This window comes from Parazoarcus communis SWub3 = DSM 12120 (assembly GCF_003226565.1).
In the GTDB taxonomy this organism is placed as follows: domain Bacteria; phylum Pseudomonadota; class Gammaproteobacteria; order Burkholderiales; family Rhodocyclaceae; genus Parazoarcus; species Parazoarcus communis.
Genome location: NZ_QKOE01000006.1, coordinates 112,034 through 169,025, shown reverse-complemented (window position 1 = coordinate 169,025; position 56,992 = coordinate 112,034). Strand labels below are relative to the sequence as shown.

At 61.4% G+C, this 56,992-nt stretch carries 54 protein-coding genes and 2 tRNA genes (2 of these 56 cut by a window edge); 48 read left to right on the top strand and 8 right to left on the bottom strand.

Annotated elements, in window-relative coordinates:
• The 18 genes from DNK49_RS10895 to DNK49_RS10810 form a co-directional block, all read left to right on the top strand.
• A protein-coding gene (locus tag DNK49_RS10895) for an MFS transporter (RefSeq protein WP_110524421.1) crosses the window boundary here: on the top strand, positions 1-384 show its 3' end. Its footprint begins 774 nt before the window's first position; only the last 384 of its 1,158 coding nucleotides appear in the window; its start codon lies off the left edge, out of view; its stop codon occupies positions 382-384.
• 32 nt (positions 385-416) lie between these two features.
• Positions 417-1,247 (top strand): M48 family metallopeptidase, encoded by an 831-nt coding sequence (locus tag DNK49_RS10890; protein WP_243632313.1) that lies wholly within the window; start codon positions 417-419, stop codon positions 1,245-1,247.
• Between the two features lie 77 nt (positions 1,248-1,324).
• Positions 1,325-2,734, top strand: coding sequence for a 3-isopropylmalate dehydratase large subunit (gene leuC, locus DNK49_RS10885; RefSeq protein WP_110524419.1), 1,410 nt, complete (start codon positions 1,325-1,327; stop codon positions 2,732-2,734).
• Between the two features lie 117 nt (positions 2,735-2,851).
• Positions 2,852-3,490 (top strand): 3-isopropylmalate dehydratase small subunit, encoded by a 639-nt coding sequence (leuD, locus tag DNK49_RS10880; protein WP_110524417.1) that lies wholly within the window; start codon positions 2,852-2,854, stop codon positions 3,488-3,490.
• A 36-nt stretch (positions 3,491-3,526) separates the two neighbouring features.
• On the top strand, positions 3,527-4,591 hold the full coding sequence (gene leuB, locus DNK49_RS10875; RefSeq protein WP_110524415.1) for a 3-isopropylmalate dehydrogenase: 1,065 nt from the start codon (positions 3,527-3,529) through the stop codon (positions 4,589-4,591).
• Positions 4,592-4,615: 24 nt separating this feature from the next.
• Complete coding sequence (gene asd, locus DNK49_RS10870; protein WP_110524598.1) at positions 4,616-5,749, top strand: aspartate-semialdehyde dehydrogenase; 1,134 nt, start codon at positions 4,616-4,618, stop codon at positions 5,747-5,749.
• Between the two features lie 338 nt (positions 5,750-6,087).
• Positions 6,088-9,039, top strand: a complete 2,952-nt coding sequence (locus DNK49_RS10865; protein WP_110524413.1) for a motility hub landmark protein FimV — start codon at positions 6,088-6,090, stop codon at positions 9,037-9,039.
• 58 nt (positions 9,040-9,097) lie between these two features.
• Positions 9,098-9,691: a CbiQ family ECF transporter T component gene (locus tag DNK49_RS10860; protein WP_110524411.1), complete on the top strand. Its 594-nt coding sequence runs from the start codon at positions 9,098-9,100 to the stop codon at positions 9,689-9,691.
• A complete protein-coding gene (truA, locus tag DNK49_RS10855; RefSeq protein ID WP_110524596.1) occupies positions 9,685-10,482 on the top strand; it encodes a tRNA pseudouridine(38-40) synthase TruA in 798 nt (265 codons plus the stop codon). Before DNK49_RS10860 ends, truA begins: the two co-directional genes overlap by 7 nt.
• Entirely contained in the window at positions 10,483-11,106 is a 624-nt protein-coding gene (locus DNK49_RS10850; protein ID WP_110524409.1) for a phosphoribosylanthranilate isomerase, read from the top strand.
• Complete coding sequence (gene trpB / locus DNK49_RS10845) at positions 11,093-12,304, top strand: tryptophan synthase subunit beta (RefSeq protein ID WP_110524407.1); 1,212 nt, start codon at positions 11,093-11,095, stop codon at positions 12,302-12,304. The genes DNK49_RS10850 and trpB overlap by 14 nt, the downstream gene beginning before the upstream one ends.
• Positions 12,305-12,349: 45 nt before the next feature.
• Positions 12,350-13,165 (top strand): tryptophan synthase subunit alpha, encoded by an 816-nt coding sequence (gene trpA / locus DNK49_RS10840; protein ID WP_110524405.1) that lies wholly within the window; start codon positions 12,350-12,352, stop codon positions 13,163-13,165.
• Entirely contained in the window at positions 13,162-14,034 is an 873-nt protein-coding gene (accD, locus tag DNK49_RS10835) for an acetyl-CoA carboxylase, carboxyltransferase subunit beta (RefSeq protein ID WP_110524403.1), read from the top strand. The genes trpA and accD overlap by 4 nt, the downstream gene beginning before the upstream one ends.
• A gap of 4 nt (positions 14,035-14,038) precedes the next feature.
• Positions 14,039-15,349, top strand: a complete 1,311-nt coding sequence (folC, locus tag DNK49_RS10830; protein WP_110524400.1) for a bifunctional tetrahydrofolate synthase/dihydrofolate synthase — start codon at positions 14,039-14,041, stop codon at positions 15,347-15,349.
• 11 nt (positions 15,350-15,360) lie between these two features.
• Positions 15,361-16,059, top strand: a complete 699-nt coding sequence (locus tag DNK49_RS10825) for an SPOR domain-containing protein (RefSeq protein ID WP_110524398.1) — start codon at positions 15,361-15,363, stop codon at positions 16,057-16,059.
• Between the two features lie 9 nt (positions 16,060-16,068).
• Positions 16,069-16,563, top strand: coding sequence for a CvpA family protein (locus DNK49_RS10820; protein ID WP_110524396.1), 495 nt, complete (start codon positions 16,069-16,071; stop codon positions 16,561-16,563).
• A gap of 11 nt (positions 16,564-16,574) precedes the next feature.
• Positions 16,575-18,101: an amidophosphoribosyltransferase gene (gene purF / locus DNK49_RS10815; protein ID WP_110524394.1), complete on the top strand. Its 1,527-nt coding sequence runs from the start codon at positions 16,575-16,577 to the stop codon at positions 18,099-18,101.
• Entirely contained in the window at positions 18,098-19,285 is a 1,188-nt protein-coding gene (locus DNK49_RS10810) for an O-succinylhomoserine sulfhydrylase (protein ID WP_424445083.1), read from the top strand. The genes purF and DNK49_RS10810 overlap by 4 nt, the downstream gene beginning before the upstream one ends.
• Positions 19,286-19,331: 46 nt before the next feature.
• Here DNK49_RS10810 and DNK49_RS10805 read toward each other — a convergent pair whose 3' ends face one another.
• The 3 genes from DNK49_RS10805 to DNK49_RS10795 are packed head-to-tail and all read right to left on the bottom strand — an operon-like array spanning position 19,332 to position 21,218.
• Entirely contained in the window at positions 19,332-20,087 is a 756-nt protein-coding gene (locus DNK49_RS10805) for a UDP-2,3-diacylglucosamine diphosphatase (protein WP_110524392.1), read from the bottom strand.
• Positions 20,088-20,127: 40 nt separating this feature from the next.
• A complete protein-coding gene (locus DNK49_RS10800; RefSeq protein WP_110524390.1) occupies positions 20,128-20,622 on the bottom strand; it encodes a peptidylprolyl isomerase in 495 nt (164 codons plus the stop codon).
• Between the two features lie 17 nt (positions 20,623-20,639).
• On the bottom strand, positions 20,640-21,218 hold the full coding sequence (locus DNK49_RS10795) for a peptidylprolyl isomerase (RefSeq protein ID WP_110524388.1): 579 nt from the start codon (positions 21,216-21,218) through the stop codon (positions 20,640-20,642).
• A 290-nt stretch (positions 21,219-21,508) separates the two neighbouring features.
• Between DNK49_RS10795 and cysS the strand changes: the two genes are divergently transcribed.
• Entirely contained in the window at positions 21,509-22,891 is a 1,383-nt protein-coding gene (cysS, locus tag DNK49_RS10790; RefSeq protein WP_110524386.1) for a cysteine--tRNA ligase, read from the top strand.
• 87 nt (positions 22,892-22,978) lie between these two features.
• Here the strand turns inward: cysS and DNK49_RS10785 are convergent, their stop codons facing one another.
• From DNK49_RS10785 to grpE, 4 genes are all read right to left on the bottom strand, one after another.
• Positions 22,979-24,118 carry an ABC transporter substrate-binding protein gene (locus DNK49_RS10785; RefSeq protein WP_110524384.1) on the bottom strand — a complete coding sequence of 380 codons (1,140 nt, stop codon included), beginning with the start codon at positions 24,116-24,118 and terminating at the stop codon, positions 22,979-22,981.
• 222 nt (positions 24,119-24,340) lie between these two features.
• On the bottom strand, positions 24,341-25,465 hold the full coding sequence (gene dnaJ, locus DNK49_RS10780) for a molecular chaperone DnaJ (RefSeq protein ID WP_110524382.1): 1,125 nt from the start codon (positions 25,463-25,465) through the stop codon (positions 24,341-24,343).
• A 98-nt stretch (positions 25,466-25,563) separates the two neighbouring features.
• Positions 25,564-27,489: a molecular chaperone DnaK gene (dnaK, locus tag DNK49_RS10775; protein WP_110524380.1), complete on the bottom strand. Its 1,926-nt coding sequence runs from the start codon at positions 27,487-27,489 to the stop codon at positions 25,564-25,566.
• 108 nt (positions 27,490-27,597) lie between these two features.
• Entirely contained in the window at positions 27,598-28,161 is a 564-nt protein-coding gene (gene grpE, locus DNK49_RS10770) for a nucleotide exchange factor GrpE (protein ID WP_110524378.1), read from the bottom strand.
• Positions 28,162-28,372: 211 nt separating this feature from the next.
• Between grpE and gyrA the strand changes: the two genes are divergently transcribed.
• The 29 genes from gyrA to rpoS all read left to right on the top strand — a co-directional run bounded on the left by gyrA (position 28,373) and on the right by rpoS (position 56,669).
• Positions 28,373-31,012 (top strand): DNA gyrase subunit A, encoded by a 2,640-nt coding sequence (gene gyrA, locus DNK49_RS10765; RefSeq protein WP_110524375.1) that lies wholly within the window; start codon positions 28,373-28,375, stop codon positions 31,010-31,012.
• The gene (serC, locus tag DNK49_RS10760; protein WP_110524373.1) at positions 31,009-32,106 is read left to right on the top strand and encodes a 3-phosphoserine/phosphohydroxythreonine transaminase; all 1,098 of its coding nucleotides are present in this window, start codon (positions 31,009-31,011) and stop codon (positions 32,104-32,106) included. Before gyrA ends, serC begins: the two co-directional genes overlap by 4 nt.
• A 38-nt stretch (positions 32,107-32,144) precedes the next feature.
• The gene (gene pheA, locus DNK49_RS10755) at positions 32,145-33,209 is read left to right on the top strand and encodes a prephenate dehydratase (protein WP_110524371.1); all 1,065 of its coding nucleotides are present in this window, start codon (positions 32,145-32,147) and stop codon (positions 33,207-33,209) included.
• 27 nt (positions 33,210-33,236) lie between these two features.
• Positions 33,237-34,337 carry a histidinol-phosphate transaminase gene (gene hisC / locus DNK49_RS10750; protein ID WP_110524369.1) on the top strand — a complete coding sequence of 367 codons (1,101 nt, stop codon included), beginning with the start codon at positions 33,237-33,239 and terminating at the stop codon, positions 34,335-34,337.
• A gap of 10 nt (positions 34,338-34,347) precedes the next feature.
• A complete protein-coding gene (locus tag DNK49_RS10745) occupies positions 34,348-35,238 on the top strand; it encodes a prephenate dehydrogenase (RefSeq protein ID WP_110524367.1) in 891 nt (296 codons plus the stop codon).
• Between the two features lie 3 nt (positions 35,239-35,241).
• Positions 35,242-37,197: a bifunctional 3-phosphoshikimate 1-carboxyvinyltransferase/cytidylate kinase gene (locus DNK49_RS10740; protein WP_110524365.1), complete on the top strand. Its 1,956-nt coding sequence runs from the start codon at positions 35,242-35,244 to the stop codon at positions 37,195-37,197.
• Positions 37,198-37,286: 89 nt separating this feature from the next.
• A complete protein-coding gene (gene rpsA, locus DNK49_RS10735) occupies positions 37,287-38,990 on the top strand; it encodes a 30S ribosomal protein S1 (RefSeq protein ID WP_110524363.1) in 1,704 nt (567 codons plus the stop codon).
• Positions 38,991-39,001: 11 nt separating this feature from the next.
• The gene (locus DNK49_RS10730; protein WP_110524361.1) at positions 39,002-39,286 is read left to right on the top strand and encodes an integration host factor subunit beta; all 285 of its coding nucleotides are present in this window, start codon (positions 39,002-39,004) and stop codon (positions 39,284-39,286) included.
• 83 nt (positions 39,287-39,369) lie between these two features.
• Complete coding sequence (locus DNK49_RS10725; protein ID WP_110524359.1) at positions 39,370-39,675, top strand: LapA family protein; 306 nt, start codon at positions 39,370-39,372, stop codon at positions 39,673-39,675.
• A 5-nt stretch (positions 39,676-39,680) separates the two neighbouring features.
• Entirely contained in the window at positions 39,681-40,856 is a 1,176-nt protein-coding gene (lapB, locus tag DNK49_RS10720) for a lipopolysaccharide assembly protein LapB (protein ID WP_110524357.1), read from the top strand.
• Positions 40,857-41,174: 318 nt separating this feature from the next.
• Positions 41,175-42,065, top strand: coding sequence for a cysteine synthase CysM (cysM, locus tag DNK49_RS10715; protein ID WP_110524355.1), 891 nt, complete (start codon positions 41,175-41,177; stop codon positions 42,063-42,065).
• 49 nt (positions 42,066-42,114) lie between these two features.
• On the top strand, positions 42,115-44,061 hold the full coding sequence (locus tag DNK49_RS10710; RefSeq protein WP_110524354.1) for a translocation/assembly module TamB domain-containing protein: 1,947 nt from the start codon (positions 42,115-42,117) through the stop codon (positions 44,059-44,061).
• 37 nt (positions 44,062-44,098) lie between these two features.
• Positions 44,099-44,275 (top strand): hypothetical protein, encoded by a 177-nt coding sequence (locus DNK49_RS24095; RefSeq protein WP_165843303.1) that lies wholly within the window; start codon positions 44,099-44,101, stop codon positions 44,273-44,275.
• On the top strand, positions 44,272-44,682 hold the full coding sequence (locus DNK49_RS10705; protein WP_110524352.1) for a YdbL family probable chaperone protein: 411 nt from the start codon (positions 44,272-44,274) through the stop codon (positions 44,680-44,682). The genes DNK49_RS24095 and DNK49_RS10705 overlap by 4 nt, the downstream gene beginning before the upstream one ends.
• Entirely contained in the window at positions 44,682-45,476 is a 795-nt protein-coding gene (locus DNK49_RS10700; protein WP_207806949.1) for a 3'-5' exonuclease, read from the top strand. The genes DNK49_RS10705 and DNK49_RS10700 overlap by 1 nt, the downstream gene beginning before the upstream one ends.
• Positions 45,477-45,549: 73 nt before the next feature.
• A tRNA-Val gene (locus DNK49_RS10695) sits at positions 45,550-45,626 on the top strand.
• A gap of 198 nt (positions 45,627-45,824) precedes the next feature.
• Positions 45,825-47,741, top strand: a complete 1,917-nt coding sequence (gene thrS / locus DNK49_RS10690; RefSeq protein WP_110524350.1) for a threonine--tRNA ligase — start codon at positions 45,825-45,827, stop codon at positions 47,739-47,741.
• A gap of 26 nt (positions 47,742-47,767) precedes the next feature.
• Positions 47,768-48,289 carry a translation initiation factor IF-3 gene (gene infC, locus DNK49_RS10685; RefSeq protein ID WP_110524349.1) on the top strand — a complete coding sequence of 174 codons (522 nt, stop codon included), beginning with the start codon at positions 47,768-47,770 and terminating at the stop codon, positions 48,287-48,289.
• A 147-nt stretch (positions 48,290-48,436) separates the two neighbouring features.
• Positions 48,437-48,634, top strand: a complete 198-nt coding sequence (gene rpmI / locus DNK49_RS10680) for a 50S ribosomal protein L35 (protein WP_110524347.1) — start codon at positions 48,437-48,439, stop codon at positions 48,632-48,634.
• A 12-nt stretch (positions 48,635-48,646) separates the two neighbouring features.
• The gene (gene rplT / locus DNK49_RS10675; RefSeq protein WP_110524345.1) at positions 48,647-49,006 is read left to right on the top strand and encodes a 50S ribosomal protein L20; all 360 of its coding nucleotides are present in this window, start codon (positions 48,647-48,649) and stop codon (positions 49,004-49,006) included.
• A gap of 69 nt (positions 49,007-49,075) precedes the next feature.
• Positions 49,076-50,107, top strand: a complete 1,032-nt coding sequence (pheS, locus tag DNK49_RS10670) for a phenylalanine--tRNA ligase subunit alpha (RefSeq protein WP_110524343.1) — start codon at positions 49,076-49,078, stop codon at positions 50,105-50,107.
• Between the two features lie 7 nt (positions 50,108-50,114).
• On the top strand, positions 50,115-52,505 hold the full coding sequence (gene pheT, locus DNK49_RS10665; protein WP_110524341.1) for a phenylalanine--tRNA ligase subunit beta: 2,391 nt from the start codon (positions 50,115-50,117) through the stop codon (positions 52,503-52,505).
• Positions 52,502-52,813 carry an integration host factor subunit alpha gene (locus DNK49_RS10660; RefSeq protein ID WP_108947619.1) on the top strand — a complete coding sequence of 104 codons (312 nt, stop codon included), beginning with the start codon at positions 52,502-52,504 and terminating at the stop codon, positions 52,811-52,813. Before pheT ends, DNK49_RS10660 begins: the two co-directional genes overlap by 4 nt.
• Positions 52,794-53,174, top strand: coding sequence for a MerR family transcriptional regulator (locus DNK49_RS10655; RefSeq protein WP_110524339.1), 381 nt, complete (start codon positions 52,794-52,796; stop codon positions 53,172-53,174). The genes DNK49_RS10660 and DNK49_RS10655 overlap by 20 nt, the downstream gene beginning before the upstream one ends.
• Positions 53,175-53,222: 48 nt before the next feature.
• Positions 53,223-53,299 (top strand) — tRNA-Pro (locus tag DNK49_RS10650).
• Positions 53,300-53,411: 112 nt separating this feature from the next.
• Complete coding sequence (gene surE, locus DNK49_RS10645) at positions 53,412-54,155, top strand: 5'/3'-nucleotidase SurE (RefSeq protein ID WP_110524338.1); 744 nt, start codon at positions 53,412-53,414, stop codon at positions 54,153-54,155.
• Positions 54,152-54,796, top strand: coding sequence for a protein-L-isoaspartate(D-aspartate) O-methyltransferase (locus DNK49_RS10640; RefSeq protein ID WP_110524336.1), 645 nt, complete (start codon positions 54,152-54,154; stop codon positions 54,794-54,796). Before surE ends, DNK49_RS10640 begins: the two co-directional genes overlap by 4 nt.
• Entirely contained in the window at positions 54,793-55,722 is a 930-nt protein-coding gene (locus tag DNK49_RS10635) for a peptidoglycan DD-metalloendopeptidase family protein (RefSeq protein ID WP_110524334.1), read from the top strand. The genes DNK49_RS10640 and DNK49_RS10635 overlap by 4 nt, the downstream gene beginning before the upstream one ends.
• Before the next feature lie 11 nt (positions 55,723-55,733).
• A complete protein-coding gene (gene rpoS, locus DNK49_RS10630; protein WP_110524332.1) occupies positions 55,734-56,669 on the top strand; it encodes an RNA polymerase sigma factor RpoS in 936 nt (311 codons plus the stop codon).
• A 31-nt stretch (positions 56,670-56,700) separates the two neighbouring features.
• Here the strand turns inward: rpoS and mltB are convergent, their stop codons facing one another.
• Positions 56,701-56,992 carry the 3' end of a lytic murein transglycosylase B gene (gene mltB, locus DNK49_RS10625; protein ID WP_110524331.1) on the bottom strand. It continues 731 nt past the right edge of the window, so the window shows 292 of its 1,023 coding nt (coding positions 732-1,023); its start codon lies off the right edge, out of view — the gene reads right to left on this strand; the stop codon is at positions 56,701-56,703.

Sequence of the window (56,992 nt, the reverse complement as noted above, 5' to 3'; positions counted from 1 at the left end):
TTCAGTCTGCGTCAGTTGCTGCTGTTTGCTTTTGCATGTGCCGTCCTGAGATTTGCCGCGATTGGCTGGGGGGCGGGAAACCTTGTTGTGTTGCTGCTTGCCCAAGTGCTGCATGGTGCGACCTTTGGCATGTACCACGCGGCAGCCATCGCAGCGATCAACCACTGGTTTCCCGGCAAGCTCCAGTCGCGTGGGCAGGCGCTGTACGGGTCGATCTCGTTTGGTGCCGGGGGCATGCTGGGCGGCTTGATCAGTGGCTACTGCTGGGACTGGGTTGGTGCGGCGTGGTCATTTACCCTTGGTTCGGTATTTGCACTGATCGGTTTGCTGTGCTTGCTTTTCGGTTGGCGGGTCGAGGCTGACTTGCGCCCCGATCGGCATTGAGCATTCCAGGATCGAATCGAAAGGAGTCCGATGTGAATTTGAAGCCGAAGCGCGTTTTCTCGAATCTGCTGCCTGCGGTGCTGGCGGCGACGGTCGCGGTAGCTTGCCAGACGGTACAGACCACCGGTGGTGGGGCGGTTGGCGTCGAACGCGAGCAGATGATGATGATCCCGGCACGCGACATCGAGCAGGCCTCCGCGCAGCAGTATCAGGAGGTGCTGGCCGAGGCGCGGCGCAAGAATGCGCTCAATCGTGATGCCGCCCAGGTGCAGCGGGTGCGTCAGATTGCAAACCGTTTGATCCCGCAGACGGCGAATTTTCGTCCGGATGCGCCCGCCTGGAAGTGGGAAGTCAACGTCATCAGCTCGAACGAGCTCAACGCCTGGTGCATGGCCGGCGGCAAGATCGCGTTCTACTCCGGGCTGATCGAGCGGCTGGCACTGACTGACGACGAGATTGCTGCCGTGATGGGCCACGAGATTGCGCATGCCTTGCGTGAGCATGCGCGTGAGCGGGTGTCCAAGGCGATGGCCACAGGCCTGGGGATTTCGGTTGCGGGCGCCTTGCTCGGGGTTGGACAGGCAGGGCAGGACTTGATGGGTTCGCTGGCTAAAGTGACGTTTGAACTGCCCAATTCCCGGCTGCACGAAACCGAGGCCGATCGAGTGGGGGTTGAACTCGCTGCCCGTGCGGGCTATGACCCCCGCGCTGCGGTCCGGTTGTGGGACAAGATGGCGACGCAGTCCGCCGGGGCGCCGCCGCAGTGGCTGTCCACGCACCCGTCGCACGCCTCTCGGCAGAAAGATCTGGCTGACTATGCCGCACGTGTCATGCCGCTGTACGAGCAGGCGCGCCGGCGTTGAGGTCGCTGGCCCCTGCTACCCATGCGGGCGGCCGTGTGAAATAATCAAAACCTTTTCTTTCAAGCGGAATTCCTTGGATGCAAGCGCAAACGCTCTACGAAAAGCTCTGGTCCAGCCATGTCGTTCATCAAGAAGCTGACGGCACGGCGCTGATCTATATCGATCGCCATCTGGTGCATGAAGTGACCAGTCCGCAGGCCTTCGAGGGGCTGAAGTTGGCGGGTCGCAAACCGTGGCGCATCAGTTCGATCGTGGCGACTGCGGATCACAACACGCCGACCGACCATTGGGACATGGGGATTCAGGATCCAGTGTCGCGTCAGCAGGTCGAGACCCTCGACGCCAATATCCGCGAAGTCGGCTCGCTGGCTTATTTCCCGTTCAAGGATGCGCGTCAGGGTATTGTTCACGTCATTGGCCCAGAGAACGGCGCCACGCTGCCGGGCATGACCGTGGTTTGTGGCGACTCGCATACGTCCACGCATGGCGCATTCGCCTGTCTGGCGCACGGCATTGGCACGTCCGAGGTCGAGCACGTGATGGCGACCCAGTGCCTGCTGCAGAAGAAGTCCAGGACGCTGCTGATTCGGGTCGATGGTCAGCTGGGTGCAGGCGTCACCGCCAAGGATGTCGTGCTCGCCATCATCGGCAAGATTGGTACTGCCGGTGGTACAGGCTACGCCATGGAGTTCGGTGGCAGTGCGATCCGCAGTCTGTCGATGGAAGGTCGGATGACGATCTGCAACATGGCGATCGAGGCGGGCGCGCGTGCTGGTCTGGTGGGCGTTGACGAGACCACCATCGCCTATCTGAAGGATCGTCCGTTCTCGCCCAAGGGCGAGGATTGGGCGCGTGCCGTTGAATATTGGCGCACCCTTGTCAGCGACGAGGGTGCGGTGTTCGACAAGGTGGTCGAGCTCAAGGCCGAGGACATCCTGCCGCAGGTGACCTGGGGGACTTCGCCGGAGATGGTCACCACCATTGACGGTCGCGTGCCGGACCCCGCACAGATTACCGATCCGGTGCGGCGTGAAGGGGTTGAGCGCGCCCTCAAGTACATGGGGCTCAGCGCCAATACGCCGATCAGCGAGATCGCCGTGGACCAGGTCTTCATCGGTTCGTGTACCAATTCGCGCATTGAAGATCTGCGCGAGGCCGCTGTTGTGGCCAGGGGGCGCAGCAAGGCCGCCAACGTGCGCCGTGTGCTGGTGGTGCCGGGCTCTGGCCTGGTCAAGCGTCAGGCTGAGGCTGAGGGGCTGGACAAGATCTTCATCGATGCAGGTTTCGAGTGGCGTGAACCAGGCTGTTCGATGTGTCTGGCGATGAATGCCGACCGCCTGGAGCCGGGTGAGCGCTGTGCCTCGACCTCGAATCGCAACTTTGAGGGGCGTCAGGGTGCAGGCGGGCGAACCCACCTGGTCAGCCCGGCGATGGCTGCTGCGGCTGCGGTGACCGGACATTTCGTCGACGTCCGCACGCTGGCCTGAGCGCTGCATATGCCCGGCGCCGTCCGGCCTGCGTGACCGCGTTGACGGATCACGTAGTGCCGGGGCGGTGATCTCGAATCGAACAGGATGGCCAGGCCATCCGGAGGCAGTGAAACGATGAATCCCTTTACTCAACTTGATGGGCTGGTCGCCCCGCTTGATCGCGCCAATGTCGATACCGATGCGATCATCCCCAAGCAGTTCCTGAAGTCGATCAAGCGCAGTGGCTTCGGTCCCAATGCTTTTGACGAGTGGCGTTATCTGGACGTCGGGCAGCCGGGTCAGGATTGCAGTGCCCGCCCGCTGAACCCGGACTTCGTGCTCAATCAGCCCCGTTATCAGGGGGCGCAGATCCTGCTGACCCGCGACAATTTCGGTTGTGGCAGTTCGCGCGAGCATGCGCCCTGGGCGTTGGAGGATTATGGTTTCCGAGTGCTGATCGGCCCGAGTTTTGCCGACATCTTCTTCAACAACAGCTTCAAGAATGGCCTGCTGCCGATCAAGCTCGATGCAGCTGAAGTCGATGTGCTGTTTGCTCAGTGCGAGGCAAGTCCGGGTTACCGACTGGCCGTTGATCTGGCGGCACAGACCATTACCCGGCCGGATGGCAAGGTCATCACCTTTGATATCGATCCTTTCCGCAAGGAATGCCTGCTCAACGGTTGGGACGATATTGGCCTGACCCTGCGCCATGCCGAAAAGATCCGCGCTTTCGAAGCGAAGCGTCGGACAGAACATCCCTATTACTTTGCCTGAGCCGCGTTGGCTCGACGAACCAAGGAAGACGAACCGATGAAGATTTGCGTATTGCCGGGTGATGGTATCGGTCCCGAGATCATGGCTGAAGCCGTTCGCGTGCTCGGTGCGCTTGATCTGAAATTCGAGCTTGAGCATGCCCTGCTCGGCGGTGGGGCGGTGGATGCCACGGGGAGTCCCTATCCAGAAGCCACGCAGAAGCTGGCACGTGAAGCCGACGCGGTGTTGCTCGGCGCGGTGGGCGGGCCCAAGTGGGACACGTTGCCGCGCGAACAGCGCCCGGAACGTGGTTTGCTTGGTATCCGCAAGGATCTCAATCTGTTCGCCAACCTGCGCCCGGCGATCCTGTACCCCGAGCTGGCCAATGCGTCCACGCTGAAGCCTGAGGTGGTGGCGGGTCTGGACATCCTGATCGTGCGCGAGCTGACCGGTGACATCTACTTCGGCCAGCCTCGTGGCATCGAGATGCGCGACGTCAACGGCACTGCGCAGCGCGTCGGCTGGAACACCATGATCTATGCCGAGTACGAGATCCGCCGCATTCTCAAGGTGGCTTTCGAGGCGGCGCAGAAGCGTGGCAAGAAGCTGTGCTCGGTGGACAAGATGAACGTGCTCGAAACCACCCAGTTGTGGCGCGACATCGCCGAGGAAATGGCAAAGGACTTCCCGGATGTGGAGCTCTCGCACATGCTGGTAGACAACGCTGCGATGCAGCTGGTGCGTAATCCCAAGCAGTTCGATGTGATGGTGACGGGCAACATGTTTGGCGACATTCTGTCGGATGAGGCCTCGATGCTGACGGGTTCGATCGGGATGCTGCCGTCGGCCTCGCTGGACGCCAACAACAAGGGCTTGTACGAGCCTTCGCATGGTTCGGCGCCTGATATCGCCGGCAAGGGCGTGGCCAATCCGCTGGCGACCATTCTTTCTGCTGCGATGATGCTGCGCTACACCTTTAACGAGGAAGTCGCGGCGACGCGTATCGAAACCGCAGTCAAGAAGGTTCTCGCGCAGGGCTACCGTACCGGTGACATCTATGAGCCGGGGACCAAGCGGGTAGGGACGAAGGAGATGGGCGACGCGGTACTTGCGGCGCTGTAAGGTTCATTGATTCGAGGTGACATGATGAAGCGAGTGGGTCTGGTTGGCTGGCGTGGGATGGTAGGCTCGGTGCTGATGCAACGCATGGTGGATGAAGGTGACTTCGCCCATATCGAGCCGGTGTATTTCTCGACCTCTGCCGCAGGGGGCAAGGCACCGGTGTTCGGTGGCAAGGAAGCTGCATTGCCCTTGCAGGATGCAATGAGCATTGATGCGCTCAAGGCTTGCGAGATCATCATTACCTGCCAGGGCGGTGATTACACCAAGGAGGTGTACCCGAAGCTGCGTGCAGCCGGCTGGAATGGCCACTGGATCGATGCGGCGTCGGCGCTGCGCATGGCTGATGATGCGGTGATCATTCTTGACCCGGTCAACATGCATGTGATCAAGGATGCGCTTGCCAAGGGCGGCAAGGACTGGATCGGCGGCAATTGCACGGTGTCCTTGATGCTGATGGGCCTGGGTGGCCTGTTCAAGCACGACCTGGTCGAGTGGGTGTCGGCAATGACCTACCAGGCGGCTTCGGGCGCTGGCGCACAGAACATGCGTGAGCTGATTTCGCAAATGGGCACCATTCACGCCTCGGTCGCCGATCTGCTGGCTGATCCGGCATCGGCCATCCTCGATATCGATCGCAAGGTGGCCGAAACCATCCGCTCTGATGCCTTTCCGAAGAAGAACTTCCGCAATACGCCCTTGGCTGGCAGCCTGATTCCCTGGATCGATGTGCCGGTGGACAACGGTCAGTCCAAGGAGGAGTGGAAGGGCGGCGCGGAGTGCAACAAGATCCTGGGCAAGCCGGCTTTCCGCAGCGCGGGCAGCATCCCGATCGACGGTCTGTGCGTCCGTATTGGTGCCATGCGCTGTCACTCGCAGGGGCTGACCATCAAGTTGAAGAAGGATGTGCCACTCGACGAAGTCACCGCCATCATCGCTTCGGCCAACGACTGGGTGAAGGTTGTGCCCAATGATCGTGAGATTTCCGAGCGCGAGCTGACGCCAGCGGCGGTTACCGGCACGCTGACGGTGCCTGTCGGACGTCTGCACAAGCTCGCGATGGGCAACGATTACCTGGGCGCATTTACCGTAGGTGATCAGTTGCTGTGGGGGGCTGCAGAGCCGCTGCGCCGCATGCTGCGCATCCTCATCGAGGACTGATAAGCCATCAGCGTGCCGCGGCAGGTGTGTTGTGGCACGCTGCAGGGTTGGCGCTCCGGGGAAGGGCCGATCCTTCATGTTTTCAGTGTCTTACCAGCCATCCTGCGAATCATGGTCTATGACTTAGGGTGCGTTTATGGCTTGTGTGTGCTTGTGCTGGCACAGGCCTGAGTGTCGTTTCGGATGCGCTGTCAAGGGCGTTCGTGAGTGGAGCCTTTCCTCTTTAGTATTAAAGAGTTGGTGCAGCTAGTTAAAAATAATGCTAGATTGCTAAACCAAGTCCATGATGTAGCGTCCTTTGCTGGACGGGTAAAGGGGAGCGTGGTTTGAGGATAACTATGAAAACGTCGCTAAGGGCATCCCTGATCGCAGCTGCGATCGCCTCCTATCCGCTCGGAGGTTTCGCGGCCGGGCTTGGGCAGATCAATGTTTTCAGTGGCTTGGGGCAGCCGCTGCGCGCCGAGATACAACTGAGCGCGACGCCGCAGGAGTTGCAGTCGATCACGGCGCGGATTGCGCCGCCGGACGCGTTCCGTCAGGCCAATATTCCTTACCCCGGTTTCATGACAGGCATCCGGGTATCCGTCGACCAACAAGGCTCGCGCCCGGTGGTGAGGCTCACCAGTGACCGGCCGATCAGCGAGCCGTTCGTGGGCTTGCTCATCGAGTTGAACTGGGAGTCGGGCCGTCTGTCTCGCGAATACACCTTCCTGCTTGATCCGGTTGATATTGCGCCGCCCAAGCCGGTTGCCGCTCCGGTTTCTCCTTCGCCTGCAATCGCGCGTCCACCGTCAGCACCGGCCGTTGCGACCGCGCCACGCCCGGTTGCCGACCGGTACACCGTTCAGCGGGGTGACACGCTACGCCGTATTGCCGAGCAGAACCGGCACGAAGGCACGAGTCTCGATCAGATGCTGGTTGCGCTGTTCCGGGCCAACCCGTCGGCGTTTGACGGAGAGAACATCAATCGTCTGCGCGCAGGGGCTGTGTTGTCGGTGCCCTCCGCGGAGGTCGCCCGTCAGACTTCGCCGGCCGAAGCGCGCAAGGAGATCCTGGCTCAGGCGGCAGATTTCGAAGCCTATCGCCAGCGCCTTGCGGGGGCCGTCAGCACGCGTGCCGCTGAACCGGCGCCGGCTGCCCAGGCAAGCGCCGGGACGATCGTGCCGCGGGTGGATGACGCCGCCGAGCGTGCTGAGACCAGCGATCGTCTGCAGGTCTCCAAAACCCAGCCGACGCCCGATGCATCGGGTGACGTGGGTGCCACGGGTCGTTTGCAGGCGCTTGAGGAGGAGTTGATTGCGCGTGAGAAAGGGTTGGAAGAAGCCAACGCCCGTCTTGCGCAGCTTGAGACCAGTATTCGTGAGTTGCAGAAGCTGCTCGAGTTGCGTAATCAGTCCTTGGCTCAGCTGCAGCAGCAAGGCGCGCCCGTAACGCTTGAGCCCCCGGCAGTGCAGGCTCCGCCTCCCGCCGCGCCGCTTGCTGCCGAGGTGCCGCCTGCGGCGGTTCCCACTCCGCCTGCAGCCGAGTCCACACCGCCTGCGGCGGATGCAACCCCACCCGTCGTGGTTGAGCCTGCGCCAGCGCAGCCTGCTGCTCCGGTGGCTGAGCCGCCGAAACCACAGCCGCGGCCTCAAGTCGCTCCGCAGCCGGAACCGGAACCTGATCCGGACTTCCTTTCGTCCTTGTCGGCGGATCCTGCGATGCTGGGCGCTGGTGGAGGTGTGCTGGCCTTGTTGATTGCGTTTGCGCTGTATCGCGCACGCCAACGCAAGCAGGCTGCGCAGCAGTTGGATAGCTCGGCCCTGATGAGCGAGTTCCCGCCTGATACAAGTGCCGTTTTCGGCGCAACGGGTGGGCAGAGCGTCGATACCGGCAACAGCAGCATCCTTCAGACAGATTTCAGCCAGTCCGGACTGTCGGCGATCGATGCCGATGAAGGGGTTGATCCGGTGGCGGAAGCGGACGTCTACATGGCTTACGGCCGTGACGCCCAGGCCGAGGAGATTCTCGAGGATGCCTTGAAGGCCGATCCGAACCGGGCTGCGATCTATTTGAAGTTGCTGGAAATCCACGCCCAGCGTCAGCATCTGAAGCCATTCGAGACGACCGCTACCGAACTCTATGCCAGAACAGGCGGGCAGGGCAGCGATTGGGACAAGGCGGCCGCAATGGGACGCAAGCTTGACCCTGACAATCCGCTTTATAGCGCAGCACCGGTCGAGGCCGAGCGTTCGGTGGCGCCGAAGACCGAGTTGCCGCCGGGTGGAGTGCCGCTTGCGGCCGTTGCAGCGACGGTGGTTTCCGCTGCAGGGGCGGCGTCGGCAGCGACATTGGTCGAGGACGAGGCTGGCGAGGAGTCTGGGCCGGCGCTGTCCAGTCTTGACTTCACCACGACGGGTGGAATCGAGCCAAGTCCTTCGCAGTTCAAGGATACCTGGACCATGCCCGGTGAGTTGGGACAGGCAGCGGCCGAGGTCGAGCAGATCGAGGCTCAGCTCGATGCAGGGCGTGATCCTTCACAAGCCTTCGATCTGGCAACTGAGGATCATTCGCTGGAGCAGACCGGAACGATTGATTTCGATCTTGGACTGGACGAATCGCCGGTCGAGGTCTCACCTGAGCCGGCTTCCGATGTGGCAGGTGGCGAACTGGCGCAGGAGGTGGCTGCCGCCAAGGACGTGATGTCGGACTCGGGGCTGGATTTTGATCTTGGCGGAGACGAGGTCACGCTGGATGAGGCACCCGCGGTCCAGGAGCTTGATACGACCGCGAGCTTCGCAGTTGCATCTGCTCCGACGCCCACTGAGGTGCCGGCACTTGAGTTCGATCTGCCGTCCCTCGGCGGAGACGATGACAAGCCGGCCTTCGACATGAGTGCAACAGTCATTCAGGCTGAAGATCTGGCTGCAGAGGATGATGCTGTCGTGGATCTGGAGAAGACCAGCTTTGATAACAGTCTGCTCGATTTCGATTTTGATCTCGAATCGCCAACGGTCGACGCGCCTGCGGCAGCGCAGCCGGCAGGGCTGGATCTGACCAGTTTCGATCTTGACCTCGAGCCATCCGAGGACGTTGCAGAGTCTGGCACAACTCCCGTTTCCGAGCCTGCCCTGACTACGGCAAACGATGCGCCGCTCGACAGTGAAGTCGAGACCAAGCTTGAGTTGGCGAGGGCCTATGACGAGATGGGGGACAAGGAAGGGGCACTGGAACTGTTGCAGGAAGTGCTCGCCGAAGGTGCGCCTGCGCAACAGGAGGCAGCGCGCGCATTGATCGAAAAACTGGGTTGAGGTTTCGTTCAGACGCCATCGCCGGACTGTTGTCCGGCGATGGCGTTTTACTTTTTTCATGCATGCGGGCCTGATTCTGTTCTTGTGGGGGTGCGGGGTTGCCTCGGTCCAGCTTCTGGATGGGCGTGCGCTGCTTTTGCTGACAGTTGCGGCGCTGCTGCTCGCCCTCGTGGCGGCCCGGGTCCGGATCGGCAGGTTGATACGACGAGTTCGGGTACTTTTTCTGGCGATCATCCTGCTGTTTGCCTGGTTTACGCCGGGAGAGGCCTTGCTTGCCGCTTGGCCCTCGCTCAGCCCGACTCGCGAAGGGGTGGGCCTGGCCCTGACGCACAGTGCGCGCTTGCTGGTGGTGATGTGCTGCGTGGCGATGTTGCTGCAGCACTTGCCGACAGACCGTCTGGTGAGCGGGTTGCATGCGCTTTTCCGTCCCCTGCGGTTTTCCGGTTTGCCGACCGAGAGACTGGCGCTGCGCCTGATGCTGGTATTGCGCTATGTGGATGATGCACGTGGCGGGCGGCATGACTGGCGTACCTGGTTGATGGAGGAGGGGGAGTTGCAGGCGCCGGTGCATCTGTCGCACGAATACATGGGGTGGCGTGATGGTTTGGTGTTGGCAGGGCTTATAGCCGTGATAGGGTGGTGGGCGTGGTAAGGATTGTGCTGGGTGTCGAGTATGCTGGAGATATGTTCGAGGGCTGGCAGGCGCAGCGCCATGGCCGGACCGTACAGGACGTGCTTGAGCGCGCTGTCTCGTCGATTGCAGGCGAGCGGGTCAAGACGCAGGTTGCCGGGCGGACGGATACCGGTGTACATGCCACCGCGCAGGTGACCCATTTCGATACCACAGCAGTGCGCCCCATGTCTGCCTGGGTGCGTGGTGTCAATACCCATTTGCCGCCCTCGGTTGTGGTGCGTTGGGCGCGCGAGGTGGATGAGACGTTTCATGCCCGTTTTCTTGCTTATGAGCGGACATATCGCTACATCCTGTTCAATTCGCCCACTCGCCCTGCGATACTGGCGGGTAAAGTCGGCTGGTTTCACGTTCCGCTCGATGAAACCTTGATGGCGGATGCCGCCACGCGCTTGATCGGCACGCATGACTTTTCTGCCTTCCGTGCAGCTGCCTGCCAGGCCAAGTCGCCCATCAAGGTGATGCGCGATGCCAGGGTGACACGTGTGGGGCAGTACATCGCCTTCGATTTCCGGGCTAGCGCCTTCCTCCACCATATGGTGCGCAATCTGGTTGGTGCCCTGGTGTATGTGGGTAAGGGACATTACCCGCCGGCGTGGATAGAGGCGTTGCTGCAGACGCGTGACCGGGTGCGGGCGGCGCCAACCTTCGAGCCTGCCGGGCTGTATCTCTGCGGTGTCAGCTATCCACCAAACTGGTCGCTGCCCGGCGATGGGCGTATCATCGCGCTGCCTCAGCTTCCACTACTCTGAATGTCACGTACCCGAATCAAGATCTGTGGCCTGACCCGGCCGCAGGATGTCCGCGCGGCGGTCATGGCCGGTGCCGATGCGATCGGTTTCGTGTTCTATCCGCCCAGTCCGCGTAATGTCGGGTTCGATCAGGCGGCTGCGCTGGCGGCCGAACTTCCGCCTTTTGTTTCGGCCGTCGGCTTGTTCGTGAATCCGGCACCCGCCTTCGTTCAGCAAGCCTTGCAGCAGGTGCCGTTGCAGCTACTGCAGTTTCATGGGGATGAGTCCGAGGTAGAGTGTGCACAGTATGGTCGCCCCTGGATCAAGGCTGCACGAGTGCGTCCCGGGATCGATCTGGTAGAATTCGCGTTTCGCCATCCCGGTGCGCGGGGTATCTTGCTCGATGCCTTTGTGGACGGATACGGTGGGGGTGGCAAGACTTTCGATTGGTCCCTGATTCCTGATGGATTGTCGCGGCCCCTGGTGCTGTCCGGGGGGCTCGACCCCGATAATGTGGGCGAAGCCGTTAGACGGATTCGCCCTTTTGCGGTTGATGTCTCCAGCGGCGTGGAGTCGGCCAAGGGAATCAAGGATGCGGCCAAGGTGGCTGCGTTTATTGCCGGAGTTCGAGATGCAGATGGCTGACATGCAGTACCAGTTTCCGGATGATCGTGGGCATTTCGGCCCGTACGGCGGGATTTTCGTCGCTGAAACGCTGATTCCGGCGCTTGATGAGTTGCGTACGGCCTACGCCGAGTGTATGGCGGATCCCGCCTTCGTGGCCGAGTTCGAGTACGAACTCAAGCATTATGTCGGTCGCCCCAGCCCGATCTATCATGCCAAACGGTGGTCGAACCTGCTGGGTGGTGCGCAGATCTATCTGAAGCGAGAGGATCTGAACCACACTGGTGCGCACAAGGTTAACAACTGCATCGGTCAGGCGCTGGTAGCTCGGCGGATGGGCAAGCCGCGGGTGATCGCCGAGACCGGTGCCGGGCAGCACGGGGTGGCGACTGCGACCGTGGCTGCGCGCTACGGGATGGAATGCGTGGTGTACATGGGCGCAGAGGACGTCAAGCGCCAGGCAGCCAACGTCTACCGCATGAAGTTGCTGGGGGCGACGGTGGTGCCGGTTGAGTCTGGCTCCAAGACCTTGAAGGATGCCCTCAATGAAGCCATGCGTGACTGGGTGACCAATGTTGGCAACACTTTTTATATCATTGGCACGGTTGCCGGACCACACCCGTATCCGATGATGGTGCGCGATTTTCAGACCGTGATCGGCAAGGAGTGCCTGGTACAGATGCCGGAAATGGCTGGGCGTCAGCCAGACTACGTGATTGCCTGCGTGGGAGGCGGTTCGAACGCGATCGGAATCTTCCATCCTTATATCGGCGTCGACGGTGTCCAGTTGATCGGTGTGGAGGCCGCAGGCGATGGTATCGAGACCGGCCGCCATGCTGCTTCGCTCAGTGCGGGTGTTCCGGGTGTGCTCCACGGTAATCGCACGTATCTGCTGCAGAACGAGGACGGCCAGATCACCGAAACGCATTCGATCTCGGCTGGCCTGGATTACCCCGGAGTCGGTCCGGAGCATGCGCTGCTCAAGGATTCCGGGCGTGCCGAATATGTCGGCATTACTGACGAAGAGGCGCTCAAGGCCTTTCATGACCTGTGTCGTTTCGAAGGCATCATTCCGGCGCTCGAGTCATCGCATGCGCTGGCCTACGCAGCCAAGCTGGCACCGACTCTGCCCAAGGATCGTGTCCTGCTGGTGAATCTGTCCGGTCGGGGCGACAAGGACATGCATACTGTCGCCGAGCGTTCGGGCATCCAGTTCTAAGCTGCAGCGGGTCGTCGCCGACGGCCCGCATCGCGGGATTCCACTATGTCGAAAATCCAGAGTACTTTTGCGCGTCTGCAGGCCGATGGCCGCAAGGCGCTGATCCCTTTCATTACCGCGGGCGACCCCGATGGCGAGCTGACCGTGCCCTTGATGCACGCACTGGTCGCCGGTGGCGCGGACATCATCGAGCTGGGCGTGCCCTTTTCCGACCCGATGGCGGACGGACCGACGATTCAGCGTGCCTCGGAGCGAGCCCTCGCGGGCGGTATGAGCCTGCGCAAGGTGCTGGCGATCGTACGCACTTTCCGCGAGACTGACGTGACCACCCCGGTCGTGCTCATGGGCTATGCCAATCCGATCGAAGCCATGGGCGTGCAAGCCTTTGCGGCGGTGGCCAGCGAGGCCGGGGTTGATGGAGTGCTGGTGGTGGACTATCCGCCCGAAGAGTGCGCAAACTTCGCCTCGGTCGTGAAGTCGGTCGGGCTTGATCCTATTTTCCTGCTGGCGCCGACATCCTCCGAACAGCGTTTCCGCGATGTCGCCGAGGCGGGTAGTGGCTATATCTACTACGTTTCGCTAAAGGGTGTGACCGGGGCGGGGCATCTCGATTTCGACGAGGTTGCGAGGCGTATTCCCGTCATCCGCAAGGCGGTCGGCATGCCGGTCGGGGTCGGATTCGGGATCCGTGACGCCGAAAGCGCGCGTCGTATCGGTGCGGTCGCCGATGCCGTCGTGATCGGCAGTCGAATCATCGAGGAAATCGAGCGTAGCCCGCGAGAGGCGGTCGTCGCCAATGTCGAGGGCTTCATTCGTGGTATCCGCGCCGCGCTCGATCAGCCCGCAGGAGGCGCACAATGAGCTGGCTTCAGAAACTCCTGCCGCCCAAGATCAAGCGTAACGACGCTGCGGCGCGCAACAAGTCGATTCCAGAAGGCTTGTGGAGTAAGTGTACGGCTTGCGAAGCGGTGCTCTATCGCTCCGATCTCGAGAGCAACATGAGCGTGTGCCCCAAGTGCGGGCATCATCAGCGCATCAAGGCGCGTACCCGGCTGGATCTGCTGCTCGATCCTGAAGGGCGCTTCGAGATCGGTGCAGAGGTGTTGCCGGTCGATGCGCTCAAGTTCAAGGACTCGCGCAAGTATCCCGAGCGCCTCTCGGCGGCGACATCCGACACCGGCGAGTCGGATGCGATGGTGGTCATGCAGGGTGCGATCCTGACGGTGCCAGTGGTCGTTGCCTGCTTTGAGTTCGAGTTCCTGGGTGGGTCCATGGGGTCGGTGGTGGGCGAGCGTTTCGTTCGCGGCGCGCGTGCTGCTTATGAGCAGCGTCTGCCCTTCATCTGCATCACGGCTACAGGTGGTGCCCGGATGCAGGAAGGCCTGTTCTCCTTGATGCAGATGGCCAAGACCACTGCAGCCATCACCCAGCTTGCCGAGCGCAAACTGCCTTTCCTGACCATTCTGACCGACCCGACCATGGGTGGGGTCTCGGCGAGCTTTGCGTTCATGGGCGATGTGGTCATCGCGGAGCCTGGCGCCCTGATCGGTTTTGCCGGGCCGCGCGTTATCGAGCAGACGGTTCGCGAGAAGTTGCCTGAAGGTTTCCAGCGTTCCGAGTTTCTGCTTGAGAAAGGCGCCATCGACATGATCGTCGATCGCCGCGAGATGCGTGAACGGGTTGCCGAGGTGCTGGCATTGCTCGGTCGGCAACCGTCGGTCAAGGCTTGAGTCGATGAAGTGTGAGACTGCGCAGCCAGCGAGCCTTCAAGGCTGGCTGGATTTGCTGGAAGCGCGCCATGGACAAAAGGTCGAGCTCGGACTTGAGCGTGTGGCTGAGGTCGCGGCACGTTGCGGGTTTTCCACCGACGCCGTCGTGATCACCGTTGGCGGAACCAATGGCAAGGGTTCGACTTGTGCCATGCTCGAGGCCATCCTGCTGGCAGAAGGCTACCGAGTCGGCTGCTACACCTCGCCGCACCTGCTGCGCTATAACGAGCGCGTTCGGCTCGGCGGCAAGGAGGCGGACGATGAGGTACTGGCCGATGGATTTGCCGCGGTGGAGGGTGCCAGGGGAGAGACCCCGCTGACTTATTTCGAGCACGGTACGCTGGCGGCCTGGGCGGTGTTCTGCCGGGCGGGGTTGGACGTCATCATCCTTGAGGTCGGCCTCGGTGGAAGGCTCGACGCGGTCAATGTGTTTGACTCCGACTGTGCCATCGTCACCGGGGTGGCGATGGACCACATGGATTACCTTGGTGACACCCGGGAGGCCATTGGCTTCGAGAAAGCCGGTATTTTCCGTTCCGGACGCCCGGCGGTTTGCGGTGATCCCCAGCCGCCAGCGTCCTTGCTGGATCATGCTGCCGCGATTGGCGCGCAATTGTGGGTCAGTGGTCGTGACTTTGGTTTTGGCGGTGATCGGCAGCAATGGGGTTACTGGCGTTATGCGGCAACGCCTGCCAGCGGCAGTCTGGTCAAACGCGGTGGTCTGGCTTATCCGGCACTGCGCGGTGCCAATCAGTTGTTGAACGCGGCAGCGGTCATGACTGCACTGGATGCACTCAGGGATCGAATCCCGGTGTCGATGCAGTCGATCCGGCAGGGTTTGATGCTGGTCGATGTGCCGGGGCGTTTTCAGGTGCTGCCTGGCAAACCGGCGGTGGTGCTCGATGTTGCACACAATCCACAGGCGGCGGGGGTGCTGTCGGAGAATCTCTCCGGCATGGGCTTCTATCCTGAAACCTGGGCTGTGCTCGGTATGTTGGGCGACAAGGATGTCGAAGGCGTGGTCATGCGGCTGGATGAGCGCGTCGATCACTGGTTGCTTGCCACGCTGCCAGGGCCGCGTGGGCTCATCGCTGAAGAGCTTGCGCTGCGTCTGCGGACTGCGGGTGTCAAGGGCGACATAAGCTGTTTCGAATCACCTGCCAAGGCATTTGATGCAGCGCGGAATCGTGCCGCCGAGGGTGATAGAATTCTGGCCTTTGGTTCATTTCTGACCGTGGCCGAAGTGCTGTCAACGCTACGCGCCGAACGTCACTGAAGAGGCTCCCGGTGAGCGACGCTGACAATCTCGAAATCAAGAAGCGCGCCCGCCGACGCTTGGTGGGTGCGGCCGCGCTTGCTTTGCTCGCAGCCATCATCCTGCCGATGGCCATGGATCAGGAGCCGCAGGTCTCGACGCAGGATATCCAGATTTCCATCCCCGAGCGTGACGCGATGGTCAACCAGGCGCGTCCGATTGCCGCACGTCCGGCTGAACCCGAGGTGGCGCCCGCTCCAGTTGAACAGGCACCCCAGGCTTCGGTGCAGACAAGTCCTCCCCCTTCGCCGCCGGTCGCAGAGGCCAGGACGGCTACTGTGGCACCAGCTGCGCCTGCAAACCCCACTGTTGCGGCAAATCCGGCCCAGAAGCCCGAGCTTGCATCTTCTCCCGCGACCGCGGCGCCTCCTCCCCCTAAGCCGGCCGATGCCGAAGCCGAGCGCGTCAAGGCCTTGCTGGCTGGTGGCGCCGTGCCCAAGACGCCGGCTCAGGCCGAGTCCCTGGTCATCCAGGTTGCCGCCGTGAGCGATGCAGCCAAGGCGGCGGCACTGGCGACCGAACTGAAAAAGCAGGGATACAACGCCTACACTGAAAAGGCTGGTGCAATGACGCGGGTGCGGGTAGGGCCGGTCGCAACCCGCGCAGAAGCGGATTCGATGGCGTCCCGGCTGAAGGCGATGGGACACAACGCGGTCGTTGCAGTACGCTGATTTTCTGCGATGACGGTTTTCGATTATGTATTCCTGGCGGTGCTGGGCTTGTCCGCCGCCGTGGGCTTGTGGCGTGGGCTGGTCAGCGAGATCATGGCACTTGTAGCCTGGATCGCTGCACTTGTCGCTGCATGGCAGTATGGCGACGTGGCAGCGACCGTGGCGCTTGAAGGCCTGATTGCCGAGCCCGCGTGGCGGCAGATTGGTGGCTTTGCCTTGGTGTTCGTACTGGTCCTGCTGCTTGCGGCATTCTTGCGCTTCCTGTTGCGTGAGTTGCTCAAGGCCGCAGGTCTGGGGGCGACCGACCGGTTCTTCGGTGCACTTTTCGGTGTGGCGCGGGGCTTGGTGATTGCCTGGGTGGTAGTGCTGGTGGGAGGTATGCTGGGTCTGTCGCGCGAGCCTTGGTGGGCAAATGCGATGTTCTCGCCTCCACTGGAGACGGCAGTGATTGCTGCCAAACCGTGGTTGCCGGATGCGGTGGCCGACAGAGTTCGTTTCAGATAGGCAGGGTTTCCATGTGCGGAATTCTTGGGGTGGTTGCGACCTCCCCGGTTAATCAGTTGCTTTACGACGGTTTGCAGGTGCTGCAGCATCGCGGTCAGGATGCTGCGGGGATTGCAACCGCCGAAGGCGGGCGTTTTCACATGCACAAGGGCTCTGGCCTGGTGCGCGACGTGTTTCGTACGCGCAACATGCGCAACCTTGCGGGCAACTGGGGGATCGGCCATGTTCGCTACCCGACCGCCGGGTCTGCATACAATGCCGCCGAGGCCCAGCCGTTCTACGTCAACTCGCCGTTTGGCTTGCTGCTGGCACATAACGGCAATCTGACCAATTCCGAAGAGCTCAAGCGCGAGATGTTTCTCGCCGACCTGCGTCATATCAACACCAATTCGGATTCCGAGGTGTTGCTCAACGTGCTGGCGCACGAACTGCAGGCGGCAGCCAACGGCCTCAAACTGGACGAAGAAGCGGTGTTCCGCGCCGTGGCCGGTGTGCATCGGCGCTGTCGAGGCGCATACGCCGCAGTGGTGATGATCGCCGGCTATGGTCTTCTCGCCTTCCGTGACCCCTATGGCATCCGTCCGCTGGTAATCGGTCGCAATGATGTCGAAGGCAGCACTGAATGGCTGGTTGCATCCGAGTCGGTGGCGGTTGATGTGCTCGGTTTCAAGCTGTTGCGCGATGTGGCGCCGGGCGAGGCCGTGCTGATTGACGTTGAAGGTAATTTCCGCAGTCGCCAATGTGCCGAGAAGACGGTTGAAGCGCCGTGCATGTTCGAGTTTGTCTACCTTGCACGACCGGATTCGATCATCGACGGTGTGTCGGTCTACGAGTCGCGGGTCAAGATGGGCGAGTATCTTGCTGCCAAGATGAAGCGCACCATGCCGCATGTGCATATCGATGTGGTCATTCCGATTCCGGATTCCAGCAGGCCGTCGGCGATGGAGATGGCGCACCATCTCAATCTGCCCTATCGCGAAGGCTTTGTGAAGAACCGCTACATCGGCCGTACCTTCATCATGCCGGGACAGGCGACACGACGTAAGTCGGTGCGTCAGAAGCTCAACACCATACACCAGGAATTCAAGGGCAAGAGTGTGCTGCTGGTTGATGATTCCATTGTCCGCGGTACGACCAGCAAGGAAATCGTCAACATGGCGCGCGAAGCAGGTGCGACCAAGGTCTACATGGCTTCGGCCGCGCCCCCTGTACGCTACGCCAATGTCTATGGCATCGACATGCCGACCCGTGGCGAGCTGATCGCCAGTGATCGCGACGAGGCCGAGATCTGCCGCCAGATTGGCGCCGATGGCCTGATTTATCAGGATCTCGAGGATCTCAAGGCCTCGGTCAGTGCGCTCAATCCGTCGATCCGCTTCTTTGAGACCTCCTGTTTCGACGGCTGCTACGTGACCGGTGACATCACCACCGAGTACCTGAACGGGGTGGAGAACCAGCGTGGTGAGGAAAAGCCAGCATCACGCGACGACAGCGAGGACGGGCAGCTCGACCTCAACCTGATCAGCCGCGACCAATGAGTACCTTGCCCGACATGGATGACTGGCATCCCGATACCCTGGCGATCCGCGCCGGCACGCACCGCAGCCAGTTTGGCGAGCACGGCGAGGCAATGTATCTGACCTCCAGCTTCGTGTTCGAGAGTGCAGCACAGGCTGCTGCACGTTTTTCGGGCACGGAGGAGGGGAACGTCTACGCCCGTTTCTCCAACCCCACCGTGACCGCGATGCAGGAGAGGCTGGCCGCTCTGGAGGGGGCCGAGGCTTGCGTGGCGACCGCCTCGGGTATGTCGGCGATCCTGTCGCTGGCGATGGGCACGATGCAGGCGGGTGATCATGTCGTGGCGTCCAATGGGCTGTTTGGCGCGACCCAGCAGCTGTTCACAAACATCCTGGGCAAGTTTGGCATCGAGACCAGCTTTGTGCCGGCAACCGATCTTGCGGCATACCGTGCTGCGGTGCGCCCGAGCACGCGTCTGTTCTTCATCGAGACGCCATCGAATCCGCTGACCGAGGTGGTCGATATCGCGGGCGTTGCAGCGATTGCCCACGAAGCAGGCGCGATCCTGGCGGTGGATAACTGTTTCTGCAGTCCGGCCTTGCAGCGGCCGCTGGATCTGGGCGCGGATGTGGTGGTGCATTCCGCCACCAAGTATCTCGATGGCCAGGGCCGGGTGCTCGGTGGTGCTGTTGCGGGGGCAAAGGTCGTGACCGACAAGGTGTTCCAGTTCCTGCGGACGGCGGGCCCGACCCTATCGCCGTTCAACGCCTGGGTGATCCTGAAGGGCCTCGAGACGTTGCGGATCCGCATGGAAGCACAGTCGGCCAACGCGCTTGCGCTGGCAAGCTGGCTGGAGACGCAGCCGGGTGTGGCGCGGGTGTTCTACCCCGGTTTGCCTTCACATCCGCAGCACGAACTGGCGATGCGCCAGCAAAAGACCGGTGGCGCCATCGTCAGTTTTGAGGTCGAAGGCGGGCGTGATGCAGCGTGGCGGGTGGTCGATGCCACCCGGGTCATCTCGATCACGGCCAACCTGGGTGATACGAAGACCACCATCACTCATCCGGCAACCACGACCCATGGACGTATCTCGCCCGAGGCCCGTGCCGCCTCCGGGATCAGCGATGGACTGCTGCGTATTGCTGTGGGTCTGGAGTCGGTGGACGATCTGAAAGCCGATCTCGCGCGCGGCCTGGTACGCTGAAATCAGGTGCCGGCAGCCGTTTCCTGCTGCCGGCCTTCGATGCCCCTCAGGCCCTGGACTGGCCGCCGACGCTGAAGTGCTTGCCGTCGAACGCCAGCCAGCTGGCTTCGCCGTGCCAGTCGGCAAGCACCCAGCGCTCGCAGATCCGTCCATCCACCAGAATTTCGTGGTGGGCTGGGCGGTGGGTATGGCCATGGATCAGACAGGTGCTCTGGCTGTGTTGTCGCAGCAACTCGGCAACGGCGTCCGCATTCACATCCATGATGGTCATGGCCTTTTCGCGTTTCGCCGCTTCACTTTGCTTGCGCAGACTCTCGATGAAGGCCTTGCGTGCAGACAGCGGTTGAGCGAGGAAGCCCGCCTGCCATGCGGGGTCGCGCACTTGCTGGCGATAACGCTGATAGGGTACGTCGTCGGTGCATAACGCATCGCCGTGGCTGATCAGCAGCACCTGGTCGCCGATACGCACGCAACTTGGGTCGGGCAGCAGGGCGACCTTGGCACGGGTTGCGAATCCGCTGCCTGCAAGCAGGTCGCGGTTGCCGGTCATGTAGTGGATGTGCATGCCACGTGTCGCCAATGTCGCCAGCGCGTCACAGATGCGGCGACTCAGGACGCTGTCGATATCATCGTCCCCGGCCCAGTATTCGAACAGGTCACCGAGGATGAACAGACTGCCCGCCTCGCGTGCCGGACCGTTCAGGAAGTCGATGAAGGCGTCGACGGTGGCGGGTTCGTCCTCGCTGAGGTGGAGGTCGGAAATGAACAATGCCGGGGATGCCGCCTGCAGCACGCCCGGCATTGTGGTGCACCCGCGCTCGGCGGGTGCGTCGCTTGCGCGATCAGACAATCTCGGCACGCTCGATGATCACGTCTTCCTTCGGTACGTCCTGATGGAAGCCACTGGAGCCGGTCTTGACCTTGCGGATCTGGTCGACGACATCGAAACCGTCGCTGACCTTGCCAAACACGCAGTAGCCCCAGCCTTGCAGGTCGGGGGAGCGATGGTTGAGGAAGTCGTTGTCGGCGACGTTGATGAAGAACTGTGCCGAAGCCGAGTGCGGCGCCTGGGTACGGGCCATGGCGATGGTGCCGCGTTCGTTCTTGAGGCCATTGTTGGCTTCGTTCTGGATCGGGTCGCGGGTGGGCTTCTGCTTCATGCCGGGCTCGAAACCGCCGCCCTGGATCATGAATCCGTCGATCACGCGATGGAACACGGTATTGTCGTAATGCCCTGCGCTGACGTAAGCGAGGAAGTTCTCGACCGTGATGGGCGCCTTCTCTGCGTCCAGTTCGAGGGTGATCACGCCGTGGTTGGTGTGCAGTTTGACTGCCATGTGCTTCTCCTGTGGGCTTACTTGCTGGAAGTCGGCGCTGCTTCGAGGATGCGCGCCGATTCGATGATGATGGGTTCGACCGGCACGTTCTGGTGGAAGCCGGCGTTGCCGGTCCGGACCTTGGCGATCTTCTCGACCACGTCCATGCCGCTGACAACCTTGCCGAACACCGCGTAGCCCCAGCCGTCGCGCGACGGGTAGTCGAGGAAGGTGTTTGGTGCAAGGTTGATGAAGAACTGGGATGAGGCCGAGTGTGGGTCCGACGTGCGGGCCATGGCCAGCGTGCCGGGCACGTTCTTGAGACCGTTCTTGGCTTCGTTCTCGATTGGCGGGCGGGTGGACTTCTGCTGCATCTGGGCGTCGAAGCCGCCGCCCTGGATCATGAATCCATCGATCACGCGGTGGAACACGGTGCCGGTGTAATGGCCGTCCTTGATGTACTGGGTGAAATTCGCCACCGACTTGGGTGCCTTGTCGGCATAGAGCTCGACCTTGATGTCGCCCTGGTTGGTGCGCAACTCGACCATCGGATTGGCGGCAAAGGCGGATGCGGCGAAGCCGGCGAGCGCGAACAGGGTGAGGACGGACTTTTTCATGCGGTCTCCATGTGGGACGTATCGAACCGGTGCAGCCGGGCACTGATCGCTGGGGGCCGCGCCAAGGGGCGGCAAAAGGGTGAATGATACGCCGTGCTATACTTTTGCGGCTTTCCAGCCTGCAACTCAGCCCTTGATTCTAGCAACAAGGGCGGGTGCTGGAAACGCTGCCCGGGGTCACCTTGTGTAACCGGGCATGCCCTGTTTCGGTTGCTTGTCCAAAAGGGAACCGGCCGGGCTTGCCGACTATCTTCGCGCAGCAGGTGCTGTGCATTCCATTGGTTGATTTCATGCTGACGATCTACAACTCACTGACTCGCGGGAAGGAAGTATTCAAACCGATTGATGCCGGCAAGGTACGGATGTACGTCTGCGGCATGACGGTGTACGACTACTGCCACCTCGGTCATGCGCGAGTGATGGTCGTGTTCGATATGGTGGCCCGCTGGCTGCGGGCAAGCGGGTTGGACGTGACCTACGTACGCAACATCACCGATATCGACGACAAGATCATCCGACGTGCCCAGGAAAACGGCGAGAGCATCCGTGCGCTGACCGACCGTTTCATTGCCGCCATGCACGAAGACGCCGACGCGCTTGGCGTATTGCGCCCTGACCATGAGCCGCGGGCGATGGACTATGTCGCAAAGATGCAGAGCCTGATCGGGCGGCTGCAGGAAAAAGGCCTGGCGTATGTCGCGGCCAATCGCGATGTCTGCTACGCAGTACGCAAGTTCGATGGCTACGGCAAGTTGTCTGGCAAGTCCGTGGATGAGCTGCGTGCCGGTGAGCGCGTCGACGTGGTGGGTGATAAGAACGACCCCCTCGACTTCGTGCTGTGGAAGCATGCCAAGGCTGAGGAGCCGTCCGAGGCCAAGTGGGATTCGCCCTGGGGCAGCGGCCGTCCGGGCTGGCATATTGAATGTTCGGCGATGAGCTCCGACCTGCTCGGCGACCACTTCGACATCCACGGCGGTGGGCAGGATCTGCAGTTTCCTCACCATGAAAATGAGATCGCCCAGTCCGAAGGTGCGCACGGCCACACCTTCGTCAATTACTGGATGCACAACGGCTTTGTGCGGGTGGACAACGAAAAGATGTCCAAGTCGCTGGGCAATTTCTTCACCATCCGCGACGTGTTGCGCCAGTATGACCCAGAGGTCGTGCGCTTCTTCATTCTGCGTGCCCACTACCGCAGCCCGCTGAACTACTCCGATGCGCATCTGGATGATGCCCGTCAGGCGTTGACCCGGCTGTACACCGCGCTCAAGTCGGCACCCTCGGAGGCGGTGGTGGTGGACTGGAACACCGAGCATGCGCGTCGGTTCAAGGCCGCAATGGACGATGACTTCAACACGGCCGAGGCGCTGGCTGTGTTGTTTGAGTTGGCCAACGAGGTCAATCGCGAACATTCGCCTGCTCAGGCTGCGCAGTTGCGCGCCCTTGGCGGGGTGCTGGGCTTGCTTGAACGGGACGCCACCACGTTCCTGCAGGCGGGCGTCGCGACCGGTGACGGGCTCGATGCAGCCGACGTCGAGCGCATGATCGAAGCGCGCGCTGCCGCCAAGAAGGCGCGGGACTTTGCCGAAGCGGACCGTCTGCGGGCCGCCTTGATGGAAGCAGGTATCGTCCTGGAGGATGGCCCGCAGGGTACGACCTGGCGTCGGGCATGACGCGAGCGCTTGCTTGCGCGTAAGCAGAAACGACAAGGGCAGCGCCTCGACGCTGCCCTTGTCGTTTCCGAGTGGGTGTCCAGGGGGTCAGCGATTGAACTTGCCGCGACTGATGATTGCGAGATCGACGTAATCCAGGCCATTTCGGCGGCGGGCCGAGTACCCTAGCTTCATGCCGCCAGCATCCCAGTCGCCGAGGCTTTCCAATGCAATAACGAGCTTCTCGCGGTTGATGTCGCGACCTGCTCGACGCAGCGCTTCGGCAAAGCTCCTTGCGGCCATATAGCCTTCCAGTGCGGTGTGGGAATAGGTCTGCCCTGCCTTGTCGGCAGCCTGGCGGTACTCGCGTACGAAGGGATAATCGACCCTGAAAGGTGAGGGCATGACCTGGGCAATGACCAGGCCGTGAGCCTCGTCGCCGAGTTCGCGGATCAACTGTTTGGCGCTGATCACCGACAGCCCGTAAAGCATGGGGCGGTAGTCGGTCTTGAGCAGGGCCTTCATGAAGGCGGGTGAGCTGTTGCCGGCGGTGATCAGCAGCACGGCAGCGGCATTGCCCGCCATGACCTGGGTGACCGCGCTGTCGGCATTGCTGCCGTCCGAGGCAATCGGGGCGACGATGGGGGCGGGCAGCCCGCGGCGGGTGAGGGCGGCAGCTGCCGCATCCAGGCCGGCTTGACCGAAGGCGTCGGTGTGGTGGACCACGCCAATCGAGCGGACGCCGATATTGCTCAGGTGATCGACCATCTTCTCGATCTCCTGTGAATAGGACGCGCGGACGTGGAAAACCATCGGATTGGCCGGCGTGCGGACAGCATCGGCGCCGGTATAGGGGGCGAAGAACGGTACTTTGGCCGCGCTGGCAACGGGAATCGCCTTCAGGCTGGGGCCTGTGCCAAAACAGGCGAAGAGGGCCAGCACGTCATTCTTCTCGATCAGCTGGCGGACGTTGTCGGCTGCACGGTCGGGGTCGTAGGCGTCATCCAGTGTGATCAATTCGATCTTTCGGCCGTTGATGCCACCGCGTGCATTGATCTGGTCGAAGAACAGGGTGGCGCCGGAGAGATATTCCTTGTTCAGTTCGGACAACGGGCCGCTGAGCGCGCCGGAGTGGCCCAGGGTCAGTGTGTCATTCGAGACGCCCTGCTGCGCGACTGCAGCAAGAGGGGCGACAAACGGTGTCAGCGCGAGCAAGGCGGCCGCGAGCCATGGGCGAAACGCTTTCATGATGTCTCCTGCAGGGCCGCTATGCTGGCCCGTGGATTCTTCTAGGGGCTGATCGGCCTGGTCGGCCTCACGCGGAACCGCCTTTTGGCCGGCTGAAAGGCCCGGCTGAAAGGCGATTTGCGAAAGAGACCAAGGATCTCACTGCAGGCGCATGCGCGCAATGCTCGAACGACGAAATGGCGCGCCTTCGGTCATGGTGAGTGACCACGGCGCGCATCCGGGTCAGGTGCCGAAGAAGTCCCGGACCTTGTCCATCCACGACTGCGCCTTGGGATTGTGGCGGTCGGCGTTGCCGCTGGAGATGGCCTCGAACTCCTGGAGCAGTTCGCGTTGGCGCTCGGTGAGTTTTACCGGCGTTTCGACCACCACGTGGCAGAGCAGGTCGCCGTGTGCATGCGAGCGTACATTCTTGATGCCCTTGCCACGCAGGCGGAAGACCTTGCCGCTCTGGGTTTCCGCCGGAATCTTCAAGCGTGCCATGCCCTCGAGCGTGGGAATCTCGATCTCGCCACCCAGCGCGGCAACGGTGAAGCTGATCGGCATCTCGCAGTGCAGGTCGTCGTGGTCGCGCTCGAACACCGCATGTTTGCGGATGTGGATCTCGACATAGAGATCACCCGGAGGGCCACCATTGACGCCCGGCTCGCCATGGCCGCCGTGACGCAGACGCATGCCCTCGTCAATGCCGGCGGGAATCTTGACCTCAAGCGTCTTCTGCTTCTTCACCCGGCCTGCACCATTGCAGCTGGTGCAGGGGTCAGGAATGATGCGGCCGCTGCCGTGACACTTGGGGCAGGTCTGCTGAATAGAGAAGAAGCCCTGCTGGATGCGTACCTGGCCGGCTCCGCCGCAGGTGGGGCAGGTCTTGGGCTGGGTACCGGGCTTGGCGCCGCTGCCGTGGCAGGTTTCACATTCCTCGACGGTCGGAATGCGGATGGTCTTTTCTGCGCCACGGGCGGCTTCCTCGAGCGTGATCTCGAGGTTGTAGCGCAGGTCGGCGCCCCGGTAGACGTTGGATCGGCTCCCGCCACGACCACCGCCAAAGATGTCGCCGAAAATGTCGGAAAAAGCGTCGCCAAAGCCTTCGAAGCCCTGGCCGCCACCGCCGCCGCCCATCGAGGGGTCGACACCGGCATGGCCGTAGCGATCGTAGGCGGCCTTCTTGTTGGCGTCGGAGAGGATCTCGTAGGCTTCCTTGGCCTCCTTGAATTTCTCTTCCGCTTCCTTGTTGTCCGGGTTGCGGTCCGGATGGAACTTCATGGCCAGCTTGCGGTAGGCCTTCTTGATTTCATCGTCGCCAGCGTCGCGATTGACGCCGAGGACTTCGTAATAATCCCGTTTGGACATGGTGGTTCGCTCTAGCTCAGTTCATGCAAAGGCCGAGCCGGCCGGAACATGCGCTCCGGCAGGGGCTCGGCCACAAGGTTTGCCGTCCGGCGAGACGCTTACTTCTTGTCCTTCACTTCAGTGAATTCGGCGTCCACCACGTCGGCGTCGTCAGCCTTGCCACCGCCGGCTGCACCGCCCGCCTGTTGCGCGCCGGCTTCGCCCTGCTGCTGGGCGTACATGGCTTCGCCCAGTTTCTGGCTGGCCATGGCCAGGGCCTGGCTCTTGGCTTCGATGCTGTCCTTGTCGCCACTCTTGATGGCTTCTTCCGCATCCTTGATGGCAGCTTCGATCTTGGCCTTGTCGTCAGCGCCGATCTTGTCGCCGTGCTCGCTCAGCGCCTTGCGGGTCGAGTGAATCAGGGCGTCGCACTGGTTGCGGGCGTCGACCAGTTCGTGGGCCTTCTTGTCCTCTTCCGCATGTGCTTCGGCGTCGCGCACCATGCGCTCGACTTCCTCGTCGGACAGACCGGAGTTGGCCTGGATCTTGATCTTGTTTTCCTTGCCAGTGGCCTTGTCCTTGGCCGATACGTGCAGGATGCCGTTGGCGTCGATGTCGAAGGTGACCTCGATCTGCGGCATGCCGCGCGGTGCCGGCGGGATGTCGGACAGGTTGAACTGGCCCAGGCTCTTGTTGCCCGAAGCCATTTCGCGCTCACCCTGAAGCACATGGATGGTCACGGCCGACTGGTTGTCGTCGGCGGTGGAGAACACCTGGCTGGCCTTGGTCGGGATCGTGGTGTTCTTCTGGATCAGCTTGGTCATCACGCCGCCCAGCGTCTCGATACCGAGCGACAGCGGGGTGACGTCGAGCAGCAGCACGTCCTTGACTTCACCTTGCAGCACGCCGCCCTGGATGGAGGCGCCAACCGCCACTGCTTCATCCGGGTTCACGTCCTTGCGCGGTTCCTTGCCGAAGAACTCCTTGACCTTGTCCTGCACCTTGGGCATCCGGGTCTGGCCGCCGACCAGGATGACGTCATCGATGTCGGTAATCTTCAGACCGGCATCCTTCAGCGCGACCCGGCAGGGCTCGATCGAGCGCTCGATCAGGTCTTCTACCAGCGACTCGAACTTGGCGCGGGTAATCTTGACTGCGAGGTGCTTCGGGCCGGTGGCGTCAGCGGTGATGTAGGGCAGGTTGACTTCGGTCTGCTGGCCGGACGACAGCTCGATCTTGGCCTTCTCGGCCGCTTCTTTCAGGCGCTGCAGGGCCAGCACGTCGTTCTTCAGGTCGACGCCCTGTTCCTTCTTGAACTCGGTGACGATGTAATCGATGATGCGCTGGTCGAAGTCCTCACCACCCAGGAAGGTGTCGCCGTTGGTGGCCAGCACTTCGAACTGGTGCTCGCCGTCGATGTCTGCGATCTCGATGATGGAGATGTCGAAGGTGCCGCCGCCGAGGTCATACACCGCGATCTTGGAGTCGCCCGGCTTCTTGTCCATGCCGAAGGCGAGGGCTGCGGCGGTCGGCTCGTTGATGATGCGCTTCACTTCCAGGCCGGCGATGCGGCCGGCGTCCTTGGTGGCCTGGCGCTGGCTGTCGTTGAAGTAGGCCGGCACGGTGATGACGGCTTCGGTGACTTCCTCGCCGAGGTAGTCCTCGGCGGTCTTCTTCATCTTGCGCAGTACTTCGGCAGAGACCTGCGGCGGGGCGATCTTCTTGCCGCGCACTTCCACCCAGGCGTCGCCGTTGTCGGCCTTGGCAATGGTGTAGGGCATCAGATCGATGTCCTTCTGTACTTCCTTCTCTTCGAAGCGGCGGCCGATCAGGCGCTTGATCGCGAACAGGGTGTTCTTGGCGTTGGTTACCGCCTGGCGCTTGGCTGGCGCGCCGCACAGGATCTCGCCGTCTTCAGCGTAGGCCACCACCGACGGGGTGGTACGTGCGCCTTCCGAGTTTTCGATGACTTTCGGCTTGCCGCCTTCCATGACGGAAACACAGCTGTTGGTGGTGCCGAGGTCGATACCGATGATCTTGCCCATTTTGTATCCTTGAATAGATTGAATTTGTTTGCTGGCGTCGTCGCTGCGACGCCGTCCTGAATCGAATATGGGGCAGGGTGCCGGGCTTTCAAGTCCGGCTTGGTGCGATTACTGGGCCTTGGCCTTGGCCACCATGACCAGGGCCGGACGCACCACGCGATCGTGCAGCAGATAGCCCTTCTGCAGCACATTGATCACGGTATTGGGTTCGGCGTCGGATTCCAGCGCGCCGATGGCTTGATGCTTGTTGGGATCGAACTTCTGGTTCAGCGGGTTTTCCTCGACGAGATTGGCGCCGTCAAAGGCGGACACCAGCTGCTTCAGGGTCAACTCGACGCCTTCGCGAAGCTTTTCCAGCGTCTGGTTCTCGGTGCCGAGCGCGGCCTCCAGGCTGTCCTTGACCGGCAGCATCGCGCTGGCGAACTTTTCGGCAGCAAATTTGGAGGCCTTGGCGATGTCGTCCTGTGCGCGGCGACGGATGTTCTCGCCCTCAGCCTTGGCGCGCAGCCACGCATCGTGATGTTCTGCCGCCTTCAGCTCCGCCAGGCGCAGCGCTTCTTCCAGGCTGGGCATGACATCCGGTGCGGTAGCGGCGTCGGCGTTGTCGGGGGTGGCATCCACGGCGGCGTGTTGTTCCAGCTCGGGGTTGGTGCTCGGGTTCGGTTCCTGCATGGGTGCTTGCTCCCTGTTTCCATGGTCTGCCCGGCAGTTTGGGGCTGCTGGTGGGATTTCAAGAGGGAATCCAAATATTTTTGCGGCTGATGCTGCTGGTTGCCGACGGGGTGGTGATCGGCGCGTCTGTGCTGCGTCGATGGGGCAGGCGTGGGGTGCGCGTGTTAAGATTGCACGCTTTTGGTTTACGCGGGTTTTACCGCCTCAGAGCATGACACAGTTCGCCAAGGAAACACTGCCGATCAGCCTCGAGGAGGAGATGCGCCACTCCTATCTCGACTACGCCATGAGCGTGATCGTGGGGCGGGCGCTGCCGGATGCGCGCGATGGTCTCAAACCGGTGCATCGGCGCGTGCTGTACGCCATGCATGAGTTGTCCAACGACTGGAATCGCGCCTACAAGAAGTCGGCGCGTATCGTCGGTGACGTGATCGGTAAGTACCATCCGCACGGTGATACCGCGGTGTACGACACCATTGTCCGCATGGCGCAGAATTTTTCGCTGCGCTACATGCTGGTCGATGGTCAGGGCAACTTCGGTTCGGTGGATGGCGATAACGCCGCGGCCATGCGGTATACGGAAATCCGCATGGCGCGTATCGGTCACGAACTGCTGGCCGACATCGACAAGGAAACCGTGGATTTCGGGCCGAACTATGACGGTTCGGAAAAAGAACCGCTGGTCATGCCCGCGCGTATCCCCAACCTGCTGATCAATGGCTCGTCCGGTATCGCGGTCGGCATGGCGACCAATATCCCGCCGCACAACCTTGGCGAGATCATCGATGCCTGCCTGAAGCTGCTCGAAGACCCCGAGACGGATATCGAGGCCTTGATCGACATCGTCAAGGCGCCGGATTTTCCGACTGCGGGTCTGATCTACGGCCTGTCCGGCGTGCATGAAGGTTACCGCACTGGCCGCGGTCGAGTGATCATGCGCGCACGCACTCACTTCGAACCGATTGGCAAGACCGATCGTCAGGCCATCGTCGTCGACGAGTTGCCCTACCAGGTCAACAAGCGCACCCTGCAGGAGCGCATGGCTGAGCTGGTAAACGAGAAGAAGGTCGAAGGCATCAGCGAGATCCGAGACGAATCCGACAAGTCCGGCATGCGTCTGGTCATCGAGCTCAAGCGTGGCGAGATGCCCGAGGTCGTGCTCAACAAGCTGTTCAAGCACACCCAGCTGCAGGATAGCTTCGGCATGAACATGGTGGCGCTGGTCGATGGTCGGCCGCGCCTGCTCAATCTGAAGCAGATGCTGGTCTGCTTCCTTGAGCACCGCCGCGAGGTCATTACCCGTCGCACTGTGTTCGAATTGCGCAAGGCGCGTGATCGGGGGCATATCCTCGAAGGTCTGGCGGTGGCGCTGTCCAATGTGGACGAGATCATTGCGCTGATCAAGGCGGCGCCCACCCCAGCCGATGCCAAGCGTGGGCTGATGGAGCGCACCTGGCGCTCGCCGCTGGTCGAGGAGATGTTGTCGCGCGCGCTGGCAGACAGCTATCGGCCGGAAGGGCTCGATCCGTCCTTCGGTCTTTCGGCGCAGGGCTATCGCTTGTCCGAGGTTCAGGCGCAGGCCATCCTCGAACTGCGGCTGCAGCGCCTGACCGGGCTGGAGCAGGACAAGATCGTCAACGAGTACCGCGAGGTGATGGACCTGATCACCGACCTGCTTGACATCCTTGCCCGGCCTGAACGCATCACCCAGATCATCGTCACCGAGCTGGGTGCGGTTCGTGCCCAGTTTGGCGATCCGCGCCGCTCGGAAATCGTGCTCAGCACTGCGGACATCAATATTGAAGATTTGATCACGCCGGAAGACATGGTCGTCACCTTGTCGCATACCGGCTACTTCAAGCGTCAGCCGCTGGCGGACTACCGCGCCCAGCGTCGTGGCGGTCGTGGCAAGCAGGCGACGTCGATGAAGGATGAGGATTTCATCGATCGCCTGTTCGTTGCCAACACCCACGATACCGTGCTGTGCTTCTCCAATCGAGGGCGTGCCTACTGGCTGAAGGTCTATGAGGTGCCCGAAGGAACGCGTAATTCGCGCGGCAAGCCCATCGTCAATCTGTTCCCGATGGTCGAGGGTGAGAAGATCACTGCGGTGCTGCCGGTGCAGGCCTTCGACGATGACCACTTCGTGTTCATGGCGACTTCCGAGGGAACGGTCAAGAAGACGACGCTGACGGCATTCTCCAATCCGCGCAAGGCCGGCATCATCGCCGTCAATCTTGATGATGGCGACCACCTGATTGGCGTCGCAATCACCAACGGCGCCTGCGACGTGATGCTGTTCTCCGATGCAGGCAAGGCGGTGCGTTTTGCCGAGACCGACGTACGGCCGATGGGGCGCGATGCGCGCGGCGTGCGCGGCATGATGCTGGAAGATGGCCAGCGTGTGATCGCGATGCTGGTAGCGGAAGGTGAAACCCAGTCGGTGCTGACGGCGACTGAGAACGGCTATGGCAAGCGCACCCCCGTGGCCGAGTACACCCGGCATGGTCGTGGCACCAAGGGCATGATCGCGATCCAGACCTCGGATCGCAATGGCAAGCTGGTCGGTGCAGTGCTGGTCGATCCCACCGACGAGGTGATGCTGATCTCGACTGGCGCGGTGCTGATCCGGACCAAGGTGCAGGATATCCGTGAGTTGGGGCGTGCCACCCAGGGCGTGACCCTGATCAACCTTGATGAAGGCACGTATCTGGCCGGGATCGAAAAAGTTGCGGAATCCGAGGCCGACGAACTTGATGTCGAGCTGGCGGCTGACGGCGATGCTGCGCCCGCCGAAGGTGGAAACATCACACCGGATGCTGAGGCGGGTGAGCAGGGAGGTGAGGCGTGAGTCGGGTATGGAATTTCAGTGCCGGGCCCGCGGCCTTGCCTGAAGAGGTGCTGAAGCAGGCTGCCGAAGAAATGCTGGACTGGCAGGGGGCCGGCATGGGCGTGATGGAGATGAGCCATCGCGGCAAGGAGTTCACTTCCATCGCCGAGGCGGCAGAGGCCGATCTGCGTGAGTTGATGGCGGTGCCGGACAACTATCGCATCCTGTTCATGCAGGGCGGCGCGATTGCCGAGAATGCGATCATTCCGATGAACCTGCTCGGGCAGCATGACAGCGCTGATTACGTCGTCACCGGGGCCTGGTCGGCCAAGTCATTGAAGGAAGCGCGTCGCTATTGCAAGGCACATGTTGCCGCGAGCGCCGAGGCCGGTGGTTTCACTTCCGTGCCGGCGATGACCGAGTGGTCTTTGTCGGACGACCCCGCCTACCTGTTTACCTGCACCAATGAGACCATTGGCGGCGTTGAATATCCCTTCGAGCCCGATCTTGCGGCCATTGGTCGTGCCGAGGTGCCGGTTGTTGCTGATGTGTCCTCTCACATCCTGTCGCGGGCCATGGATGTGTCGAAGTACGGGCTGCTGTTTGGTGGGGCGCAGAAGAACATCGGCCCTGCGGGGCTGACCATCGTCATCGTGCGTGAAGATCTGCTCGGACGCTCTGTGCCGGCCTGCCCGACGGCTTTTGACTACAAGACCGTCGCCGACAACGGTTCGATGTACAACACCCCGCCGACCTATGGGATCTACATCGCAGGGCTGGTGTTTCAGTGGCTCAAGCGTCAGGGTGGGGTGGCGGCTATCGAAGCGCAGAACATCGCCAAGGCGAAGCTGCTGTATGACTACCTTGATGCCAGCGATTTCTATGCGTCCAAGGTGGATCCGGCGTGTCGCTCGCGCATGAATGTGCCTTTCTTCCTGGCGGACGAGTCGCTCAATGAGGTCTTCCTTGCTGAATCGAAGGCGGCGGGCCTGGTGCAGTTGAAAGGGCATAAGTCGGTTGGCGGCATGCGGGCGTCGATCTACAACGCGATGCCGCTGGCAGGTGTGCAGGCGCTGGTGGATTTCATGCGCGATTTCGCTGCGCGCAAGGGCTGATTTCAGGCTGATCCGACGGTACGTAAAGAGAACTGAGCATGAGTGACGAACTGCTGAACCTGCGCAATCGCATCGATCACCTCGACGAGGAAATCCTGGCCCGACTGTCCGAGCGTGCGCGGTGCGCGCAGCGTGTGGGCGAGATCAAGCAGGGCAACATCTACCGCCCGGAGCGCGAGGCCCAGGTGCTGCGCCGCCTGGCCGATATCAACCCCGGGCCGCTGCCGGCGGCGGCGGTGCAGCGCATCTTCCGTGAGGTGATGTCGGCTTGCCTGGCGCTGGAGCAGCCCCTGAAGGTGGCCTATCTCGGGCCCGCCGGCACCTTTTCGGAGAGTGCCAGCCGCAAGCACTTTGGCTCTGCTCCCAACTTCCTGCCGATGCCGTCGATTGACGACGTGTTTCGTGCGGTCGAGTCGGGCAATGCCGATTATGGTGTGGTGCCGGTGGAGAACTCCACCGAGGGTGCCGTCGGCGGTACGCTTGATCTGCTGCTGGCCAATCCGTTGAAGGTGTGTGGCGAAGTCAAGCTGCGCATCCATCAGCACCTGCTGTCGCGTGCGGAAGGAATCGGTGGCGCCAAGCGGCTTTACTCGCATGCGCAGTCCCTGGCGCAATGCCACGAGTGGCTCAACCGCAATCTGGCCAGCCTGCCTCGTGTGCCGGTGGCGAGCAATGCGGAGGCTGCGCGTCTGGCGGCAGAGGATCCGGAGTCCTGCGCGATTGCGGGTGAGGCGGCGGCTGAGTTGTATGGACTGAACAAGCTTGCATCGAACATTGAGGACGATCCCAACAACTCCACCCGCTTCCTGGTCATCGCCGGCCATGAGTCCGGGCCGTCAGGCAAGGACAAGACCTCGCTGGTATGCTCGGCATCGAACCGTCCAGGCGCGATGCACGCGCTGCTGGAACCGCTTGCCCGTCACGGCGTCGATATGACCAAGCTGCAGTCGCGCCCGGCACGTGGCGGTCTGTGGGAGTACGTGTTCTACGTCGATATCGAGGGGCATCAGAGCGATGCGCCGGTGGCGGCTGCGCTCAAGGAACTGTCCGATCGCGCGGCCTTCGTCAAGGTGCTCGGTTCCTACCCGGTCGCAGCAATCTGACAAAAAACGGAAAATCTGGAGTCAGCCATGAGTGTTGCAAGTCTCGCCCCCGAGTACATCCGTTCCATCATGCCTTACCAGCCGGGCAAGCCGATCTCCGAGCTTGCGCGTGAGATGGGCATTGCCGAGGCCAGCATCGTCAAGCTGGCTTCCAACGAGAATCCTCTGGGAATGAGTGCCCGTGCTCGTGAGGCGGCAGTCGCCACCTTGTCCGATACGGCCCGTTATCCCGATGGCGGTGCATTTGCGCTGAAGGCCGCCATTGCGCGCAAGTTTGATGTCAGGTCCGAGCAGATCGTCATTGGCAATGGCTCCAATGACATTCTCGAACTGGCTGCCGGGGCTTTTCTGGCGCCCGGGCGGTCGGCGGTTTTCTCCCAGCATGCATTTGCTGTGTATCCGCTTGCCAGCAACGCAGTGGGGGCGACCTGCATTGAGGTGCCGGCCAAGGATTTCGGTCACGATCTTGAGGCGATGGCGGCCGCGATTCGTCCGGATACCCGGGTGGTATTCATCGCGAATCCGAACAACCCGACCGGCACCCTGCTGGCTGGGGCAGAGATCGAATTCTTTCTCGAGCGTGTTTCCAGCGATGTGCTGGTGGTGCTCGATGAGGCCTATACCGAATATCTGGCGCCAGGGCAGCGTTACGATGCAATCGGCTGGCTGAAGCGTTTCCCCAACCTGCTGGTGTCGCGCACCTTCTCGAAAGCTTACGGACTTGCCGGGCTGCGGGTTGGCTACTGCATTGCCCACCCTGAAGTCGCGGATCTGATGAACCGGGTGCGGCAGCCGTTCAATGTGTCGAGCATCGCGCTGGCCGCAGCCGAGGCTGCGTTGGCCGACGATGAGTTTCTGGCGCAGAGCGCCGAGATCAACCGGCGCGGCATGGTCCAGATCACGGCCGCGTTTGCCGACCTTGGCCTGACGTGGATTCCGTCCGCAGGCAACTTCGTGACCTTCCGTGTCGGCGACGCTGCCGGCGTCAATCAGGCGCTGCTCCGGCAGGGCGTGATCGTGCGCCCGATAGCCGGCTACGGCATGCCGGAATGGCTGCGGGTGTCGATCGGCCTGCCCGAGGAGAACGCCCGCTTCATCGAGGCGCTTCGCCAGATCCTGGCCAATTAAGGACGCTGCCATGGCCTTGATCGGCAAGCTGGTGATCTGCGGTGTCGGCCTGATCGGCGGTTCGCTGGCTCAGGCGCTCAAGCGCGCCGGCGCGGTCGAGCAGGTGGTTGGTATCGGCCGGCGGCCAGAATCTCTGCTGCGTGCGCTTGAGTTGGGCGTGATCGATGCCATGGCCACGACATGGGCCGAGGCGCTCGACGGTGCCGATGTCGTTGTGCTTGCGACACCAGTCGGGCAGATCGAGGCGCAGATGGTGGCCTTGGCGCCGCATCTGGCGTCGGGGACGATCGTCACCGATGTTGGCAGTACCAAGCGCGATGTCATCGAGGCAGCCTATCGTCACCTTGATGCCAGTCTGGCTCATGTGGTTCCCGCACACCCCATTGCCGGGGCAGAGAAGAGTGGCGTCGAGGCGGCCTTTGCGGAGCTCTATCGTGGCCGCAAGGTGGTGGTGACGCCGCTGCCGGAGAACGAGCCTGCAGCCGTCGACAAGATTCGTGCGATGTGGAGCCTGTGTGGCGCAAGTGTCGTCGACATGGCGCCGCAGGATCATGACCGGGTGTTTGCTGCGGTCAGTCATCTGCCGCATCTGCTGGCTTTCGGGCTGGTGCATGATCTGGCCGGACGGGCGAATGCCGAGTTGCTGTTCTCACATGCGGCCAGTGGTTTTCGCGATTTCACCCGCATCGCCGGCAGTCATCCGGAGATGTGGCGTGATATCTGTATCGCCAATCGTCAGGCCTTGCTTGGCGAGCTTGATCAATATCTGGCCGAGCTGGCCTATCTGAGAGCCTTGTTGCTGTCGAGCGACGGCGAGCGGCTGGAACAATTGTTCGACGAGGCGCGTCGGGCCCGCAATGCGTGGGCAGAACAGTTCGTGCCGACCACTACTGCAGAGTAAGTCATGGAATTCCTCGATCTGCCGCCGATGCTCGGCGCGCGTGGCACAGTACGTCTTCCGGGCTCGAAGAGCATCTCCAACCGGGTGTTGCTGCTGGCAGCGCTGGCCGAAGGCGAGACTGACATTCGCGACCTTCTTGCCTCTGATGACGTCGAGCGCATGCTCGACGCATTGCGCGCGCTTGGGGTTGCGTGGGAGCGTACCCCGGGTCGCGACGACTACCGGGTAACCGGCGTGGGTGGCCCGTTTCCGGTCAAGTCGGGTGAGTTGTTTCTGGGGAATGCAGGGACGGCGTTCCGTCCCTTGACCGCTGCGCTCGCCCTGTCGGGTGGTCACTACCGGCTGGCCGGGGTGGCGCGCATGCATGAGCGGCCAATCGGTGATCTCGTAGATGCACTCAGGCAGATCGGCGCGGATATCCGCTGCACTGCCAACGAGGGCTACCCGCCGCTGGAGATCCGGCCAGCGGACATCCGACCCGGTGGCGTGGTCAGGGTGCGGGGCGATGTGTCGAGCCAGTTTCTGACCGCCCTGCTGATGGCCTTGCCGCTGACCGGTGAAGAAACCGTCATCGAGGTGGTGGGGGAGTTGATCTCCAAGCCCTATATCGCGATCACGCTGGATCTGATGGCACGATTCGGTGTGCGTGTCGCGCCTGATGCGACCTGGTCGCGTTTCGTGGTGCCTGCGGGGGCTCGGTATGTATCGCCGGGTACGGTGTTTGTTGAGGGTGATGCGTCATCGGCATCGTACTTCCTTGCCGCTGGCGTCATCGGCGGTGGTCCGGTACGGGTCGAAGGTGTGGGGCGTTCGAGCATTCAGGGCGATGTCCGTTTCGCCGAGGCGCTGGAGCAACTGGGTGCCCGTATCGTCATGGGGGACAACTGGATCGAGGCGTCCGCACCCGCCGGCGGCGTATTGCGTGCCTTTGACCTCGACCTCAATCACATCCCGGACGCGGCAATGACGCTGGCCGTAGCGGCCCTGTTTGCCGACGGACCGTGCCGTCTGCGCAACATTGCCAGTTGGCGGGTCAAGGAGACCGATCGCATCGCCGCGATGGCAACCGAGTTACGCAAGGTGGGAGCAGTGGTCGAGGAGGGGGCGGATTATCTCTGCGTCACCGCGCCGGCGCGTCTGTTGCCGGCAGAGATCGACACCTACGACGATCATCGCATGGCGATGTGCTTCTCGCTGGTAGCACTGGGCGAATGCAGGGTCCGGATCAACGATCCAAAATGCGTGAACAAGACCTTTCCTGGCTACTTCCCGGCGTTCGCGGCTGTCGCGCGCGCCGTGCCGGTGGTGGCGATCGATGGTCCTTCGGCATCCGGCAAGGGAACGGTCGGTTCGATGGTGGCCAAGGCGCTGGGCTGGCACCATCTCGACAGCGGTTCGCTTTACCGGTTGACGGCGTTGACGGCCTTGCGTGACGGCGTCGATCTGGACGACGAGATTGGCGTGGCGGCGCTGGCCGCGGCGCTGCCGGCACGTTTCGATGGCGACCGGGTGCTGCTCGGCGACGAGGATGTCAGCGACGAGATCCGCGACGAGGCCGTGTCGGTTGGCGCGTCGCGGGTAGCGGTGCTGCCGGCGGTGCGGGCTGCGCTGTTCGGTCGCCAGCGCGACTATCGTTGCGGCCCCGGGCTGGTGGCCGAGGGGCGGGATATCGGCTCAACGATCTTCCCCGATGCGCCGGTCAAGGTGTTCCTGACGGCCTCGCCAGAGGCTCGCGCACAGCGTCGATATAAGCAGTTGAAGGAAAAGGGTTTGCCTGCTAACATGGAAAGCTTGATGCAGGATTTGCGTGAACGGGATGCGCGGGATGCCGCCCGTGCCGTTGCGCCCCTGCAGCAGCAACCGGATGCCGTGCTGCTCGACACCACTTCGATGGACGTTGATGCAGCCGTTGCCTTTGTGCTCGATCTCGTGCGGGATCGCGGCCTGGCCGCCGGCTGAGTTCCACCGCGTCCGGGCAGGGTTGCCCGGTTCGTGTCCCTTAACCTTTTTGCTTGCCGTCGCACGCCGGTCCCGGATTTTTCCCCTTTATGTCCACTGCCACCCCCTCCTTCGAAGAAAGCTTTGCCGCGCTGTTCGAAGAAAGCCTTGCCCTTCAGGAAATGCGCACCGGTGAAGTCATCACCGCTGAAGTCGTGCGCATCGATCAGAACTTCGTCGTCGTCAACGCCGGTCTGAAGTCCGAGAGCTATGTTCCCGTCGAGGAATTCCGTAACGACCGCGGCGAACTGGAAGTCGAAGTCGGTGATTTCGTGCACGTTGCCATCGATGCACTGGAAGATGGCTTCGGCGAAACCCGCCTGTCGCGTGACAAGGCCAAGCGTATCTCGGCCTGGAACGATCTCGAGAAGGCACTGAACGAAGGCACGCTGGTCAAGGGTGTGGTTTCGGGTCGCGTCAAGGGTGGTCTGACCGTCATGACCAACAGCATCCGTGCCTTCCTGCCGGGTTCGCTGGTCGACATGCGTCCGGTCAAGGACACCACGCCGTACGAAGGCAAGGAATTCGAATTCAAGGTCATCAAGCTCGACCGCAAGCGCAACAACGTGGTGGTTTCGCGTCGTGCCGTGCTGGAAGAGTCGATGGGTGAAGAGCGCGAAAAGCTGCTCTCCAACCTCAAGGAAGGCACGGTCATCAAGGGTATCGTCAAGAACATCACCGACTACGGTGCGTTTGTTGACCTGGGTGGTATCGATGGCCTGCTGCACATCACCGATCTGGCCTGGCGTCGCGTCCGTCACCCGAGCGAAGTGCTCAACGTCGGTGACGAGATCGAAGCCAAGGTGCTCAAGTTCGACCAGGAAAAGAACCGTGTCTCGCTCGGCCTCAAGCAACTGGGCGAAGATCCGTGGGTGGGCATTGCCCGTCGTTACCCGCAGGGTACCCGCCTGTTCGGCAAGGTGACCAACATCACCGACTACGGCGCATTCGTTGAAGTCGAGCAAGGTATCGAAGGTCTGGTGCACGTCTCCGAAATGGACTGGACCAACAAGAACATCCACCCGACCAAGGTTGTCCAGCTGGGCGACGAAGTCGAAGTGATGATCCTCGAAATCGACGAAGATCGTCGCCGTATCTCGCTGGGCATGAAGCAGTGCGCCTCGAACCCGTGGGACGATTTCGCCCTGAACCACAAGAAGGGTGACAAGGTCCGCGGTCAGATCAAGTCGATCACCGACTTCGGCGTGTTCATCGGTCTGGATGGTGGCATCGATGGTCTGGTGCACCTGTCCGACCTGTCGTGGAGCGAGTCCGGCGAGGAAGCCGTGCGCCGCTTCAAGAAGGGTGATGAGGTCGAGGCCATCGTGCTGGCGATCGATGTCGAGCGCGAGCGCATCTCGCTGGGTATCAAGCAGATGGAAGGTGATCCGTACACCAACTTCATCGCAACTCACGAGAAGAACAGCCTTGTGAAGGGCGTGGTCAAGTCGGTCGAAGCGCGCGGCGCGGTGATCAATCTGGGTGACGAAGTTGAAGGCTATCTGCGCGCTTCTGAAGCGGCCGCACATCGCATTGACGACCTCACCACCGTGCTGAAGGAAGGTGACGAAGTCGAAGCGGTCATCATCAACGTCGACCGTAAGACCCGTTCGATCAGCCTGTCGGTTCGTGCCAAGGATCAGGTCGAGCAGTCTGAAGTCATGAACAAGCTCGCCTCGGAAAGCGCTGCCTCGTCCGGCACGACCAACCTGGGTGCGCTGCTCAAGGCCAAGCTGAACGAGCAGAAGCAGTAACCTGACCGATCATGACCAAGTCGGAGCTGATTGCCCAGCTGGCGGCGCGTTTTCCGCAGCTGGTTGCAAAGGACGCCGATTTCGCGGTCAAGATGATTCTCGATGCGATGACCGACGCGCTGGCGCGCGGTGATCGCATCGAGATCCGCGGGTTTGGAAGTTTTGCGCTGAATTACCGTCCGCCTCGTGTCGGGCGCAATCCGAAGTCAGGCGACAAGGTGCACGTGCCCGAAAAGTACGTTCCGCACTTCAAGGCCGGCAAGGAGTTGCGCGAACGGGTGGATATCGGCGGATGACCGCGCGGCGATCGGTACAATGAATCACGGAAGGCGGCCTCGGCCGCCTTCTTTTTTGTCATGTGCTCGGAGATAATGCAGCCATGCGCGCCTTGATGTGGTTACTTCGTCTCCTGTTGTTTTTTCTCCTGTTCGGCTTTGCGGTCAAGAACGACCATCTGGCAAAGCTGTATTTCTTCTTTGGCTCCGAGTGGCAGCTGCCGCTGGTGTTCATCATCCTGATCGCGTTCGCCGCGGGTGCATTGCTCGGGGTGACGGCAACCTTCGCCTCCTTGTTGCGCCAGCGCCGGGAAATTTCCCGTCTGCGCAAGCAGCTGGATCGTGCCGCTCGCCCTCGTGATGAAGTTCATCCGGCGGCAACGGTCGCTCAGGCGCCGGAGACTCTCTGACATCCATGGAAATTGAATTCTGGTGGTTGCTTGCGCTGCCGCTCTTCTTTGCGCTGGGCTGGCTCGCAGCCCGTATCGACATCCGGCAGGTCGTTCACGAATCGCGAGCCTTGCCCCGGTCCTATCTGAATGGTCTCAACTTCCTGCTGAACGAGCAGCCCGACAAGGCTATCGACGAGTTCGTCGAGGCGGTGCGTATCGATCCTCAGACGGTCGAGTTGCATTTCGCGCTTGGCAGCCTGTTTCGCCGACGTGGTGAAACAGACCGCGCCATCCGCATGCATCAACTGCTCGTTGACCGCGAGGACATCACCGAAGAACAACGACTGCAGGCGCTTGGCGAGCTTGGGCAGGATTACCTGAAGGCCGGCCTGCTCGATCGTGCCGAGGCCGTCTTCCTGCGTCTGCGAGGTACCCGTGCCAATGATGTCGCGTTGAGGTACCTTCTTGAGATCTATCAGCAGGAGAAGGACTGGGGCAAGGCGATTGACGTTGCTGCGGCACTGCCTGATCACGAGAGTCTGCACTGGCGGACCGAGGTGGCGAACTTCCATTGTGAACTTGCCGCTCAGGCACTGGCCAATTCGCGGTTTGATGAGGTTGGCAAGCATGTTGATGCGGCTCTGGCGACCAATCGTCGATGTGTACGGGCAAGTCTGATACAGGGCGATGTTCTGGTTGCGCAGGGTAAGGATGAGGCCGCACTCGAGGTCTGGAAGCGCATCGAAAGTCAGGATCCGGTCTATCTCGCCTTGGTTGCCGAGCGTGTCATGAATGCGTACGGTCGTCTCGGGCTGATAGAGCAGGGGCATCAGTTGCTGCATGCATGGCTGGAGCAGCATCCCTCGCTTGATCTGCTGGATGAATTGTTCCACTGGGAAATCGACAAGCTGGGACCGAAGGCCGCCTACGACCTGGTGCGCGAGGAGTTGCGCCGCAACCCGACCTTGCTCGGGTTGGATAAGCTGCTGGAGGCGGCCCTGTTGACAGCCTCACCGGAGCAGCGTGGCGACATCGAGTTGATCAAGCAGTTGATTCATGGTCATACCCGTAAGGTTGCTCGCTATCGTTGTGATGCCTGTGGCTTCAAGGCGCGACAGTTCCATTGGCGTTGCCCTGCCTGCGGGGGTTGGGAAACCTATCCGCCACGCAGGACCGAGGAGTTCGATCTGACGCCTTGAGCAGACCTGCCTGTTGACGTTCTGGTAGCAGGGGGCTGTATTGTCGTTAAAGTCACACGACCACAGACTTTGCGCGAATCGCGGCGCTGCACGATTCTTCATCAGGGCGGGTTGATGGCGTGGTTGTACGGATTTTGCGGAGATTGCGCGGTGTGCGCCGGTGCGTGGCTTGGGGCATCATGGCATGAACACTGCTAGATGCTGATAGCGTGCTGGAAGTTGCCTGGACAGGCAGCCGCAATGGATGGGTGTGCTTTGTCACGAGCGGTTGGAGCGGGTTCCGGTCCACGCCGATCTCTGAACCGATGAGGGTGAAAAATGGAATTCAAGACGCTAGAGGATTATGTCGGGCAGACGCCCCTGGTGCGTCTCAAGCGCATCAATGCCGGCCGCAACAATGTCATTCTGGCCAAACTGGAAGGGAATAATCCTGCGGGTTCGGTGAAGGATCGGCCGGCCTTGTCGATGGTGGTCAGGGCCGAGGCCCGGGGTGATATCCGCCCGGGCGATTGCCTGATCGAGGCCACCAGCGGTAATACCGGCATCGCGCTCGCCATGGCCGCGGCAATGCGGGGTTACCGGATGATTCTGGTGATGCCCGAGAATCAGAGCATCGAGCGCCGCCAGACCATGCGAGCCTTTGGTGCCGAGCTTGTGCTGACGCCCAAGGAAGGCGGCATGGAGATGGCCCGTGATGTTGCCGAGCGTTTGCGCGACGAGGGCAAGGGGGTGATCCTTGATCAGTTCGCCAATGCAGACAACCCGCTCGCACACTACGAAGGCACCGGGCCGGAGTTGTGGGACCAGACCGGTGGTTTGATTACCCATTTTGTCAGCTCGATGGGGACCACTGGCACCATCATGGGCACTTCGCGTTATCTCAAGGAGCGTAATCCAGCGATTCAGATCGTGGGCTGCCAGCCTGAGGACGGGTCGCAGATTCCTGGTATCCGGAAGTGGCCTGAGGCGTATCTGCCCAAGATCTATGAAAAACCACGTGTCGACAGGTTGGAATATGTCGGTCAGGCTGACGCCGAGGAGATGACGCGTCGTCTGGCGCGTGAAGAAGGCATCTTTGCCGGCATCTCCTCTGGAGGCGCAATGCATGTTGCGTTGCGCTTGGCAGAGGAGCTTGAGAACGCGGTCATCGTCTCAATCGTGTGCGACCGTGGCGACCGATATCTGTCGACGGGTGTCTTCCCGGCCTGAGCGTTCTGGCAGGGGGCGCGTATGGCTGAGGTCTTGCGCGCTGCTCCTGTTGCTGTTGCTACCAGGCTTCGGTACGGGTGGTCTGGTGCTGACTGTCGATCGGCTCGAACACCCCGCACTGTCTTTTGAGGGGCTGAGCGCGGATTTTTCCTCGGAGTCTCGGCCCTCCATCCGGTTTGAGCGCTTGCGTGTCGGTGAGCAGCGTTGGCGTCGAGTTGAGTTGCATTGCGATGCCGGCGGTCTGTCGGGTGCCCGCCTGTGGTGTCGTGACGGCCGCCTGACGGCTGGCGCGCGTGTCCTGTTGCCTGGACGTATTGACCTGCAAGCCGACTTGCTGGGGCAGCATGTGGCATTGGCGATACGCCTGCCAGATGGCGGGCGTATCGAGCTCGGCCTGAATGATGCGCGCCTTGAAGCTCAGGTCGAGGCGCTTGCGCTCGGCCACCTGGCCGCCCTTCTTCCCGGGCTTCAGGGCTGGTCACCTGCAGGCTCGCTCGGCGGACGCCTGTCCTGGCCTTTGGGGGAAGAGGCCGTTTTTACTGGCCAGCTTGTGGATGGCGCTTTTACCAGCGCTGACGGACTGCAGGCGGGAGAAGCGCTGGCCGTGGATCTTAGTCTGAGCCTGAACGAGCGGGCCGGTGGCTGGCATTGGCGTGCCGAACTGGATTGGCATAATGGTGCGGTGTACGTTGATCCGGTGTATGTCGAAGCCAGGCTTGGCGTGAGCGCTGAAGGGACATTGTCGGCAGACCGGCTTGATGTCGTTCAGGCAGTGCTTGCCCTGGAGGGGGTGGAGCAGCTTGCCCTGTCGGCCTCGATTGACCTGGCAGAAGGGCGTCTGGATCGTGCAGCAGTGTCTTTGGTGCGGGCTGATCTGGCGACCATAGGGCCGCGTTGGCTGACCCCCCTGCTGGCGCCTGCAGCAGGGGAGCGACTTTGGTACGCAGGGTGGGTGAGTGGAGGGTTGCGTTTCGAGCACGGAGGCGTGCAGGCGCTGGATGCAGTCTTCGATCAGGCGGGCTTCAGCTTGCAGGGGGCGGATGGTGGGTCCGGACTGGCATTCGGGCCGGTTAGCGGTCATCTGCCCTGGCGTCAGGATGCAACGGTCCATGCGGCGCTCGAGATCGAGGGTGGGCGCTGGCAAAAGCTTGCCTTGGGGCGCTTTGCGCTCAATGCCGAAATCCGGCCGCAGTCTCTGGCGATCGATCGGCTGCGTATCCCCTTGCTTGACGGCGCGCTGGTGCTCGATCGCCTGACGCTGCAGCGTGATGACCGAGGCTGGCGCGGGCGTGGCGAGGCGGTGATCGAGCCGGTGTCGATGCCGCTGCTGACCGAGGCGCTCGACCTGCCGATGATGTCTGGCGTGCTGGCGGCGTCGATGCCGGGTCTCACGGTGTCGCCGGGAGCCTTGGAGCTGGACGGTGCGCTGGTGATCTCGGTGTTCGATGGCTACCTGCAGCTGACGGGGCTGCGCGTCCTTGAGCCTTTTGGCGTGGCTTCTCATCTGCATGCCGAGATCGAGGGGCGTCATCTCGATCTTGCTCAGCTGACCGAGACCTTCAGTTTCGGCAGTATCACTGGCTTCATCGATATCGATGTGCAGGGGCTTGAACTGGTGCGCTGGCGGCCGGTGGCCTTTGACGCCCGGGTAGCCAGTAGTCCAGGCAACTACCGCCGCCGAATCAGCCAGCGCGCCGTACAGAACATCGGTTCCTTGGGCGGGGTGGGGGCAGTGGCTGCAATCCAGCGCAGTCTGCTGGGCTTTTTTGAGACCTTCGGCTACCGAGAGATCTCATTTTCCTGTGTGTTGCGAGCCGATGTCTGCACGATGAGTGGAATCGGGGCTGAACGTCCCGGTGGTGGGTTCGAGATCGTGCGCGGCGGCGGCGTCCCGGCGCTCAATGTCATCGGCTACAATTCCCGCGTGGATTGGCGTGAGCTGCTGGCGCGCTTGCAGCGTGTCATCGAAGACAACGCAAGCCCGGAAGTGCGCTGATCGGATCCCTTTCTGAGCCCCACCTGAAGGAGCCGGCATGTCGCTGCGCATCTTGCTGGTGGCGCTGTCGCTTTCACTGAGCGCCTGCGTCACGATCAACATCTATTTTCCTGCGGCGGCGGCCGAAAAGGCCGCTGATCGCATCATCGACGAGGTCTGGCAGTTGCGCGAGGCGCAACCCGCGGCTGAGTCCCCGTCCGGGAGCAAGCCATGAAATTTCGTTCTCTGCTCGGTGCAGCCCTGCTCAGTCTGTCGCTGAGTGCCGCAGCTCAAGGCAATCTCGAGGTCGACTCTCCTGCCATTGCGGCGCTCAAACGTTCGATGCAGCAGCGTCATGCGCAATTGGCGCCGCTTTATGCTTCTGGCGCAGTGGGTTTGGCTGCCGATGGCTCGGTGGCCCTGCGCGATGCATCGGCGGTACCCCTGGCTCAGCGTGCCCAGGCCAGTTCGCTGGTTGCGGCAGAAAACGCTGACCGCAGTGCGCTCTATCGTGAGATTGCCCGGGCCAACGGGCGGCCGGAGTGGGAATCGGAAGTGCGTGGCACTTTCGCCCAACGTTGGGCGCAACGGGCGCAGCCAGGCTGGTGGGTGCAGCAGGGCAGCAGCTGGGTGCAGAAGTGATGCCGATTCTTGTCTTTGACATCGAGACCATTCCGGATATTGCCGGTATTCGAGTGCTGCACGAGTTGCCGGCGTCACTCTCCGACTACGAGGTGGGCGAGTTCGCCTTTCAGCAGCGGCGTGCCAGTCATGGCTCGGATTTTCTGCCGCACCACCTGCAGCGGGTGGTGACGATTTCCTGTGTGCTGCGTGATGCCAATCAGTTCCGGGTGTTCTCCCTGTCCGAGCCTGACGCGGGTGAAGGGCAGATCATCCAGCGCTTCTTTGACGGTATCGAGCGCTATTCGCCGCAGATCGTGTCGTGGAATGGTGGTGGATTTGATCTGCCGGTGCTGCATTACCGTGGCCTGCTGCATGGTGTCAGTGCGCCGCGCTACTGGGATCTGGGTGATGGCGACTTTGCCGACTCGCGTGATTTCAAGTGGAACAATTACATCAGCCGCTATCACATGCGGCATCTCGACCTGATGGACACGCTGGCGATGTACCAGCCGCGTGCCAACGCACCGCTGGATGATCTGGCCAAGTTGATGGGGTATCCCGGCAAGCTTGGCATGGATGGTTCGGCGGTTTGGGACGCCTGGCAGGCGGGGCAGATTGCCGATATTCGTGACTATTGCGAAACCGACGTCGTGAACACCTATCTCGTGTACCTCCGTTTCCAGCGCATGCGCGGTCATCTGGATCAGGCGGCTTGGGCGCAGGAGGTCGCATTTGTGCGCGAAAAGCTCGCCGCAATTGGGGCGCCTCATTGGGAGGCTTTTCTGGCGGAGTGGCCGGAAGCGGTGGCGTAAGGTGAATTTTTGAGGTTTTTTCAAAAAGTGTTTGACACCTTCTGAAAAGTGCCTATAATTCGCGGCTCTTAGCAGGCGCGTAGCTCAGCTGGTTAGAGCACCACCTTGACATGGTGGGGGTCGTTGGTTCGAGTCCAATCGCGCCTACCAACACTTGGAGTCGATTCATCATGTTCCGAACTACTTTCGAGGCCGGAAACTGAACAGGTCGGGTCCGCTTGTCTGCTTGAGGAAAAAGTGCGGTTCGACCGCACTTTTTTTTCGTCCACGTTTTGTGCAGTGCAGCTATCAGAATCATGTGTCGTTTGTATTGCGCTGTCCGCGCATCCTAGTCCGAGGCCAGAGATCATGCCGAACATTACGCTTCCTGATGGTTCCGTCCGTAGTTTCGATCAGCCGGTGACCGTTGGTGAGGTTGCGGCGTCGATTGGCGCAGGTCTGGCAAAGGCTGCGCTGGCTGGGCGTATTGGCGACAGGCAGGTGGATCTCTCGCATCGCATCGATACTGATGCTGCGCTGGCGATCATCACCGACAAGAGTCCGGAAGGTGTCGATATCATCCGTCACTCCACTGCGCACTTGCTGGCGCATGCGGTCAAGGAGCTGTTTCCTGACGCGCAGGTGACGATCGGGCCGGTGATCGACAACGGTTTTTACTACGACTTCTCCTACAAGCGTCCGTTCACGCCGGAAGATCTCGAGGCGATCGAGCGCCGTATGAGCGAGATTGCCAAGCGCGAAATCGGTGTTGCACGCGAAGTCTGGTCGCGCGAGAAGGCGGTCGAGTTCTTCAAGGGGATTGGCGAGCACTACAAGGCCGAGATCATTGCGTCGATTCCGTCCGATCAGGATGTTTCCCTGTATCGCCAGGGGGATTTCATTGATCTCTGCCGCGGTCCGCACGTGCCGTCCACCGGCAAGCTCAAGGTGTTCAAGCTGACCAAGCTTGCGGGTGCGTACTGGCGTGGTGACTCGAAGAACGAGATGTTGCAGCGGGTTTATGGCACCGCGTGGGCCAAGAAGGAAGATCTCGAGTCCTATCTTCACATGCTCGAAGAGGCCGAGAAGCGCGATCACCGGAAGCTGGGCCGGCAGCTTGATCTTTTTCATATCCAGGAAGAAGCGCCGGGTATGGTGTTCTGGCACGCCAAGGGCTGGACGCTGTGGCAGCAGGTCGAGCAGTACATGCGCCGAACGATCGCCGAGCATGGCTATCAGGAGGTCAAGACGCCGCAGATTGTCGATCGTTCGTTGTGGGAAAAGTCCGGGCACTGGGGGATGTATTCCGACCTGATGTTCACCACGCAGTCGGAGAAGCGCGACTACGCGGTCAAGCCTATGAACTGCCCCTGTCATATCCAGATCTTCAATCAGGGCTTGAAGAGCTATCGCGATCTGCCGCTGCGCATGGCGGAGTTCGGCTCCTGTCACCGGAATGAGCCTTCGGGGTCGTTGCACGGCATCATGCGGGTCCGTAATTTCGTGCAGGATGACGCGCATATCTTCTGCGCCGAAGATCAGGTGCAGGTGGAGTCGGCCGAGTTCATCCGCTTGCTGCAGCAGGTCTATCGAGATTTTGGTTTTACCGATGTCCAGGTCAAGCTGTCGACCCGGCCCGAGAAGCGGGTGGGGACTGACGAGCAGTGGGATGCGGCAGAGGCGGCGCTTGCGGCAGCGCTTGATGCGCAAGGGCTGGCTTACGATCTGCAGCCAGGTGAGGGGGCGTTTTACGGTCCGAAGATCGAGTTTTCGCTCAAGGATTGCCTGAATCGCGTCTGGCAGTGCGGCACGCTGCAGCTCGATTTCAATCTGCCAGTGCGCCTGGGGGCCGAGTATGTAGCCGAGGACAACACCAAGAAGGTGCCGGTCATGTTGCACCGTGCCATCCTGGGCTCGCTTGAGCGTTTCATCGGCATCCTGATCGAACATCACGCCGGCGCCTTGCCGTTGTGGCTGGCGCCTGTTCATGCGGTGGTGATGAACATCTCCGAAGGGCAGGCCGAGTATGCGAAGGAAGTCGCACTCCGCCTGAAGAAAGCGGGTTTCCGAGTCGAAGCGGATTTGCGCAACGAGAAGATTAACTATAAAATCCGCGAACATAGCGTGCACAAGCTGCCTTACCAGATCGTCGTAGGCGAAAAAGAAAAGGCGGGCGGCGTCGTTGCAGTGCGCGTTCGGGGCGGCCAGGATCTTGGCCAGATGCCCATCGATACGTTGATCGAGCGCTGGCTTCGCGAAGTTGAGGCGAAGGCCGGGTCGGTCTGACTTTGATTTTTATGGAGATTTGAACCATCGCTCAAGAGAAGAAGCAGCGCGTCAACGGGGAAATCACCGCGCCTGAGGTTCGTCTGGTTGGTGAAGACGGTGAGCCGCTTGGTATTGTTTCCCTGAGGGCCGCCCTCGAGGCCGCTGATGAAGCGGGTATGGATCTGGTTGAAATCGCGCCGATGGCGCAACCCCCGGTCTGCCGGGTGATGGATTTCGGCAAGTTCAAGTACCAGGAGCAGAAGAAAGCGCATGAAGCGCGTCTGAAGCAGAAGCAGGTGCAGGTCAAGGAAGTCAAGCTGCGTCCGGGTACGGACGAAAACGACTACCAGATCAAGCTGCGTAACCTGAAACGCTTCCTGGAAGAGGGTGACAAGTGCAAGGTGACCTTGCGCTTTCGCGGACGTGAAATGGCGCACCAGGAATTCGGTTTGCGTCAGCTTGAGCGGGTAAAGGCGGATCTGGAAGAAATCGGCCAGGTCGAGCAGATGCCGAAGATGGAAGGGCGGCAGATGATCATGGTGATCGCGCCCAAGAAAAACCGCTGATCAAGCGGTATGCAGGATTTGCCCCGGTAGTCGGGGCTGATACCCTGTCTGGTCGTTGTGGCTGGGCAGGAAAACAAGTGGTGTCGGGTGTCAAACGTACCTGAACCGGTACTACCTGACGGCATTCTATAAACCGGAGTCTCAGCAATGCCCAAGATGAAGACCAAGAGCGGCGCCAAGAAGCGCTTCAAGGTTCGCTCCAGCGGTGGGATCAAGCGGTCCCAGGCGTTCAAGCGCCACATCCTTACCAAGAAGACCACCAAGAGCAAGCGTCAGCTGCGCGGCATGACTGAAGTTCATGCCAGCGATGAAAAGCTGATCCGTGCCATGTTGCCTTACGCTTGATAGGAGACCGCCATGCCCAGAGTTAAACGTGGTGTAACCGCCCGCGCACGTCACAAGAAAGTTCTCGACCAGGCCAAGGGGTACCGCGGCCGTCGTAAAAACGTATATCGCATCGCCAAGCAGGCGGTGATGAAGGCCGGTCAGTACGCTTACCGCGACCGTCGTCAGCGCAAGCGTCAGTTCCGCGCCCTGTGGATCGTCCGTATCAACGCCGCTGCGCGTGAACTCGGTCTGACCTACAGCACCTTCATGAATGGCCTGAAGAAGGCTGCCGTCGAAGTGGACCGCAAGGTTCTGGCCGATCTGGCCGTGTTTGACAAGCCCGCGTTTGCTGCGCTCGCCGCGCAAGCCAAGGCCCAAATCGCTGCGTAAGTTTCCGCAGCCCGAAAAAAGGAGGCCTGGCCTCCTTTTTTTTTCTGATCTTCCCGGAATGGCAGGGACATGGATAACCTCGATCAACTGGTTCAACAGGCCGAAGCCGCATTTTCTGCTGCAGCCGATAGCGCCCAGCTCGAGCAGGCAAAGGCGCGTTTTCTGGGTAAAAGCGGCTCGCTCACCGAGCTTCTGAAAGGGCTGGGCAAGCTGCCCGCCGAGGAAAAGCGCGAAGCCGGTGCAGCAATCAATCGCGTCAAGCTGGCCATCGAGACGGCGCTTGAGGCGCGTCGTGAAGCCCTGCGCGAGGCCGCGCTGATGGCACAACTGGCATCTGAGGCGCTGGACGTCACCCTGCCGGGACGAGGTGCGACCATAGGCGGGCTGCATCCGGTCAGCCGTTCGCTCGAGCGGGTTGAGGCGCTGTTTCGTTCCATCGGGTTTGTCGTGGCCGACGGACCCGAGATCGAGACCGACTGGCACAACTTCACCGCGCTGAACACGCCGGAGAACCATCCTGCACGTTCCATGCACGACACCTTCTATCTCGAAGGTCGCGACGATGTGTTGCTGCGCACCCATACCAGTCCGGTACAGATCCGCGCCATGCTTGAGCATGTGGAGCGACACAAGCATCTCGAGGTCATGCCGGACATCCGCGTCATTGCGCCAGGTCGGGTTTATCGTGTTGACTCGGATGCAACCCATTCGCCCATGTTCCATCAGGTCGAGGGGTTATGGGTCGGCGAGCACGTCAGCTTCGTCGATCTGAAGGGTGTGATTGCCGACTTTTTGCGCAAGTTCTTTGAAACCGAAGATCTCCAGGTCCGCTTCCGCCCGTCGTTCTTTCCCTTTACCGAGCCCTCTGCCGAGATCGATGTCGCCTTCATGAGTGGCGCGCTCGAAGGGCGTTGGCTGGAGATCGCAGGTTGCGGCATGGTGCATCCGAACGTGCTGCGTTTCGGTGGCATCGATCCCGAGCGCTACACCGGTTTTGCGTTCGGCATGGGCCCGGATCGGCTGACCATGCTGCGCTACGGTGTCAATGATCTGCGCCTCTTCTTCGAGGGCGATCTGCGTTTCTTGAGCCAATTCAGGTAAGCGAATCATGCAATTTTCAGAACAGTGGTTGCGGACCTTCGTCAATCCGTCGCTCGATAGCGCCGCGTTGGGTCACCTGATGACCATGGCCGGTCTGGAGGTCGAAGAGGCGGATCCGGTTGCGCCCGCCTTTACCGGCATCGTCGTGGCGCAGATCGTCGAAGCCGAGAAACATCCCAATGCGGACAAGCTGCGTGTTTGCAAGGTTGATGCTGGCACGGGCGAGTTGCTGCAGATCGTCTGTGGTGCGCCAAACGCGGCTGCAGGCCTCAAGGTGCCGTGCGCCAAGGTGGGGGCCGTGCTGCCGGGCGATTTTGCAATCAAGGCGGCCAAGTTGCGCGGGGTCGAGTCGTTTGGCATGCTGTGCTCGGCGCGTGAGTTGGGTCTGTCCGAGGATCATGCCGGGTTGCATGTGCTGCCGGAAGATGCGCCGGTAGGCTCCGACATCCGTGATTATCTTGGGCTCGATGACACGCTGTTCACCATCAAGCTGACGCCGAATCGGGCTGACTGTCTGAGCCTGAGTGGTGTGGCGCGCGAGGTGGCTGCGCTGACTGACTCGATGCTGACGCTGCCGGCTGTTCAGCCTGTCCTGCCGGGCATTGATGATCGACGGTCCATCGTGCTCGATGCGCCGGCAGCTTGCCCGCGCTATTGCGGCCGCATCCTGCGGGGGGTCGATGCCAAGGCGCCGACACCGGAGTGGATGAAGCAGCGATTGCAGCGCAGCGGCATCCGCGCGATCAGCGCATTGGTGGATATCACCAACTACGTGATGCTTGAACTGGGGCAGCCCTTGCATGCCTTCGATAACGCCCGTCTGGATGGGGCCATTCATGTCCGCATGCCGCGTGCTGGTGAGCAACTCAAGCTGCTCAATGAGCAGATTGTGACGCCTGCCGTCGATACCCTGCTGATTGCAGATGATGCGCGCGCGCTGGCCATGGCCGGTGTGATGGGCGGAGAGGAGAGCGGTATCACGCTCGATACGACAGATGTCTTTCTGGAAAGCGCTTTCTTTGCTCCAGCGGCGATTGCCGGTCGGGCGCGAGCCCACGGCTTTGTCTCCGATGCCTCGCATCGTTTCGAGCGTGGGGTGGACTTCGAACTTGCACGGCCGGCGATCGAGCGGGCGACCCGCCTGATCCTGGATATCTGCGGTGGTGTGGCAGGTCCGGTGGAAGAAGCTGTGGCGGTCGAAGCGCTGCCTCAGCGTCCTGCCGTGCGTCTGCGTCCTGCGCGTGCGCGCCGCGTGCTGGGTATTGATCTGAACAACGCCGAGATCGAGTCCCTGCTGCGGCGTGTGCACCTTGCGCCGGTGCAGTCGGGTGACGATTTTCTGGTCACTCCGCCGTCGTTCCGTTTCGATATCGAAATTGAAGAAGATCTGATCGAAGAGTTGGTGCGTCTCTACGGCTATGACAATATCCCGGCCCGGGTACCGCAGGGCGGGTTGATGATGCTGGAGCGCAGCGAATCGTCGCGCACGGTGTGGGATGTGCGTCACCTGCTGGCGGCGCGGGGCTTTCAGGAGGTGGTCAACTTCGCCTTTGTCGAAGACGCGTGGGAGCGGGATTTCTGCGCCAATGACGATCCTATCCGTCTGGCCAATCCGATCGCCAGTCAGATGAGTGTGATGCGCTCCAGTCTGATTCCGGGGCTGGTGGCCAATCTGGCGACCAATCGGAAGCGTCAGCAAGCCCGGGTACGGGTGTTCGAGATTGGTCGTTGTTTCGAGCGCAAGGCCGATGGCGAGCCTGTGGCTGGCTTCCATCAGCCGATGCGGATTGCCGCCCTGGTTTCAGGTACGGCCTTGCAGGAGCAATGGGGTGAGCGTGCTCGGCCGGTGGATTTTTACGATCTCAAGGGTGATCTCGAGGCTTTGTTTGCGCCGCGCGAGCTGTGCTTCGAGCGTGTGTCTGACCCCGCCCTGCATCCGGGGCGTGCGGCTGCGGTGATGCTGGACGGGCGCCATATTGGTGTGGTCGGCGAGTTGCATCCGGTGTGGGTGCAACGTTACGAGCTCGGTACCGCGCCGATCGTGTTCGAGATCGAGCTTGGGGATGCGCTGCAGGCGGAAATGCCGGTTTTCGCAACGGTTTCGAAGATGCCTGCAGTGGCCCGTGACCTGGCGCTGGTGCTGGGTCAGGAGGTGCCGGTTGCCCGTGTGCTGGAAGTGCTCGAAGCGGCGGCGTCAGGTATTGTCAGCGCAATTGAGTTGTTCGATGTCTATCATGGCAAGGGCATTGATCCCGACAAGAAGAGCCTTGCTTTCAGGGTGTTGATGCAAGATACTCAGCGCACACTTGAAGATTCGGAAGTGGATGCGGCAATGAATGCGCTGATCCGTCATGCTGAGCTCACTCTGGGCGCTCGACTGCGTGGATCAGGAGAATGAACGTGACCTTGACGAAGGCCGAGCTGGCAGACCTGTTGTTTGAGCAGGTCGGGCTGAACAAGCGTGAAGCCAAGGATATGGTGGAAGGCTTCTTTGAAGAAATCCGGACAGCGCTGGAGCGTGGCGATAGCGTCAAGCTTTCCGGCTTCGGTAATTTCCAGTTGCGTGACAAGCCACAGCGGCCTGGCCGGAACCCCAAGACCGGCGAGGAGATTCCGATCACCGCTCGTCGGGTGGTGACCTTTCATGCCAGTCAGAAGCTGAAGGCGGCGGTGGAGGAACTCAGTGATGCAAGCAAGCAACCCTGAAATTTCGAGTGCCGACCTGCCGCCCATTCCGGCAAAGCGCTATTTCACCATCGGAGAAGTCAGCGAACTTTGCGGTGTCAAGGCGCACGTGCTGCGTTACTGGGAGCAGGAGTTCACCCAGCTGAAGCCTGTCAAGCGGGGGGGGAACCGTCGCTACTATCAGCATCATGAGGTTCTGCTGGTGCGTCGTATCAGGCATTTGCTGTATGACGAAGGCTTTACCATTTCCGGTGCGCGAAATCGCCTCGGTGAAGCGGCCATCCATCAGGTCGAGGAGGCCGAGGTCGCCGAGCGATACAAGGCGGTGATCCGCGAAGTGCGCGCGGAACTGGAGGCTACGCTTGCTGCGTTGAAAGCTTGATTTTGCACTGGCGGTTTTTAAAAAGCTTGCTATAATGGCGGCTTGTGTCGGGGCGTAGCGCAGCCTGGTAGCGCACTTGCATGGGGTGCAAGGGGTCGCGAGTTCGAATCCCGCCGCCCCGACCAAAACAACAGCAACCGGCTTTAGCCGGTTTTTGTTTTTCTGCGGTCCGAACGTGATTTCCATGCTGTGCTAACATCGCCGACGCCCTGTCGGTGAGACTCCAACGGATTCAAGATGCGTATTCTGGTCAGTAATGACGATGGCTATTTCGCGCCCGGCATCGCTGCGCTGGCTCAGGCCTTGTCGGAAATCGGCGAGGTGACCGTTGTGGCGCCGGAGCGTGACCGCAGTGGGGCAAGCAACTCGCTGACACTCGACCGTCCGCTCTCCCTGCGCCGCGCCGCCAACGGCTTTCATTTCGTCAATGGCACCCCCACTGATTGTGTGCATCTGGCCGTGACCGGCATGCTGGATCATTTGCCCGACATGGTGGTTTCGGGGGTGAATCATGGCGCCAACATGGGGGACGATACGCTCTACTCCGGTACCGTGGCAGCGGCTACCGAAGGCTATTTGCTGGGGGTGCCGTCGATAGCGGTGTCGCTGGTGAGCAAGGGGGCTTCCGATTTCTCCACCGCTGCACGGGTGGCGCGCGATCTGGCCGTTCGTTTCATGAATCAGCCGTTGCGCCAGCCGATGCTGTTGAACGTCAATGTGCCTGACCTGCCATACGAGGCGCTGCGGGGTACGCGGGTCACCCGCCTGGGCAAGCGTCATAAGGCCGAGCCGGTGATCAAGAGCGTGACGCCCCGCAATGAGACCGTGTATTGGGTGGGGGCCGCCGGTGCCGCGGCTGATGCGGGCGAGGGTACTGACTTTCATGCGGTATCCGAAGGGCTGGTGTCCATTACGCCGCTGCAGATCGATCTGACCCATACCGGACAGATCGGCATGGTGAACGATTGGCTGGTGCGATGAATCCTCGTCAAACGGATGCGGTGCGCACGCGTGCGCGCATGGTGGAGCGCCTGCGCAGTCAAGGTATCCGGGACGAAAAGGTGCTGGCTGCGATGGGGCAGATTCCACGCCACCAGTTCGTCGAAGAAGGGCTCGCTTACGGCGCGTATGACGACACCGCGTTGCCGATCGGTTTTCAGCAGACCATCTCGCAGCCCTTCGTGGTAGCTCGCATGATCGAGTTATTGCGCTCGGGACGGGAACTTGGCAAGACGCTGGAGATCGGAGCAGGCTGTGGCTATCAGGCTGCGGTGCTGTCGAAGGTGGCGGTCGACGTCTATGCAGTGGAGCGGATTCGTCCCTTACTCGATCGGGCACGGGACAATCTGCGCCCGTTGCGGCTGCCCAATGTACGCCTGAAATATGCTGATGGCTCAATGGGCTTGCCCGAGGCAGCCCCTTTCGACAGTATCATCGTGGCTGCGGGTGCGCTGGGGGTACCGCAGGCATTGAAAGACCAACTCGCGCCTGGCGGGCGCCTGATCATTCCGGTAGGTGGTGGCGAACAACGCCTGCTGATGATTGAGCGCCAGGGCAACATGTTCAAGGAAAGCTGGCATGAGGCCGTGCGCTTCGTGCCGCTACTGACTGGTACGGAATGAACAAGGAAATCCTGACTTCTCGTGGTGCACTGGCCGGGCTGGCCGTTCTGCTTGTCCTGACTGCAGGGTGTGCAGGCAAGGTGACGGCGCCGGTGCGGGATGCTGGTTCCATGCCTCAGGCCGCTCCGACGGCTGAGCGCAAGGGTGTGCACGTTGTACAGACTGGAGATACCCTCAACGCCCTGGCGCGACAGTATGGTGTCAGTGTTGCGGATCTGGTGGCCTGGAACGGCTTGTCCAATCCGAACCAGATTCATGTCGGTCAAAGTCTGCGTGTGGCGCCTGAAGGTGGTGGTGAGGTGGCGCAAGCCATCCCGATCGTCTCCGAGCCTGCCGTGACTGTGCCGATTCCGCCGATGAGTACCGAGGTGCCGACGGCCACCGCGACCGCAGGTGTGCCCATCAAGCAAACGCCACTGGGCGGTAAGCAGCCATACTCTGACGAAGCTTGGGCGCGTTTGCAGAAACCCGCTGAAGGGGTCGTGGAGACAAAACCTGCCACACCGTCCGTGGCGGACGCACCACGTCTTCCTGGGCCCGATGGTGAGTGGCTGTGGCCGGTCAAAGGCAAGGTCCTGCTGGGCTTCGACGAACCGGTTGGCGGGGACGCCAAGCTGCGCAACAAGGGGATCGACATTGCCGGTACGCCGGGTACGCCCGTGCTGGCGTCGGCTGGTGGCAAGGTCGTCTATGCCGGCAGCGGCTTGCGCGGGCTCGGAAAACTGGTCATCATCAAACATGACGACAATTACCTGACTGCCTATGCTCATAACCAGCAACTGCTGGTCAAGGAGGCAGATGCCGTCACCAAGGGGCAGCAGATCGCTGAGTTGGGTAGTACCGATGCCGATCGCCCCAAGCTTCATTTCGAGATTCGCAAACAGGGGCAGCCGGTTGATCCGATGAAGTACCTGCCCGCGCGCTGACGAGGAGGCCCATGGAAGAGCCGGACATCCCTGACGACGTCGAGAGTCATGATCCGGACCTTCCCCTCGAGGTGGAAGTGTTCGCCGACCGACAGGCGCCTGTCATCGAGAACGAGTTCCTCAGCGATGTCACGCAGATTTATCTGAACGAGATCGGGGCCAATCCGTTGCTGACTGCGGATGAGGAGGCCGCGCTGGCACGGCGTGTCCGTCAGGGCGATTTCCAGGCCCGACAGACCATGATCGAGCGCAACCTGCGCCTTGTGGTCAATATTGCCAAGCACTATCTGAATCGGGGCATCCCTCTGCTGGATCTTGTCGAGGAGGGTAATCTCGGCCTGATTCACGCACTGGAAAAGTTCGACCCCGAGCGTGGCTTCCGTTTTTCCACCTATGCGACCTGGTGGATCCGCCAGAACATCGAGCGTGCGATCATGAACCAGTCGCGCACGATCCGTCTCCCGGTGCATGTGGTCAAGGAACTCAATCAGGTATTGCGCACCCAGCGCAATATCGAGGCGGCCGCCAACGGTGAGTCCAGTATCGAAGAGATCGCCATGCGCCTCGACAAGCCAGTCGAGACGGTGCGGGCAATCCTGGCACTGAGCGAGCATACTGCCTCGCTCGACGCACCACTGGATATCGATCCCAGCCTGTCGATCGGTGAGTCACTTGCGGATGAGCACGCCGAGGCTCCTGATATCCTGATTCATGCGGCGGAGATCGAGCATTTGCTGCGCGCCTGGATCGACATGCTCAATGACAAGCAGCGTCTGGTCATCCGTCACCGTTATGGATTGGATGAATGCGAGATGTTGACCCTCGAAGAGTTGGCACTACAGCTTGATCTGACGCGCGAGCGGGTGCGGCAGATTCAGCTGGAGGCGCTCGGGCAGTTGCGGCGAACGCTCAAGCGGAGAGGTATTTCGCGCGACGCCTTGCTTTGAGCGCATCCTGCGTTGCCCCCGCCGCGTCGGGTCAGCGCTTTGCCAGTTCCTCGTTCCGGCGCTGACGCAGTGTCTCGGCCAGTTCGAAAACCGACATCGCGTAGAAGCTGCTCTTGTTGTAGCGGGTGATGACGTAGAAGTTTCGATAGCCAAGCCAGTACTCGGTTGCCGCACCCGGCGTCACAAGATCCACCAGGGTCGCGTTTGCATCAATCATGTTGCCGTTGGCGCTGCCAATGCCCGCTGCCGACAATACCGCCGGGGACAGGCTGGGTTCGATACCTGCTGCAACCAGGGGGGCGGGGTCGGTCTCCGGTCCGAGC

Coding starts and splice junctions, on each gene's coding strand:
- asd (WP_110524598.1), top strand. CDS start 4,616: ATGAAGCGAGTGGGTCTGGTTGGCTGGCGTGGGATGGTAGGCTCGGTG.
- DNK49_RS10660 (WP_108947619.1), top strand. CDS start 52,502: ATGAACGTGACCTTGACGAAGGCCGAGCTGGCAGACCTGTTGTTTGAG.
- leuD (WP_110524417.1), top strand. CDS start 2,852: ATGAATCCCTTTACTCAACTTGATGGGCTGGTCGCCCCGCTTGATCGC.
- gyrA (WP_110524375.1), top strand. CDS start 28,373: ATGACACAGTTCGCCAAGGAAACACTGCCGATCAGCCTCGAGGAGGAG.
- dnaK (WP_110524380.1), bottom strand. CDS start 27,489: ATGGGCAAGATCATCGGTATCGACCTCGGCACCACCAACAGCTGTGTT.
- leuB (WP_110524415.1), top strand. CDS start 3,527: ATGAAGATTTGCGTATTGCCGGGTGATGGTATCGGTCCCGAGATCATG.
- pheA (WP_110524371.1), top strand. CDS start 32,145: ATGAGTGACGAACTGCTGAACCTGCGCAATCGCATCGATCACCTCGAC.
- rplT (WP_110524345.1), top strand. CDS start 48,647: ATGCCCAGAGTTAAACGTGGTGTAACCGCCCGCGCACGTCACAAGAAA.
- DNK49_RS10820 (WP_110524396.1), top strand. CDS start 16,069: ATGACGGTTTTCGATTATGTATTCCTGGCGGTGCTGGGCTTGTCCGCC.
- rpsA (WP_110524363.1), top strand. CDS start 37,287: ATGTCCACTGCCACCCCCTCCTTCGAAGAAAGCTTTGCCGCGCTGTTC.
- DNK49_RS10865 (WP_110524413.1), top strand. CDS start 6,088: ATGAAAACGTCGCTAAGGGCATCCCTGATCGCAGCTGCGATCGCCTCC.
- DNK49_RS10705 (WP_110524352.1), top strand. CDS start 44,272: ATGAAATTTCGTTCTCTGCTCGGTGCAGCCCTGCTCAGTCTGTCGCTG.
- DNK49_RS10740 (WP_110524365.1), top strand. CDS start 35,242: ATGGAATTCCTCGATCTGCCGCCGATGCTCGGCGCGCGTGGCACAGTA.
- hisC (WP_110524369.1), top strand. CDS start 33,237: ATGAGTGTTGCAAGTCTCGCCCCCGAGTACATCCGTTCCATCATGCCT.
- trpB (WP_110524407.1), top strand. CDS start 11,093: ATGCAGATGGCTGACATGCAGTACCAGTTTCCGGATGATCGTGGGCAT.
- DNK49_RS10800 (WP_110524390.1), bottom strand. CDS start 20,622: ATGGCAGTCAAACTGCACACCAACCACGGCGTGATCACCCTCGAACTG.
- pheT (WP_110524341.1), top strand. CDS start 50,115: ATGCAATTTTCAGAACAGTGGTTGCGGACCTTCGTCAATCCGTCGCTC.
- accD (WP_110524403.1), top strand. CDS start 13,162: ATGAGCTGGCTTCAGAAACTCCTGCCGCCCAAGATCAAGCGTAACGAC.
- dnaJ (WP_110524382.1), bottom strand. CDS start 25,465: ATGTCCAAACGGGATTATTACGAAGTCCTCGGCGTCAATCGCGACGCT.
- DNK49_RS10725 (WP_110524359.1), top strand. CDS start 39,370: ATGCGCGCCTTGATGTGGTTACTTCGTCTCCTGTTGTTTTTTCTCCTG.
- leuC (WP_110524419.1), top strand. CDS start 1,325: ATGCAAGCGCAAACGCTCTACGAAAAGCTCTGGTCCAGCCATGTCGTT.
- rpmI (WP_110524347.1), top strand. CDS start 48,437: ATGCCCAAGATGAAGACCAAGAGCGGCGCCAAGAAGCGCTTCAAGGTT.
- trpA (WP_110524405.1), top strand. CDS start 12,350: ATGTCGAAAATCCAGAGTACTTTTGCGCGTCTGCAGGCCGATGGCCGC.
- pheS (WP_110524343.1), top strand. CDS start 49,076: ATGGATAACCTCGATCAACTGGTTCAACAGGCCGAAGCCGCATTTTCT.
- DNK49_RS10795 (WP_110524388.1), bottom strand. CDS start 21,218: ATGAAAAAGTCCGTCCTCACCCTGTTCGCGCTCGCCGGCTTCGCCGCA.
- DNK49_RS10785 (WP_110524384.1), bottom strand. CDS start 24,118: ATGAAAGCGTTTCGCCCATGGCTCGCGGCCGCCTTGCTCGCGCTGACA.
- rpoS (WP_110524332.1), top strand. CDS start 55,734: ATGGAAGAGCCGGACATCCCTGACGACGTCGAGAGTCATGATCCGGAC.
- DNK49_RS24095 (WP_165843303.1), top strand. CDS start 44,099: ATGTCGCTGCGCATCTTGCTGGTGGCGCTGTCGCTTTCACTGAGCGCC.
- DNK49_RS10655 (WP_110524339.1), top strand. CDS start 52,794: ATGCAAGCAAGCAACCCTGAAATTTCGAGTGCCGACCTGCCGCCCATT.
- thrS (WP_110524350.1), top strand. CDS start 45,825: ATGCCGAACATTACGCTTCCTGATGGTTCCGTCCGTAGTTTCGATCAG.
- cysS (WP_110524386.1), top strand. CDS start 21,509: ATGCTGACGATCTACAACTCACTGACTCGCGGGAAGGAAGTATTCAAA.
- purF (WP_110524394.1), top strand. CDS start 16,575: ATGTGCGGAATTCTTGGGGTGGTTGCGACCTCCCCGGTTAATCAGTTG.
- folC (WP_110524400.1), top strand. CDS start 14,039: ATGAAGTGTGAGACTGCGCAGCCAGCGAGCCTTCAAGGCTGGCTGGAT.
- DNK49_RS10810 (WP_424445083.1), top strand. CDS start 18,098: ATGAGTACCTTGCCCGACATGGATGACTGGCATCCCGATACCCTGGCG.
- DNK49_RS10805 (WP_110524392.1), bottom strand. CDS start 20,087: ATGCCGGGCGTGCTGCAGGCGGCATCCCCGGCATTGTTCATTTCCGAC.
- DNK49_RS10640 (WP_110524336.1), top strand. CDS start 54,152: ATGAATCCTCGTCAAACGGATGCGGTGCGCACGCGTGCGCGCATGGTG.
- DNK49_RS10745 (WP_110524367.1), top strand. CDS start 34,348: ATGGCCTTGATCGGCAAGCTGGTGATCTGCGGTGTCGGCCTGATCGGC.
- DNK49_RS10730 (WP_110524361.1), top strand. CDS start 39,002: ATGACCAAGTCGGAGCTGATTGCCCAGCTGGCGGCGCGTTTTCCGCAG.
- DNK49_RS10635 (WP_110524334.1), top strand. CDS start 54,793: ATGAACAAGGAAATCCTGACTTCTCGTGGTGCACTGGCCGGGCTGGCC.
- DNK49_RS10860 (WP_110524411.1), top strand. CDS start 9,098: ATGCATGCGGGCCTGATTCTGTTCTTGTGGGGGTGCGGGGTTGCCTCG.
- lapB (WP_110524357.1), top strand. CDS start 39,681: ATGGAAATTGAATTCTGGTGGTTGCTTGCGCTGCCGCTCTTCTTTGCG.
- cysM (WP_110524355.1), top strand. CDS start 41,175: ATGGAATTCAAGACGCTAGAGGATTATGTCGGGCAGACGCCCCTGGTG.
- surE (WP_110524338.1), top strand. CDS start 53,412: ATGCGTATTCTGGTCAGTAATGACGATGGCTATTTCGCGCCCGGCATC.
- grpE (WP_110524378.1), bottom strand. CDS start 28,161: ATGCAGGAACCGAACCCGAGCACCAACCCCGAGCTGGAACAACACGCC.
- DNK49_RS10700 (WP_207806949.1), top strand. CDS start 44,682: ATGCCGATTCTTGTCTTTGACATCGAGACCATTCCGGATATTGCCGGT.
- DNK49_RS10850 (WP_110524409.1), top strand. CDS start 10,483: ATGTCACGTACCCGAATCAAGATCTGTGGCCTGACCCGGCCGCAGGAT.